Source organism: Actinoplanes sp. NBRC 101535, assembly GCF_030269225.1.
GTDB lineage: Bacteria > Actinomycetota > Actinomycetes > Mycobacteriales > Micromonosporaceae > Actinoplanes > Actinoplanes rectilineatus.
Genome location: NZ_BSSY01000002.1, coordinates 800,699 through 857,644, shown reverse-complemented (window position 1 = coordinate 857,644; position 56,946 = coordinate 800,699). Strand labels below are relative to the sequence as shown.

At 70.7% G+C, this 56,946-nt stretch carries 55 protein-coding genes and 3 tRNA genes (2 of these 58 only partly in view); 24 read left to right on the top strand and 34 right to left on the bottom strand.

Going from position 1 to position 56,946, the window contains the following annotated elements; translation table 11 throughout:
* The 3 genes from QSK32_RS09000 to QSK32_RS08990 all read right to left on the bottom strand — a co-directional run.
* Positions 1–458: the 5' portion of a ClpP family protease gene (locus QSK32_RS09000; protein WP_045745151.1), read on the bottom strand. It extends 178 nt beyond the left edge of the window; 458 of the gene's 636 nt are visible here — the first part of the coding sequence; the start codon lies at positions 456–458; its stop codon lies off the left edge, out of view.
* A gap of 209 nt (positions 459–667) precedes the next feature.
* Complete coding sequence (gene tig / locus QSK32_RS08995; protein ID WP_045745152.1) at positions 668–2,014, bottom strand: trigger factor; 1,347 nt, start codon at positions 2,012–2,014, stop codon at positions 668–670.
* 37 nt (positions 2,015–2,051) lie between these two features.
* Positions 2,052–2,125: transfer RNA gene (locus QSK32_RS08990), tRNA-Pro, on the bottom strand.
* A 131-nt stretch (positions 2,126–2,256) separates the two neighbouring features.
* Here QSK32_RS08990 and QSK32_RS08985 point away from each other — a divergent pair.
* Positions 2,257–2,327 (top strand) — tRNA-Gly (locus tag QSK32_RS08985).
* A gap of 511 nt (positions 2,328–2,838) precedes the next feature.
* Here QSK32_RS08985 and QSK32_RS08980 read toward each other — a convergent pair.
* Positions 2,839–3,609: an LPXTG cell wall anchor domain-containing protein gene (locus tag QSK32_RS08980; RefSeq protein ID WP_045745153.1), complete on the bottom strand. Its 771-nt coding sequence runs from the start codon at positions 3,607–3,609 to the stop codon at positions 2,839–2,841.
* A 238-nt stretch (positions 3,610–3,847) separates the two neighbouring features.
* Here QSK32_RS08980 and QSK32_RS08975 point away from each other — a divergent pair, with 238 nt between their 5' ends.
* The 3 genes from QSK32_RS08975 (at position 3,848) to QSK32_RS08965 (ending at position 5,787) form a co-directional block, all read left to right on the top strand.
* Positions 3,848–4,171 (top strand): ArsR/SmtB family transcription factor, encoded by a 324-nt coding sequence (locus QSK32_RS08975; RefSeq protein ID WP_285471628.1) that lies wholly within the window; start codon positions 3,848–3,850, stop codon positions 4,169–4,171.
* On the top strand, positions 4,168–4,674 hold the full coding sequence (locus QSK32_RS08970; protein WP_045745155.1) for an SRPBCC domain-containing protein: 507 nt from the start codon (positions 4,168–4,170) through the stop codon (positions 4,672–4,674). Before QSK32_RS08975 ends, QSK32_RS08970 begins: the two co-directional genes overlap by 4 nt.
* Positions 4,675–4,911: 237 nt before the next feature.
* Complete coding sequence (locus QSK32_RS08965) at positions 4,912–5,787, top strand: SDR family oxidoreductase (protein ID WP_353050960.1); 876 nt, start codon at positions 4,912–4,914, stop codon at positions 5,785–5,787.
* Between the two features lie 222 nt (positions 5,788–6,009).
* Here QSK32_RS08965 and QSK32_RS08960 read toward each other — a convergent pair whose 3' ends face one another.
* On the bottom strand, positions 6,010–6,768 hold the full coding sequence (locus tag QSK32_RS08960) for a DMT family transporter (RefSeq protein ID WP_285471627.1): 759 nt from the start codon (positions 6,766–6,768) through the stop codon (positions 6,010–6,012).
* A 99-nt stretch (positions 6,769–6,867) separates the two neighbouring features.
* On the opposite strand from QSK32_RS08960, the gene QSK32_RS08955 reads away from it, so the two are divergent.
* Together QSK32_RS08955 and QSK32_RS45445 are read left to right on the top strand one after the other, a co-directional pair.
* On the top strand, positions 6,868–8,091 hold the full coding sequence (locus QSK32_RS08955) for a GNAT family N-acetyltransferase (RefSeq protein WP_045745158.1): 1,224 nt from the start codon (positions 6,868–6,870) through the stop codon (positions 8,089–8,091).
* Positions 8,092–8,460: 369 nt separating this feature from the next.
* Positions 8,461–8,847 carry a hypothetical protein gene (locus tag QSK32_RS45445; RefSeq protein WP_083449337.1) on the top strand — a complete coding sequence of 129 codons (387 nt, stop codon included), beginning with the start codon at positions 8,461–8,463 and terminating at the stop codon, positions 8,845–8,847.
* 143 nt (positions 8,848–8,990) lie between these two features.
* Here QSK32_RS45445 and QSK32_RS08945 read toward each other — a convergent pair whose 3' ends face one another.
* The 4 genes from QSK32_RS08945 to QSK32_RS08930 form a co-directional block, all read right to left on the bottom strand.
* Positions 8,991–9,476: a ribose-5-phosphate isomerase gene (locus QSK32_RS08945; protein WP_045745159.1), complete on the bottom strand. Its 486-nt coding sequence runs from the start codon at positions 9,474–9,476 to the stop codon at positions 8,991–8,993.
* Between the two features lie 12 nt (positions 9,477–9,488).
* Entirely contained in the window at positions 9,489–10,406 is a 918-nt protein-coding gene (locus QSK32_RS08940) for an alpha/beta hydrolase (RefSeq protein WP_045745160.1), read from the bottom strand.
* A complete protein-coding gene (locus QSK32_RS08935; protein WP_045745161.1) occupies positions 10,406–11,602 on the bottom strand; it encodes a DUF1015 family protein in 1,197 nt (398 codons plus the stop codon). The genes QSK32_RS08940 and QSK32_RS08935 overlap by 1 nt, the downstream gene beginning before the upstream one ends.
* A gap of 284 nt (positions 11,603–11,886) precedes the next feature.
* Positions 11,887–12,513, bottom strand: a complete 627-nt coding sequence (locus tag QSK32_RS08930; protein ID WP_285471626.1) for a mycothiol-dependent nitroreductase Rv2466c family protein — start codon at positions 12,511–12,513, stop codon at positions 11,887–11,889.
* Between the two features lie 101 nt (positions 12,514–12,614).
* On the opposite strand from QSK32_RS08930, the gene pepN reads away from it, so the two are divergent.
* Together pepN and QSK32_RS08920 are read left to right on the top strand one after the other, a co-directional pair.
* On the top strand, positions 12,615–15,173 hold the full coding sequence (gene pepN / locus QSK32_RS08925) for an aminopeptidase N (protein ID WP_045745163.1): 2,559 nt from the start codon (positions 12,615–12,617) through the stop codon (positions 15,171–15,173).
* A 145-nt stretch (positions 15,174–15,318) separates the two neighbouring features.
* On the top strand, positions 15,319–15,882 hold the full coding sequence (locus QSK32_RS08920) for a Uma2 family endonuclease (RefSeq protein WP_045745209.1): 564 nt from the start codon (positions 15,319–15,321) through the stop codon (positions 15,880–15,882).
* Between the two features lie 26 nt (positions 15,883–15,908).
* On the opposite strand, the gene QSK32_RS08915 is transcribed toward QSK32_RS08920, so the two are convergent.
* Both QSK32_RS08915 and ctaJ read right to left on the bottom strand, forming a co-directional pair.
* On the bottom strand, positions 15,909–16,304 hold the full coding sequence (locus QSK32_RS08915) for a DUF5130 family protein (RefSeq protein ID WP_045745164.1): 396 nt from the start codon (positions 16,302–16,304) through the stop codon (positions 15,909–15,911).
* Positions 16,291–16,533: an aa3-type cytochrome oxidase subunit CtaJ gene (ctaJ, locus tag QSK32_RS08910; RefSeq protein ID WP_285471625.1), complete on the bottom strand. Its 243-nt coding sequence runs from the start codon at positions 16,531–16,533 to the stop codon at positions 16,291–16,293. Before ctaJ ends, QSK32_RS08915 begins: the two co-directional genes overlap by 14 nt.
* A gap of 232 nt (positions 16,534–16,765) precedes the next feature.
* On the opposite strand from ctaJ, the gene QSK32_RS08905 reads away from it, so the two are divergent.
* Positions 16,766–17,269, top strand: a complete 504-nt coding sequence (locus QSK32_RS08905) for a hypothetical protein (RefSeq protein WP_045745166.1) — start codon at positions 16,766–16,768, stop codon at positions 17,267–17,269.
* A 10-nt stretch (positions 17,270–17,279) separates the two neighbouring features.
* Entirely contained in the window at positions 17,280–18,107 is an 828-nt protein-coding gene (locus QSK32_RS08900) for a class F sortase (RefSeq protein WP_285471624.1), read from the top strand.
* Positions 18,108–18,250: 143 nt separating this feature from the next.
* On the opposite strand, the gene QSK32_RS08895 is transcribed toward QSK32_RS08900, so the two are convergent.
* Positions 18,251–18,796: an HNH endonuclease gene (locus QSK32_RS08895; RefSeq protein ID WP_045745167.1), complete on the bottom strand. Its 546-nt coding sequence runs from the start codon at positions 18,794–18,796 to the stop codon at positions 18,251–18,253.
* 194 nt (positions 18,797–18,990) lie between these two features.
* Between QSK32_RS08895 and QSK32_RS08890 the strand changes: the two genes are divergently transcribed.
* The 4 genes from QSK32_RS08890 (at position 18,991) to QSK32_RS08875 (ending at position 23,480) form a co-directional block, all read left to right on the top strand.
* Positions 18,991–20,067: a mechanosensitive ion channel family protein gene (locus QSK32_RS08890; protein WP_483757023.1), complete on the top strand. Its 1,077-nt coding sequence runs from the start codon at positions 18,991–18,993 to the stop codon at positions 20,065–20,067.
* 199 nt (positions 20,068–20,266) lie between these two features.
* Entirely contained in the window at positions 20,267–21,673 is a 1,407-nt protein-coding gene (locus QSK32_RS08885; protein ID WP_285471623.1) for an MFS transporter, read from the top strand.
* Positions 21,674–21,704: 31 nt separating this feature from the next.
* Positions 21,705–22,121, top strand: a complete 417-nt coding sequence (locus tag QSK32_RS08880) for a globin (protein WP_045745169.1) — start codon at positions 21,705–21,707, stop codon at positions 22,119–22,121.
* An 87-nt stretch (positions 22,122–22,208) separates the two neighbouring features.
* Positions 22,209–23,480, top strand: a complete 1,272-nt coding sequence (locus tag QSK32_RS08875; RefSeq protein ID WP_045745170.1) for a delta-60 repeat domain-containing protein — start codon at positions 22,209–22,211, stop codon at positions 23,478–23,480.
* A gap of 230 nt (positions 23,481–23,710) precedes the next feature.
* On the opposite strand, the gene QSK32_RS08870 is transcribed toward QSK32_RS08875, so the two are convergent.
* The 5 genes from QSK32_RS08870 to QSK32_RS08850 all read right to left on the bottom strand — a co-directional run bounded on the left by QSK32_RS08870 (position 23,711) and on the right by QSK32_RS08850 (position 27,846).
* Positions 23,711–24,289: a type III secretion system chaperone family protein gene (locus QSK32_RS08870; protein ID WP_045745211.1), complete on the bottom strand. Its 579-nt coding sequence runs from the start codon at positions 24,287–24,289 to the stop codon at positions 23,711–23,713.
* Positions 24,290–24,418: 129 nt separating this feature from the next.
* Complete coding sequence (locus QSK32_RS08865; protein WP_285471622.1) at positions 24,419–25,078, bottom strand: DUF8185 domain-containing protein; 660 nt, start codon at positions 25,076–25,078, stop codon at positions 24,419–24,421.
* On the bottom strand, positions 25,075–25,551 hold the full coding sequence (locus QSK32_RS08860; RefSeq protein WP_083449332.1) for an acyl-CoA thioesterase: 477 nt from the start codon (positions 25,549–25,551) through the stop codon (positions 25,075–25,077). The genes QSK32_RS08865 and QSK32_RS08860 overlap by 4 nt, the downstream gene beginning before the upstream one ends.
* Entirely contained in the window at positions 25,544–27,220 is a 1,677-nt protein-coding gene (ettA, locus tag QSK32_RS08855; protein ID WP_045745172.1) for an energy-dependent translational throttle protein EttA, read from the bottom strand. The genes QSK32_RS08860 and ettA overlap by 8 nt, the downstream gene beginning before the upstream one ends.
* A gap of 119 nt (positions 27,221–27,339) precedes the next feature.
* On the bottom strand, positions 27,340–27,846 hold the full coding sequence (locus tag QSK32_RS08850; protein ID WP_285471621.1) for a hypothetical protein: 507 nt from the start codon (positions 27,844–27,846) through the stop codon (positions 27,340–27,342).
* Positions 27,847–28,019: 173 nt separating this feature from the next.
* Between QSK32_RS08850 and QSK32_RS08845 the strand changes: the two genes are divergently transcribed.
* Complete coding sequence (locus tag QSK32_RS08845) at positions 28,020–29,462, top strand: alpha,alpha-trehalose-phosphate synthase (UDP-forming) (protein ID WP_285471620.1); 1,443 nt, start codon at positions 28,020–28,022, stop codon at positions 29,460–29,462.
* 79 nt (positions 29,463–29,541) lie between these two features.
* Here QSK32_RS08845 and cobA read toward each other — a convergent pair whose 3' ends face one another.
* Genes cobA through cobC form a run of 3 tightly spaced genes read right to left on the bottom strand, consistent with a single transcriptional unit; the run spans position 29,542 to position 32,874 of the window.
* Entirely contained in the window at positions 29,542–30,750 is a 1,209-nt protein-coding gene (gene cobA / locus QSK32_RS08840; RefSeq protein WP_045745175.1) for a uroporphyrinogen-III C-methyltransferase, read from the bottom strand.
* Positions 30,751–30,769: 19 nt separating this feature from the next.
* Positions 30,770–31,825, bottom strand: a complete 1,056-nt coding sequence (gene cobT, locus QSK32_RS08835; RefSeq protein WP_285471619.1) for a nicotinate-nucleotide--dimethylbenzimidazole phosphoribosyltransferase — start codon at positions 31,823–31,825, stop codon at positions 30,770–30,772.
* Positions 31,822–32,874, bottom strand: a complete 1,053-nt coding sequence (gene cobC, locus QSK32_RS08830; protein WP_285471618.1) for an Rv2231c family histidinol phosphate aminotransferase CobC — start codon at positions 32,872–32,874, stop codon at positions 31,822–31,824. The genes cobT and cobC overlap by 4 nt, the downstream gene beginning before the upstream one ends.
* 84 nt (positions 32,875–32,958) lie before the next feature.
* Between cobC and QSK32_RS08825 the strand changes: the two genes are divergently transcribed.
* On the top strand, positions 32,959–35,106 hold the full coding sequence (locus QSK32_RS08825) for a transglycosylase domain-containing protein (protein ID WP_285471617.1): 2,148 nt from the start codon (positions 32,959–32,961) through the stop codon (positions 35,104–35,106).
* A gap of 1,385 nt (positions 35,107–36,491) precedes the next feature.
* On the opposite strand, the gene QSK32_RS08820 is transcribed toward QSK32_RS08825, so the two are convergent.
* Complete coding sequence (locus tag QSK32_RS08820; protein WP_045745179.1) at positions 36,492–37,118, bottom strand: TIGR03086 family metal-binding protein; 627 nt, start codon at positions 37,116–37,118, stop codon at positions 36,492–36,494.
* 129 nt (positions 37,119–37,247) lie between these two features.
* The gene (locus QSK32_RS08815; protein ID WP_285471616.1) at positions 37,248–39,725 is read right to left on the bottom strand and encodes a cobyrinic acid a,c-diamide synthase CobB; all 2,478 of its coding nucleotides are present in this window, start codon (positions 39,723–39,725) and stop codon (positions 37,248–37,250) included.
* A 136-nt stretch (positions 39,726–39,861) separates the two neighbouring features.
* Between QSK32_RS08815 and QSK32_RS08810 the strand changes: the two genes are divergently transcribed.
* Together QSK32_RS08810 and QSK32_RS08805 are read left to right on the top strand one after the other, a co-directional pair.
* A complete protein-coding gene (locus QSK32_RS08810) occupies positions 39,862–40,749 on the top strand; it encodes an SURF1 family cytochrome oxidase biogenesis protein (protein WP_285471615.1) in 888 nt (295 codons plus the stop codon).
* Positions 40,750–40,758: 9 nt separating this feature from the next.
* Entirely contained in the window at positions 40,759–41,199 is a 441-nt protein-coding gene (locus QSK32_RS08805; protein ID WP_045745181.1) for a hypothetical protein, read from the top strand.
* Here QSK32_RS08805 and QSK32_RS08800 read toward each other — a convergent pair.
* The 9 genes from QSK32_RS08800 to QSK32_RS08760 form a co-directional block, all read right to left on the bottom strand.
* Complete coding sequence (locus QSK32_RS08800; RefSeq protein ID WP_285471614.1) at positions 41,168–42,712, bottom strand: ATP-dependent DNA ligase; 1,545 nt, start codon at positions 42,710–42,712, stop codon at positions 41,168–41,170. The genes QSK32_RS08805 and QSK32_RS08800 overlap by 32 nt on opposite strands.
* Before the next feature lie 87 nt (positions 42,713–42,799).
* A complete protein-coding gene (locus tag QSK32_RS08795) occupies positions 42,800–42,988 on the bottom strand; it encodes a hypothetical protein (RefSeq protein WP_502872519.1) in 189 nt (62 codons plus the stop codon).
* A gap of 187 nt (positions 42,989–43,175) precedes the next feature.
* Positions 43,176–44,648, bottom strand: coding sequence for an FAD-dependent monooxygenase (locus QSK32_RS08790; RefSeq protein ID WP_285471613.1), 1,473 nt, complete (start codon positions 44,646–44,648; stop codon positions 43,176–43,178).
* Between the two features lie 14 nt (positions 44,649–44,662).
* Complete coding sequence (locus QSK32_RS08785; RefSeq protein WP_211275473.1) at positions 44,663–46,009, bottom strand: dipeptidase; 1,347 nt, start codon at positions 46,007–46,009, stop codon at positions 44,663–44,665.
* A 54-nt stretch (positions 46,010–46,063) separates the two neighbouring features.
* Positions 46,064–47,155 carry a M48 family metallopeptidase gene (locus tag QSK32_RS08780; protein ID WP_045745215.1) on the bottom strand — a complete coding sequence of 364 codons (1,092 nt, stop codon included), beginning with the start codon at positions 47,153–47,155 and terminating at the stop codon, positions 46,064–46,066.
* A gap of 105 nt (positions 47,156–47,260) precedes the next feature.
* The gene (locus tag QSK32_RS08775; RefSeq protein ID WP_285471612.1) at positions 47,261–48,787 is read right to left on the bottom strand and encodes a cobyric acid synthase; all 1,527 of its coding nucleotides are present in this window, start codon (positions 48,785–48,787) and stop codon (positions 47,261–47,263) included.
* Positions 48,784–49,737 (bottom strand): cobalamin biosynthesis protein, encoded by a 954-nt coding sequence (locus tag QSK32_RS08770; RefSeq protein WP_285471611.1) that lies wholly within the window; start codon positions 49,735–49,737, stop codon positions 48,784–48,786. The genes QSK32_RS08775 and QSK32_RS08770 overlap by 4 nt, the downstream gene beginning before the upstream one ends.
* A gap of 25 nt (positions 49,738–49,762) precedes the next feature.
* On the bottom strand, positions 49,763–50,233 hold the full coding sequence (locus QSK32_RS08765; protein WP_045745187.1) for a hypothetical protein: 471 nt from the start codon (positions 50,231–50,233) through the stop codon (positions 49,763–49,765).
* A 228-nt stretch (positions 50,234–50,461) separates the two neighbouring features.
* Positions 50,462–51,157: a single-stranded DNA-binding protein gene (locus tag QSK32_RS08760; RefSeq protein ID WP_285471610.1), complete on the bottom strand. Its 696-nt coding sequence runs from the start codon at positions 51,155–51,157 to the stop codon at positions 50,462–50,464.
* Positions 51,158–51,322: 165 nt separating this feature from the next.
* Here QSK32_RS08760 and QSK32_RS08755 point away from each other — a divergent pair, with 165 nt between their 5' ends.
* The 4 genes from QSK32_RS08755 (at position 51,323) to QSK32_RS08740 (ending at position 53,537) form a co-directional block, all read left to right on the top strand.
* Positions 51,323–52,405, top strand: coding sequence for an alpha/beta hydrolase (locus QSK32_RS08755; RefSeq protein WP_045745188.1), 1,083 nt, complete (start codon positions 51,323–51,325; stop codon positions 52,403–52,405).
* Positions 52,406–52,418: 13 nt separating this feature from the next.
* Positions 52,419–52,491: transfer RNA gene (locus tag QSK32_RS08750), tRNA-Arg, on the top strand.
* 180 nt (positions 52,492–52,671) lie between these two features.
* Complete coding sequence (locus tag QSK32_RS08745) at positions 52,672–52,995, top strand: hypothetical protein (protein WP_285471609.1); 324 nt, start codon at positions 52,672–52,674, stop codon at positions 52,993–52,995.
* Positions 52,996–53,282: 287 nt separating this feature from the next.
* Positions 53,283–53,537 (top strand): hypothetical protein, encoded by a 255-nt coding sequence (locus QSK32_RS08740; protein WP_285471608.1) that lies wholly within the window; start codon positions 53,283–53,285, stop codon positions 53,535–53,537.
* Positions 53,538–53,540: 3 nt separating this feature from the next.
* Here QSK32_RS08740 and QSK32_RS08735 read toward each other — a convergent pair whose 3' ends face one another.
* Positions 53,541–53,738: a hypothetical protein gene (locus QSK32_RS08735; RefSeq protein WP_285471607.1), complete on the bottom strand. Its 198-nt coding sequence runs from the start codon at positions 53,736–53,738 to the stop codon at positions 53,541–53,543.
* A gap of 437 nt (positions 53,739–54,175) precedes the next feature.
* Here QSK32_RS08735 and QSK32_RS08730 point away from each other — a divergent pair, with 437 nt between their 5' ends.
* Both QSK32_RS08730 and QSK32_RS08725 read left to right on the top strand, forming a co-directional pair.
* Positions 54,176–54,400, top strand: a complete 225-nt coding sequence (locus tag QSK32_RS08730; protein ID WP_045745192.1) for a hypothetical protein — start codon at positions 54,176–54,178, stop codon at positions 54,398–54,400.
* 5 nt (positions 54,401–54,405) lie between these two features.
* Positions 54,406–55,290 (top strand): SPFH domain-containing protein, encoded by an 885-nt coding sequence (locus tag QSK32_RS08725; RefSeq protein WP_052720875.1) that lies wholly within the window; start codon positions 54,406–54,408, stop codon positions 55,288–55,290.
* Between the two features lie 159 nt (positions 55,291–55,449).
* Here QSK32_RS08725 and QSK32_RS08720 read toward each other — a convergent pair whose 3' ends face one another.
* Together QSK32_RS08720 and QSK32_RS08715 are read right to left on the bottom strand one after the other, a co-directional pair.
* A complete protein-coding gene (locus tag QSK32_RS08720; RefSeq protein WP_285471606.1) occupies positions 55,450–56,628 on the bottom strand; it encodes an ABC transporter permease in 1,179 nt (392 codons plus the stop codon).
* A 1-nt stretch (position 56,629) separates the two neighbouring features.
* A protein-coding gene (locus QSK32_RS08715) for an ABC transporter ATP-binding protein (protein ID WP_211275474.1) crosses the window boundary here: on the bottom strand, positions 56,630–56,946 show its final stretch. 334 nt of this gene lie beyond the right edge of the window; only the last 317 of its 651 coding nucleotides appear in the window; the start codon falls outside the window, past its right edge; its stop codon occupies positions 56,630–56,632.

The window sequence follows — 56,946 nt, the reverse complement described above, 5'->3', positions numbered from 1 at the left end:
GTGTACAGCATCTGCTCGGCCTGGATGGCGATGTCGGCGGCGGTGCCACCCATGCCCCCGGACGGCTGGTGCATCATGATGCGGGCATGCGGCAGGGCGAAGCGCTTGCCCGCGGTGCCGGCACAGAGCAGGAACTGCCCCATCGAAGCCGCCATGCCCATCGCAACGGTCTGCACGTCGTTGTCGATGAACTGCATCGTGTCGTAGATCGCCATCCCCGAGTAGACGGAGCCACCCGGCGAGTTGATCCACAGGTGGATGTCGGCCTCGGGGTCCTCGGCCGAGAGCAGCAGCAGCTGCGCGCAGATGCGGTTGGCGCTCGCGTCGGTGACCTCGCTGCCGAGGAAGATGATCCGCTCGCGCAGCAGGCGGTTGAAGACCGAATCGTCGAGGTTGCCACTGAGGGCGTCGCCCCCGCGCCGCAGCACGGGGCCGGCGGGAATGTGGAGTTCGGTCATGGCAGCCCTTCACAGCTTGCTGTGTCGGCCGAAGGGTCCGGCCGGCAGGTTGTCCGTCGTACGACCAACCTAACTGGTCGGATGCGCATCAGCTTCCCGCTCGGGCAGGTGTTCGCTGACAGCGCACCCGCGCTGGGACGTACCCCTGACAAACGGCATCGGCCACCGCGCGGCGTGAATGCCGCGCGGTGGCCGATGAAAGACCGTGATCAGTGGTTGTGGCCGGCGTGCTCGTCGTCGGCCGCGCGCAGGTCGTCGAGGGACAGGACGTTGTCCTCGGTGTCCTTCATCGTGACCTGCTCCATGACGGAGGCCAGCGCCTTGCCCCGGCGCACGTCGCCGAAGACGGAGGCGGCGGCACCCGAACGGACCAGCTGGTCGTAGTACTGCTGAGGCTGCATCTGGGCGCGCTGCGCCCGGTGCACGATCTCGTGACCGAACTCGTCGTCGGACACCTGGACGTCCTCGGCGTCGGCGACGGTGTCGAGCAGCAGCTGGATCCGGACGCCCTCCTGGGCGGCCTCGGTCAGCTCCTGGTCGATCTGCTCCTCGGTCTTCTCCTCGGAGGCGAGGTAGTCCTGCAGGGTCGCGCCGATCCGCTCCAGCTGGTCGGTCATCGCCTGCTTGCGGCCGTCGACCTCTTCCTTGACGACGCCCTCCGGAGCGGGGATCTCGGCGGCCTCGACGAGCTGCTTGAGCGCCTCGTCACGAGCCGCGTAGATCTGCTCGACCTTCTTCGCCTTGGTGACCCGCTCGCGCAGGTCGCCCCGCAGCTCCTCCAGGGTGTCGAACTCGCTCGCCAGCTGGGCGAACTCGTCGTCGATCTCGGGGAGCTGCTTGTCCTTGACGGTCCGGACGACGACCTTCACCTCGGCGTCGCGGCCGGCGTAGTCGCCACCGACGAGCTGCGTGGTGAAAGTGGCCTCCTCACCGGCGGACAGGCCGACGAGGACCTCGTCGAGACCGGGAAGCAGCTGCTTGCTGCCGACCTCGTGGGAGATGTTGGTGGCCGAGCCGCCCGGCACCTCCTCGCCGTCGACGGTGGCGTTCAGGTCGAGCTGGACGTAGTCGCCCTCCGCAGCGGCACGCTCGACGGTCTTCAGCGTCGCGAAACGCTCACGCAGGCCGTTGATCTGCTCGTCGATCTCGCTGTCACCGATCTCCACGGCCGGAACCGTGACGGTGATGGTGGAGAGGTCCGGGATCGTGATCTCCGGGCGCACGTCGACCTCGGCCGTGAACTTCAGCGGCGCGTTGTCGGCGAACTCCGTGATCTCGACCTCGGGGCGGCCGAGCGTCTTGACGTCGTGCTCCTGAACCGCAGCGAGGATCTGCTGCGGGATCGCCTCCTGCACGGCCTCGTTGAGGACCGCGCCCCGGCCGACCCGCTGGTCGATCACGGCAGGTGGGATCTTGCCCTTGCGGAAGCCTGGAACCTGCACCTGCGCGCCGATCTCCCGGTACGCCTTCTGCAGGCTCGGCTTGAGCTCGTCGAACGGCACCTCGATGGCGAGCTTCACCCGAGTCGGGCTCAGAGTCTCGACGGTGCTCTTCACAGGCGTACTCCTTGTTGCTGCGGACAGATAGTGGCAGTCGGGGTGGCGGGATTTGAACCCACGGCCCCTCGCTCCCAAAGCGAGTGCGCTACCAAGCTGCGCCACACCCCGTGGCGTCGGCCAGTGTATGCGGTCGGCTCTCCTGCGTGTGCGCTGGAGTCACCTGCTGGGTAATCCGGTTCGCGCGACCGGTAGGTGATTCAGTAAGCTGTGCACGAGCCCCGGGGTTTCTCGGGGGTCATGCGGGCGTAGCTCAATGGTAGAGCCTCAGTCTTCCAAACTGATTACGCGAGTTCGATTCTCGTCGCCCGCTCTGTCGAAACGGCCCTGGCCGGAGGATGTCTCTCCTGGTCAGGGCCGTTTCTTTTCACTCTCTCGTGGATCTTGCGCCGCCCTCAGCGGCCTTCCCGGGCCTACTCCGTTCGGTGATCCGCCTGCCGGCCGACGACCGGTTTCAGTCACTCCTCTTCCAGTGACTCGTCGGATGCCGGTGGATCAGCGCGGAACCGGACGCCGTGCGCGAGCTTCGGCGGCGGCCCTCCCGATCGCCTCCGGGCAACGACCTTCCGGGGTACGCGGACAGAACCGGCCCACAGGCAGCCAGTTCACCCCCGCCGGCGGCCGGAACTCGGCGCAACAGTGATCAAGGCCACACGGCGTGGTCGCACGCGGCACAAGACCTGTCCACCGAGGCGATCGGGCCTCCTCTGACGGCCACCGGACACTCCTCTGGCCGGTTTTCCGTCGCCTCCTCGACGCCGTCCACGCTCACCGCCGATCGTGCCCGACTCGGCGGAACGGCCGGCCGGGCGCGATCAGGTCGGTTACGCCTCGAAGCGGGCGCGGCGGCGACGCCCGATCAGGAAGCCGGCGCCTCCGAGGAGCAGGAGCGCACCTCCGACGCCGGCCACAGCGCCGGAGGCGGAACCCGTCACGGGCAGCCCCCCGCCCTCGCCGCCCTCGTCCTCATCGCCACCGGGGGCGGCCGGACTGACGCTGGTCGTCGCGCCCGGAGCGACGCTCGTCGTCGCCGACGGTGACACGCTCGCCGTCGCGGACGGCGTCACACTGGGCGACGCCGACGCCGACGCCGAGGCCGAGGCCGAGGGCCCGGCAGCGCAGTCGAGCTCACGGGCGACATACAGGCCGTCGTTCAGGTACGCCAGATAGGAGTCGAGGGTCGCGTCGTCGAGCACTCTCTGCGCGGCCGCCCGCACGTTGGTGCCGGCGTCGGTCATCGTGCGGCCGACCGAGATCCGCAGATCCACCGTCCAGGCGCTCTGCATGCCCTTCTTGAGGAAGGCCCGCAGGTCGTCCGCCGTGCCGTCCAGGTGTTCCTGCATCGCGGGCGGCAGGACGGGCAGCGCGTCGGCCTTCACCGCGGCCAAGATCTGGTTGGCGAGGACTCGGATCTCCACGTCGGTGGCGGTGTCCAGGTCGATGGTGACCAGCTCGCGGATGTCCTTGTAGAGCTTGCGTTCGACCGTTTGGCAGGCCGCGTCGGGCCCGGGCACCGCGGCCTGCGCCGCCACCGGCGCCACCGGAATCAGCAGGGCCAGCGCCGTCAGGACACCGGCGGGAATCGTACGTCGCATGTGGTCTTACTCCCCGTTGAAGGCCGAAACCCGAAGATATTAGCGTCGATGGGTTAACAGCGGGTGCCGCCCGGAACGGCGCGGGCGGAGCAGCCGGCGTGGGGACCGGGGCCGGGTGCGGCCACGGTCCGGCTCATCTGCGGAATTTCCGTTTGCGCAGCACACCGGCCCGGCGGGCGCCGATCCTGGGGTTGCGAACAGCTTGACAGGTGACCAAATGGTCACCTAAATTTGCCGCATGACCGACGAGCTCGACCTGGTGTTCAGGGCACTGGCCGACCCGAGCCGCCGCTTCCTGCTGGACCTGCTGTTCGCCCGTGACGGGCGCACCCAGACCGAGCTGGAGTCCGAGTTGGCGATGACCCGATTCGGCGTCGCCAAGCACCTCAAGGTGCTCGAGGAGGCGGGTCTCGTCGTCACGCGCCGGTCCGGCCGGGAAAAGCTGCACTTCCTCAACCCGGTCCCGATCCGGCAGATCCACGACCGGTGGATCGACAAATACACCGAACAGCACGTGACCGCACTCATCGATCTCAAGCGAGCGCTGGAGGAAGAGCCATGAGCGAGACGCAGGTCCACCGGATCTGGATCAAGGCGACCCCGGAGAAGATCTGGGACGCGATCGTCGACCCGGAGTGGAACAAGAAATACGGCTACGCCGCTCCCCAGTTCTACGAGCTACGCAAGGGCGGGCGATACCACTCGGTCCCGAGCCAGGAGATGAAGGACTACTCCGCCCAGCAGGGCTGGCCCCTTCCGGACGTGATCGTCGACGGCGAGGTGCTCGAGGCCGAGCCTCCGCGCCGGCTGGTGCAGACCTGGCGGATGCTCATGGACCCGACCTGCGCCGCGGAACCGTTCACCACGCTCACCTACGAGATCGAGGACTCCTCCCCCGGCGTCTGCCGGGTCACCATCACCCACCAGCTCGACGGCGCACCGGCCACGGCGAACATGACCCGCGGCAACCCAGACGCCGGCGCGGAAGGCGGCGGTGGCTGGGCGTGGGTGCTCAGCGATCTCAAGTCGCTCCTGGAGACCGGCAAGGTCCTCACCCAGGCATAACGCGAGCCAGGCGGTTCCCGCACTCTTCTTTCTCTTGTACGCCTACCGGATGTACCCGGGCTACCACGCGACCGTCTGCCCTCTCCCTGCCGTAGCGCCACCGCCGGGAGAGGGCGGGTGGTCACCGCCCGGTTAATCCGGTCGGCCGGGGGAACTCGGAGGGCATCAGCACCGGACATCCGCGGGGACCACACCGGCACCGCAGCGCACCGGCGCCCGTGACGAGGAGGCGATGTCGTGGAGAACCCGCGCGAGCAGTACCCGAGGCCCGAACTGAACGGCGGCGACCTGACTCCGCCCGGCCTGACCTCGCAGATGCCGGACCGGCCGGATCACGGCGAGCAGTCCTACCGCGGCACCGGCCGGCTCACCGGTCGGCGGGCCGTCATCACCGGCGGCGACTCGGGCATCGGGCGGGCGGTGGCGATCGCGTTCGCGCGTGAGGGTGCCGACGTGCTGATCTCGTACCTGCCGGAGGAGGAGCCGGACGCCCGGGAGACCGTGCAGTGGATCGAGAAGGCCGGCCGTAAGGCGGTGACCGTGCCCGGTGACATCCGCGACGAGGCGCACTGCCGGACGATCATCGACCGTGCCCGCACCGAACTCGGCGGCATCGACATCCTGGTGAACAACGCGGCGTACCAGATGGCGCAGCCCGGCGGGATCACCGACATCACCGACGAGCAGTTCGACCGGGTGATGAAGACGAACCTGTACGCGATGTTCTGGCTCTGCCGGGCCGCTGTCCCCCACATGCCGCCCGGTGCGACCGTCATCAACACCGCGTCGATCCAGGCATACCTGTCGTCGAGCGCGCTGCTCGACTACGCCACCACCAAGGGCGGCATCGTCGCGTTCACGAAAGCACTCGCCGAGGACCTGGCCGAGAAGGGCATCCGGGTCAACGCGGTCGCGCCCGGCCCGATCTGGACGCCGCTGATCCCGGCCACCATGCCGGAGAAGAAGGTCCGCTCCTTCGGCGCCGACACACCCCTCGGACGGGCCGGCCAGCCCGCCGAGTTGGCCGCCGCCTACGTCCACTTCGCGAGCCCGGAGTCGAGCTACACCACAGGCGAGGTCCTCGGCGTCACCGGAGGCAAGCCGGTGAGCTGACCCCGGACCGGTGAGCCGTTCCCGGGAGGGCCGAGCCGATCCGGGGAGAACCGAGTCGGCTTCAGGACGGTGAGCCGACCTCGGGAGTGCCGACGCAGTCCCCCGGGAACGGTGAGAGGCCGGCCGCGGGACGGAGCGGGAACCGGTGGTGGGGACGGCCTGCCCTCCGCGGTGGGGTGGGCAGGCTCGTCCTGACGGGTGACCGGTGGAGCCGTGTGCGGCTCAGAACAGGCCGGCGATCCAGGTGTAAGCGGTCACCACCCACGCCGTCTGGCGCAGGAAGGCGACGCCGACGCCGACCAGGAACAGGGCGGTCACCAGGTGGGAACCGCGGGCGGTGTTCCGCTGACGGCCCATCTGGCGTTCCAGCACGACCCGGCCGACGAGGCGGGAGAGCGCGAAGACGCCTGCGGCGACGACGAGTGACACCACGTACACGATGAAGGCGTTGGCCAGTCCCTCACCGGAGGCCAAAGCCCACAGACCCCAGCAGACGAAGGAGAAGAGCAGCGCCGCGCTTGTCCACTCGCCGCCGCGGCGCAGCCGCTGGATGTGCCAGTCGAGGCTGCGCGGGGGCTGCTCGGGACGCTCCGGCTCACCGTGCCACTCGGCCGTCGACGTGTGTTCCTCATGCTGCGGGGCGCGCGGGCTCACCTGTGCCCGGCCGCGACTGAACGGCGACCGGTCCGCGCCTGCGGCGCCCTGCGGGGCCGGGGACTGCGGCACAGACGCGCGGGCCGCGCCCTGCGGGGCGGGCGACTGCGGCGCACCGACACGGGTGGCGTCCTGCGCAGCCGTCGACCGCGGCGCACCGGCATGGGCCGACTGCGGGTGACGCGCGGTCTCCTGCATGTCCGGCTTGGTCGGGTCGGCATCGGACCCGAACGGCGACGGTGAGACCGGCGCCGTGGGTGGCTCGGCCCACGGGTCCTGCGGTGGCATGTTGAGCGTCCGCTCCGGCCACTGCGGTTGCTCCGGCATCTTTCCCCTCTCGGCTGCGGTCGGCGACCGCTCACTTCGAGCGTAGCGAGCCCGCATAATCGCTCGCCCTGACACACAGCTGTCCGTTACACACAAGCCATGAACGATGAGGTTGCGCTACGGCCGGCGACGACGGACGACTTCGCGGCGGTCTGTGATCTGCTCGACACGGTCTTCCACGAGGACACCGACGGTGAGCCGCGGGAGCGCATCGCCGAGATCTACGAGCCGGAACGCTCGCTGGCCTGCGTCGACGGGTCGTCCCTGGTGGGCCACACCGCCATCCTGAGCAGGGACTTGACCGTGCCCGGCGCGGTGGTTCCGGCCGCGCACGTGACCGGCGTGGGTGTCGCCCCCACGCATCGGCGGCGGGGCCTGCTCACCCGCATGATGCACCGCCAGCTGCAGGACGTCGCCGCGGCCGGGCGGGAACCGATCGCGGTCCTGTGGGCGAGTGAGACCACGATCTACCCCCGGTTCGGGTACGGACCGGCCTCGTCACGCCTGATGCTGCAGATCGCGAACCGTGAGGTACGTCTCCCCGCTCCTTCGGACGTGCCGGCCGGACGGCTGCGGATGGCCGATCCGGCGAGCGTGCTCACCGATCTCGGCAAGGTCTACGAGCAGCTGCGCCCGGAGCGGGTCGGCTGGTCGAACCGCGACGACCGCTGGTGGCGGACCACGATCTCCGACCCGAAGGATCATCGCGGGGGCGCCACCCCGTTGCGCGCGGTGGTTCACGACACCCCGCACGGCCCTTCGGGGTACGCACTGTGGCGCGTCAAGGACGACTGGACCGACCGGGGGCCGAACGGTGAGGTCCAGGTCCAGGAGATGGTGGCCGCCGACCCGCAGACCTACGTCGCGTTGTGGCGTTTCCTGCTGGGCATCGACCTGACCCGGTCGGTGACGATGCGCCGGGGCGCGCTCGACGAGCCGCTGCGGTTCCTGGTCGACGAGCCGCGCCGGCTGGGCACGTCCCTGGGTGACGGCCTGTGGGTCCGGATCGTCGATCTTCCGGCGGCGTTGGCGGCCCGCCGGTACGCGACTCCGGTCGACGTGGTCCTGGAGGTGACCGACCCGCTGCTGGAGGGCAACAACGGGCGCTGGCGGCTCACCGGCGGACCCGACGCGGCGAGGTGTGTGCCGACCACCGACCAGGCCGACCTGTCCTGTTCGGTGACCGAACTGGGCGCCGCCTACCTGGGCGCGACCTCGCTGTCGGTCCTCGCCGCGGCCGGCCGGGTCCGGATGCTGACCGGCAACGATCCGAGCGTCGCGTTCGGCTGGCACCGGGCCCCGTCGCCGACCGACAGCTTCTGACCGACATCACACCTGCGGGGGTACGGTCGGCGGATGGGCCAGCCCGAACACCGACGTCGCCGCATCCGCCCCGCCTCCTCCTCGTCGCGTGAGGCGGCCCGTGAAGCGGCCGCGCAGGAGGAGGCGGCGCAGGAGGAGGCGAACCAGCTGGACGCCGATCAGGGCGGCAGCGTTCCGGCCGCGGAGTCCGGCGACGTCACCCGGAAGGTGCCCGTTCCCGGACCGCCACCCGGTCATGTCCCGCTGCCCACTCCCCCGGCAGAGGTGACACCGGTTCCCGGTCCGCCGCCGAGCCCGGCACCGGTGCCCACGCCGCCGCTGGCCACCGCACCGGCACCGGTACCGACGCCGCCCCCAGCCTCCACGCCGGTGCCCACGCCGCCGCTCAGTGCGGCTTCAGCACCGTCGGTCCCCGTGCCCACGCCGCCGCCCTCTCCCCCGGCAGGCGTTCCGGGGCCCCGGCCCGGGGTCCCCGCGGAGTCGGACGAGAACAAGGCCGAGCGTTCGCCGCAGCGGCCGGTTCGCAACGGGTACCGGCGTCCCCCGTCCGGAGGCGGCGGCAACGGCGACGAACGGGATGCCGAGCGTGGCCTGCGAGGCCTGGTCGGGTCCGGCTCTTCGCAGGTCAGCGTGGGTGCCGCTCTCCGTGCCCGGGACGCCTCACGCCCCACTGACGAGCAGTTCGCGGAGGCCGAACGCGACCTTCCCATCGTCCGCCGCAACTGGACGCCGCGCGAGGACCTGCCCCGCCGCTGACCGGAGCCCGGCGGCGGGAGCGGCGCGCGAGGCCGAGAACCGCCCGGCCGCCCACCACACCGACTGGACACCGGCGGCGGGACAGACGAGAGCAGCGTGTGAGGCCGAGGGCTTCACACGCTGCGGGAGTTGCCGTCTTGCGGTCAGACCGACGGGGCGGTCTCCGGCAGCTCGGGCAGCTCACGGTCCGTCTCGTAGGACGCCAGCTGGGAGATCCGGCGGGCGTGCCGCGCGTCGCCGGAGAACGGCGTGGCGATGAACGCCTCGACGAAGGCGGTGGCCTCGTCGAGGGTGTGCTGCCGGGCGCCGATGGCGATCACGTTGCTGTCGTTGTGCTGGCGGGCCAGCTGGGCGATCTCGGTCTTCCACGCCAGCGCGGAGCGGACGCCGGGGACCTTGTTGGCGGCGATCTGCTCGCCGTTGCCGGAGCCGCCGATCACGATGCCGAGGGAGCCCTTGTCGGCCACCACCTTGGCACCGGTGTGGAAGCAGAAGGCGGGGTAGTCGTCCTCCGGGTCGTAGGCGTGCGGGCCGACGTCCACGACGTCGTGGCCCTGCTTGATCAAGTGGTTGACGAGGTGCATCTTCAGCTCGTAACCGGCGTGGTCGGAACCCAGGTAGAGACGCATGTCGGGAGTCTTTCAGAAGGTGAGGGCCGAACGCAGGGCGGAGGCCACCTGATCCGCCGCGGCCCGGGCGGCGTCGATGGTGGCCAACTTGCGGGCGAAGCCGTGGTTCACGCCCATGTAGCGGGTGTGGACCACCGGGACTCCGGCGGCGATCAGCGCGTTCGCGTAGTCGGCGCCTTCGTCGCGCAACGCATCGTACTCCGCGGTGATCAGCAGAGTCGGCGGCATTCCGGACAGATCCGCCACCGCCAGGGGCGCGACGTCCGGGGTGAAGCGCAGTGCCGGGTCCGGCACGAACGTCTCCCAGGCCAGTTTCATCGAGGCGCGGTCGAGGCCGTACGCACCGACCTCGTCGTAGCTCTCGGCGGAGGTGAGCGGGTCCAGGGTCGGGTAGATCAGCACCTGGAAGTCGAGCGGGGTGGCCGCGTCGCGTTGCCGGCGGGCGGTGACCGTGGCGAGCTGGCCGCCCGCGCTGTCGCCGCCGATCGCCAGCCGGGACACGTCCAGCCCCAGGTCGGCCCCGGAGGTCCGCAGGTAGTCCAGCACCGTCGTGGTGTCGTCCAGGGCCGCCGGGAAGACGTGTTCGGGTGCCAGGCGGTAGCCGACCGACAGCACGGCACAGCCGGACCGTTCGGCGACCCGGCGGCAGAACCGGTCCACGGTCTCGATGCTGCCGTAGCACCAGCCGCCGCCGTGCAGGTAGACCAGGACCGGGGTGCCGGTCCTGGTCGCGTACAGCCGGCAGGGCACCCCGCCGGCGTCCAGGTCGACGACGACCGGCAACGGGATCGCCGGGCCGGTCTCCGCCTCGTTCGACTCCTCCATCGCGGCGCGCATGCCGAGCAGCCGGTGGTAGGGGTCGGCGGCCAGTTCGTCGGCCGTGGGTTTGCGCCGCAGCTTCGCGGCCGCGGTCACCTGGGGGTGGATCATCAGCGGAGCTGGGCGAGGACGAGACCGCCCCGGGCCTTCGGCGTGAACCAGGTGCTCTTGCGTGGCAGCTTGAGGCGTTCCAGGTTGACCTCGACGAAGTCGTCCACGGTGACCGGGGCGATCAGGATCGCCAGGTCGGCCCGGCCCGCGTCGACCTCGTCGCGCAGCCACTCGACCGGGTAGTCCCCGCCGATGTAGGCGATCCGCTTGTCGCCCGCGTCCAGGCCCAGCGCGTCCCGCAGCAGGACGCGTTCGACCAGGGCGTGGTCCAGGTTCTCCACCGCCGTGCCGTCCGGGTCCGGTGGCAGGCCGATGGCGAAGGAGCGGCCGGCCGCGTACACCTCGATGGAGGTCTTGGCCGGAAGCTGCGCGGGACGCGGCAGTTCGGTGACCGTCGCCCCGGCCGCGCGGAGTCGCCCGAGAAGGTCGCCGAGGTCTGCCGGAAGCTCGCTGACCAGCCGGTTGTAGGGCTGGATGGCGACCGACGCGGGCGTGGTCACGACCGCGAGGAAGTGTTCGAGGCCGCCGGTCTGCGCGGCCAGGCTGCGGTGGTTGCCGTCGGCGACCACCAGTTCGCCGCCGCCGGCCAGGTCGAGGAGCTGGGTCTGCAGCTCGCCGGGGCCCAGCACCCAGATCGCGTGGGTGCGCCCGGTGGGGTCCACGTCGGTCGCGGCGGGCTCGCCCGCCTTGCCGGTGGCGTCGGCGAGAGCTGCGTGCAGCTCCTCGCCCTTGCCGGTCTGCAGCAGGAGTACAGGTGAGAGCAGCGTCCCGACGGCCTCGGCGAGAGCCACGCGCTCACGGACCTTGCTGATGAAGACGTCCTCGTTGCGGATGACCAGGCCCGGCTCGTCGGCGCTGGTGGAGATCTGGCCGGTCTCGACCATGCTCCACAGCCCGTAGGCCGGGGCCTCCCCGTCGGCGCTGATCCGGTAGAGCACGACGACGTGCTCGGCGGCCTGATAGCGGCCCTCGGACTTCGCCCGCTCCAGCCGGACCACCGCGTCCGGGAGGGATTCGAGGAAGGACTTGCCGAGGGAATCGGGGGCGAGATGCGGCATCTCCACGGCCAGCGCGCTGTGCGGCGCGGCCGTGATGATCTCGGTGATCTCGGCGTCGTCGGCGAACTCGTCATAATTCTGGGCACCGGTACCGCCATTGGTGATCCAGGCCCGGCTGATCGGGTGCACGACCGTCATGGGGGGCAACTTACCCGGCTCGCCTGCGACGCCCGCCTACCGGCATGTTCCCCCGTGACCTGCTCAACGGCGTATTGACATGCGGACTCGCGGTCACCGTGACCGGAGGCGCGACCATCAGCGCCACCTCGGCGGGCAGGTCCGCCCACACCCCGCGCTGTACTCCGATGCTCGATCCCACCGGTTCGTTCTCCGGCATACCCGCCTCCGTCGTTGGATGGGTGCATATGTCACCCATCCAACGACGGCGTACACCCGGCGGAGTCGTGATTCCCGATATGCGATCAGTCGAAGATCGGACCGATGTCCCGGCTTCGCTTGATCTCGAAGAATCCGGGGGTGCCGGCGACGAGCACGACGCCATCCCAGAGCTTGCCGGCCGCCTCGCCCTTGGGCGCCGGCGTGATCACCGGGCCGAAGAAGGCGATGGTCTCACCCGGGTTCGGTCCCGGCGCGTGGATCACCGGGGTGCCCACGTCGGTGCCGACCGGTTTCATGCCCGCGTTGTGGCTGGTGCGCAACGCCTCGTCGCGGGCGTCGGTGGTCGCCGCGGCGGCCAGTTCGGGGTCCAGGCCGACCTCGGTCAGGGCCTCGCGGAACAGTTCCTCGCCCAGCTCGTACTTCTGCAGGTGGATCCGGGCGCCGAGGGCGGTGTAGAGGTCGCGCAGCACCTCCGGCCCGGCGGTCTCGGCGGCGGCGATGCAGACCCGCACCGGCCCCCAACCCCTGGTCATCAGTTCCTGGTAGCTCTCGGGAAGGTCGCGGCCTTCGTTGAGGACGGACAGGCTCATCACGTGGAAACGGATGTCGAGGGGGCGGACCTTCTCCACTTCGAGAAGCCAGCGGGAGGTGATCCAGGCCCACGGGCAGAGCGGGTCGAACCACATGTCGACGGTGGCACGGTTGGTCATGACTTGAATGATCCTCCTAGGTCGGGGCCCGGTCGGGGTGAGTTGCGTCGCCGTAGGCGCATAGGCTTCGAGGAAACGCAGTAGCTCGAAGGAGAGTGCACGTGGCCGGAGTTCACAACCTGACCCAGGTCGAGGCCGCGGAGCGTGGTCGTTTGCTCGAGGTGACCGGGTACGACATCACCCTTGACCTGACCGACGGGCACGGCAACCCCGGTTCCGAGACGTTCCGGTCCACCACCGTGATCAACTTCCGGTGCGCCGAGCCGGGTGCGGAGACGTTCGTCGAGGCCGCGGCCGCGACGATCCACTCCGCGACGCTGAACGGCGCGCCGCTCGACATCGGCGCCTGGACGCCCGAGACCGGCCTGACCCTGACCGGTCTGGCCGAGGAGAACACCCTGGTCGTCGACGGCGACTTCGGGTATTCCGCGAGCGGGCAGGGCGTGCAGCGCAGCCTCGACCCGGTCGACCAGGAGATCTATCTCTACAGCCAGTTCGAGACCGCGGACGCCCAGCGCGCCTACGCCTGTTTCGACCAGCCCGACCTGAAGAGCGTCTTCACGTGGCACGCCACGGTGCCGGCGCACTGGAAGGTCATCTCGAACATGCCGGCCGAGAGCGAGGCGCCGGCCGCCGAGGGCGCCAAGACGGTCCACTTCGCCACCTCGGCACGCATGAGCACCTACATCACGGCGATCTGCGCCGGGCCGTACCACGAGGTGCGGGACTCGCACGACGGCATCGAGCTGGGTGTCTTCTGCCGGTCCTCGATGGCGCAGTACCTCGACGCCGACGACCTGTTCACGATCACCAAGCAGGGCTTCGACTTCTTCCACGAGCAGTTCGGGGTGCGGTACCCGCTGCCGAAGTACGACCAGCTGTGGGTGCCGGACTTCAACGCCGGCGCGATGGAGAACTTCGGCTGCGTCACGCACGCCGAGGCGCACTACATCTTCCGCTCGCAGGTCACCGATTACGAGTACGAGCAGCGCGCCAACACCATCCTGCACGAGCTCGCGCACATGTGGTTCGGTGACCTGGTCACCATGCGCTGGTGGAACGACCTGTGGCTGAACGAGTCGTTCGCCGAGTGGGCCAGCCACTGGTGCAACACCGAGGCCACCCGGTTCTCCGACGCCTGGTCGACGTTCCTGTCGATCCGTAAGGCCTGGGGCTACCGCCAGGACCAGCTCTCCTCCACCCACCCGGTGTACTGCGAGATGCCGGACCTGGAGGCGGTCGAGGTCAACTTCGACGGCATCACGTACGCCAAGGGCGCCAGCGTGATCAAGCAGCTGGTCGCGTACGTGGGGCTGGACCCGTTCCTGACCGGCCTGCGGGCGTACTTCGCCAAGCACGCCTGGGGCAACGCCACCTTCGACGACCTGCTCACCGAGCTGGAGACCGCGTCCGGCCGGGAACTGCGCAAGTTCGCCGCGCAGTGGCTGGAGACCGCCCAGGTCAACACGCTGCGCCCGGTGGTCGAGGTGGATGCCGACGGTGACTACGCCAGCGTGCACGTGCTGCAGGAGGCCCCGGCGGACTACCCGACGCTGCGGACCCACCGGATCGGCATCGGCCTGTGGGACCTCGACGGCGACCGGCTCGTCCGGCGTGAGCTGATCGAGGTGGACGTGGCCGGGGAACGCACCGAGGTCACCGCGCTCGCCGGGGTCAAGGCGCCGGATGTGCTGCTGCTCAACGACGAGGACCTGACGTACGCGAAACTGCGCCTCGACGAGCGTTCGCTCGGCACCCTGGTGCAGCACATCGCCGGTTTCGAGTCGTCGCTGCCGCGGGCGCTGTGCTGGGCGGCCGCGTGGGACATGCTGCGCGACGCCGAGATGGCGGCCCGGGACTACGTGACCCTGGTCGTCGCGGGTCTGCCGGCCGAGACCGACATCAACCTGGCCACGGCCACGCTGCGGCAGGCCGGGATGGCCCTGACCAGCTTCGCCGACCAGCGCTGGGCGCCGACCGGCTGGGGCATGCTGGCGTCGATGGCCGCCGGGCAGCTGGCCACCACCGAACCGGGCAGCGGATGGCAGCTCACCTGGGCGCGGGCGTTCATCACCGCCGCGCGTACCCCGGACGAGGCCGCGGTGCTGCGGGGCTGGTTCTCCGGCACGTCCCGCCCGGAGGGTCTGGTCGTCGACACCGAGCTGCGGTGGAGTCTGCTGCAGGCGTTGTCCGCGCTGGGTGCCGCGCAGGAGTCCGAGATCGACGCCGAGCTGGCCGGTGACAAGACGGCGAGCGGCGAGCGGGAGGCGGCCATCGCCCGGGCGCTGGTGCCGTCCGCCGAGAACAAGGCCCGCGTCTGGGCCGAGCTCACCGGGCCGAAGGCGCTGCCGAACTGGCTCAACCGGTCCCTGCTGCAGGGCTTCCAGAGCACCCGGCAGGTGGCGTTGACCGCACCGTACGCGGAGAAGTTCTTCGACGTGGTCGCGGACGTGTGGGCCCGCTCGGACAGCGAGCCGGCGCAGGAGTTCGCTCAGTTGGCGTACCCGGCGTACCAGATCAGCGAGGAGACGGTGGCGCTCACCGACGCCTGGCTGGCCCGCGACGGTCACCCGGCGTCGCTGCGCCGCCTGGTCGCCGAGGGGCGTGACGGCATCCTGCGGGCGCTGAAGGCCCGGGCCAAGGACGAGTCCGCGGCCTGATCAGAGGCCTATCGACAGAGGGCCCCTCCACCTGAGACGGGTGGAGGGGCCTTTTGCATGAAATGAGTTACCCGGCGGAAACGCCGTGATTACAACTCTGTGTAAGTAGGCTGGCACTCCGCGGTGATGGAGGTGGCCCGTGACGATGCTGAGCCCGAGCGCTCCGGCCCGCTGGCATGCGCCGGACGGACCGTGGACCGAGCCGGACCTGCACCTGTTCCCCCAGGACGGGCACCGCTACGAGATCGTCGAGGGTGGCCTGCACGTCTCCCCGCCGACCACCGAGGCGCACGACGCGCTCGTCGAGTCGATGGTGGGGACGCTGCGGCCGGTCGCCCCGGCCGGCTGGTGGGTGTGTTCCCGGATCGGCATCGCGACGCCCACGAGCAACGTGGTGCCGGATGTGATGGTGCTGCGCCCGCGCGTCTCCGGCTCGATCTGGGTCTCGCCCGCCGAGGTGGCCCTGGTGGTGGAGGTCGAGGCGGAGGGGACGCGCAGTTACGACCGCTTTCTCAAACCCGCGGTGTACGCCGCCGCGGACATCCCGGCGTTCTGGCGGGTGGAGCTGACCGCGGCCGGCCCGGTCGTGCGGGTGTACGCCCTGGACGGTGCGGGTGGTTATCGGCTGACCCGCAGCGTCGAGGGCGCCGAGAACACGAAACTCGACGCCCCGTACCCGGTGAAGGTGGCACCGGCCACCTGGCGCTGAGTTCTGGAGAGTGGACCGGAGGCGGGTCAGGCCCGTCCGGCGTGGCTCGCCAGCTGGTCGATGCCGACCAGCAGACCACCGGCGAGGTCACCGACGGAGAACGACGCGGTCATCGAGAAGACCGCCAGTTTCGCGTCGTGGTCCGAGATCCGCCTGCGGGCGGCGGAACCGATGACGATCTCCAGCACGCGCTGATCGGGCGAGAGCGCGATCAGGACGCCGGTCTGCGGCGCACGGGTCTGCTGGTGCAGTTTCTCCGCCGCGGCACGGGCCGGCTCCTCCAGCTCACCGAGGTAGATGCTGAAGTTCAGGCCGGTCACCTGGTCGGCGGTGCTCAGTGCCTCGTCGAGGTGGCGAAGCTCCCGAGTCGTGAAGGGACTGTCTGCCGCCTGGCCGATCTGGGCGACCTCACCACTTGCCACTTGCGCCTCCTGTGGGACCGGGCTGGACCGGGGAGCCCGAGCTGTCCTCGATCACGAGGTGGTGCCCGCCGCCGGCGACCGGGGCGACCTGGGCCGGTGAGGCCGTGAACCACATGGCCGGGAAGTCGAACGGCGAACCGGGCCGGTAACGACGGGACGGCTTACCCCGCTCGGCACCGGTGAGAACGAGAGTCGCCACCGCCCCGATGACCGCGGCCGGAATGATCACAAAGACCAGAACGGTGCTGATAATTGACAACTGAACGCCCCCAGGCGCCGGTGATCCTCTTGATTCTGAACATCAATCACGGTAGCGGAGCGCGTGTCGTCCCGGAGCGTCGGGTCTCGAACCGGGGTCTCACGCCGTCGGGATCTACGCGGAATGTGCCCCGGGGTGCGAAAATCACCCTCACGCGCCGTCCGTGTGCATCCGTTCCCGGACGGCCTGGAGGGGGGAATCCATGCGTACGTCCGTCCCCGCCGCTGCAGCGGCGATGGCAGCGACCCTGGCACTCACCGGCACACCCGTCCTGCTTCACGCGGGGGCCGCCCACGCGGCGGCTGCCGTCTTCGTGGAGCTCAATCCCAGCACCGTGCCCGCCGGGGACGAGATCGCCCTGCGCGCCTCCTGCGACGACAACCTGAAGGCGGCGACCGTCACCGCGGAACCGATCGGCGAGGTCACCGTCGAGCCGCAGTTCGGTTTCCTGACCGCCACCGAGCGGGTTCCCGGCGACACCGAGCCCGGCGACTACCCGGCGCTGCTGACATGCCCGGACGGCAAGTCCGCGACGGCCACGCTGCACGTGGTCGCGGCGTACGAGCCACAGCGCGGCCCGGCCACCGGGGGCGGTGGCACCGCGTCCGGGGCGACCCCACCGGTTCTGATCGGCGGGGGCATGGCGGCGCTGCTGGCCGGCCTGATCCTCTCCGCGGTGGCGCTGCGCCGCCGCCGGGCCGGCTGAGGCGGACGGCATGGCGGACGAGACACGACGACCACCCGCCGGTTCCCGGGTCCCGGAGGCGGTGGCCCGGAAACGGCCGGCCCAGGTGATCACGCCACCCCCACCCGGGGTGGTGACCGGCCCGCTGCCGGCACCGCAGGCCGCGCCCGGCAGGTCGTCCTTCCGGGTGCCCCGGCAACGGCGCAAACCCCCGGCGCAACCCCGGCGGCGGCGCCGCGGCCGGGGCGAGATGATCGGGCTGATCGCCCTGGCGCTGCTCTTCGTCGGCCTGTTCGTGGTCGCCATGGGGGTGGGTGCCGCGACCGGTTTCAACCTGGGCGGCGGGCTGTTCGGCGAGCAGTCCGCGCCGACGGCCCGGGACTTCCCGGTGCTCGACCCGAGCCGGCCGCAACGCCTGGACATCCCGTCGATCGACGTGTCCGCGCCGATCCTCGAGGTGGGCCGCGCCGACGACGGTTCGGTGGAGGTGCCCCCGCTGAAACGGCACAACGAAGCCGGCTGGTTCGACGGCGGCCCGACACCGGGACAGTTCGGGCCGGCGCTGATCGTCGGGCACGCCGACACCCGGACCGGTCCGTCGGTCTTCCACGAGCTGGGCCGGCTGAAGCCCGGTCAGGACATCGAGGTGGCCCGGGCCGACGGCTCGGTGGCGGTCTTCGAGGTCAACTCGGTGGAGAGCTTCGACAAGGACCGGTTGCCGGTGCAGCGGGTCTACGGCGACTACAGCCGCCCGTCGCTGCGCCTGATGACCTGTGGCGGGACGTGGCTGGGTGGGGACGAGGGCTACTCCGACAACGTCGTCGTCTTCGCCTCGCTGGTGGACTCACACCGGGGCTGAGCGCTGGCTCACACCGGACCGAGCCGTGCCTCACACCGGGGCTGAGCGCCGCCTCACGCCGAACCGAGCCCTGCCTCACACCGGGGCTGAACGCTGTCTCACACCGGACCGAGCCGTGCCTCACACCGGGGCTGAGTCCCGGCTCACGCCGCCTCGGCCTCCACCGGGGCGGTGGGCAGGTCGAGCCAGTCCTTCCAGCGGGGGTCCGGGGTGCGGTGGCCGAGCACCCGCCAGGCCACACCGCGCGGGGCGGCCGGGGCGGCGTGCAGCCGCCAGCCCAGCTCGGCCGGGGTCTTGTCGCCCTTGCTGTGGTTGCACTTGGCACAGGCGGCCACGACGTTGTCCCAGGCGTGCAGACCGCCGCGGCTGCGCGGGAAGACGTGGTCGATGGTCTCGGCGGAACCCCGGCAGTAAGCACAACGGCCTCCGTCCCGGGCGAAGATCGCTCGGCGAGAGAGGCCGACATGAGTGCGGTACGGCACCTTCACGTACCGGGTGAGGCGGACCACCGACGGGACGGGAAGCGTGTGATGTGCGCTGTGTAAGAGACCGTCTCCGTCGGAGACGCACTCGGCCTTGGCGGTCAGCAGCAGGATGGTCGCCCGACGCACCGATACGACGCACAGCGGCTCGTAGGTGGCGTTGAGAACTAACGCGGAAGAGCCCACTGTAGGTCGTATGTCAGGCATCGAGATCACCCTTCGGTGTCAGTTGCTTGTAACCGCTCCCAAATAGCCCATGCGTGTGTGATGTGGGCCTCTCCGACCGAGACCCGTGCGCCAATAGTCCCTGATGGATGACCAAATTGCGAGCACAATCTGTGGCCGGGCGGTAAACGTCTGAGGTCTTCACCCAGCTGGACCCGGTACTTTCTCTCCTCGTGCTGCCATTAGCTCCGTCCCCCGACCCCTCGTTCTCCGTCCCGGATGTCGACCTCACCAAGTCGTGTCAGGCCGACGCCGTCTGCGACTGGCTCCTCGACCAGAACGTCCCGGACTGGATCGCCCAGAGCGGCTACGTCATCGTGGTGAAGCCCTTCCGGGTGCTCGCGATCATCGTGGTCGCGCTGCTGATCCGGTGGGCGCTGCACCGGGGGATCTCCCGCCTGGCGGCCAGCACCTCGCGGGCGGCGATGCCCGCGCTGCTGAAGCCGCTGAAGGAGCGGCCCGACGTGGCGGCCGAGGAGGTGCAGTTCATCCCGGAGCGCCGCCGGCAACGGGCCGAGGCGATCGGGTCGGTGCTGCGCAGCTTCGTCAGCGCGATCGTCTTCACCATGGCCACCCTTCTGGTGCTGGGTGAGTTCGGCTTCAACCTGGCGCCGCTGCTGGCCAGCGCCGGCATCGTCGGCGTGGCGCTCGGTTTCGGCGCGCAGAGCCTGGTGAAGGACCTGATCGCCGGTCTCTTCATGCTTCTGGAGGACCAGTACGGCGTGGGCGACACGGTCGACCTGGGCGAGGCCATCGGTGTGGTGGAGAGCGTCGGCCTGCGGATCACCACGGTCCGCGACGCGCGGGGTGTGCTCTGGTACATCCGCAACGGCGAGATCATCCGGGTCGGCAACAAGAGCCAGGGCTGGGCGATGGTCGTGATCGACATCCCGATCGGCTTCGTCAACTCGGAGGAGGCGATGGTCGTGCTGCGGAGCGCGGCGGCCAAGGTCGCCGAGACGCCCGAGCACCAGACCGAGTTCCTGGAGGCGCCGGACGTGATCGGCGTCGAGCAGATCACCGTGGACGGCGCGGTGGTGCGGACCATCGCGAAGACGACCTCGGACGCGCAGGCGGTCATCCAGCGGGATCTGCGCAAGGCGCTGTCCGACGCGATGGACGCCTCCGGACTGTCCGAACGGATCGCCGCCTCCCGGCTCGCGCCGCGCAGTGCGGTGCCTCCGGCCTGGATGCTGGGCTCCGAAAATTCTTCGCCTTCGATCGACGACCAGGCCACCGGCACGGGCAGTTGACCTGCGCATACGCCAGGAGCTGCGGTTCTGCCCTCCACCGAATGGCCGGTTCTCGACCCAACCACCCTAGCGTCAACTAGGACGATCGGGCAGAATCCGCTACAGCTTCTGTATATGCACGGCACGTTCGCCCGGGTAGCCGTGAGCGTGTCCGGCCCCGCCGACTCCTCGGCGGGGCCGACAGCGATGGAGGGCTCTGGTGGCGAACGACCCCGCACGGCCGCGCGATCCGGCCGAGGTGGTGACTGAAAGCAACCCTAAAGTCACCTACAGTGCCGTCTTTGCGGATCGTGAGTACCGCGCGCTGTTCCTCTCCACCCTGATCAACTGGATCGGCGACTACCTGTCGCGGGCCGCGGTCACCGTCCTGGTCTACCACCAGACCCAGTCCGCCCTGCTCTCCGCCGCCTCGTTCGCGATCGGCTACGTTCCCTGGCTCTTCGGCCCGGTGCTGGCGGCGTTCGCGGAGCGCCACCCGTACCGCCGGGTCATGATCGTCTCCGATCTCAGCCGGATGGTCCTGATCTCGCTGCTGCTCCTGCCGCAGCTGCCGGTCCCGGCGATGTTGCTGATCCTGCTGGTCGCCGGCATGTTCGCGCCGCCCACCCAGGCCGCCCGCTCGGCCCTGCTGCCCACCGTCGTCGGCCGGGAACGGCTCGCGCTGGCCCTGACCATCAGCCAGACCGCATCACAGACCGCCCAGGTCTTCGGGTACCTCGTCGGGGCCACCGTCGCGGTGGCGCTCACCCCGCGGATCGCCCTCGGCGTCGACGTCCTCACCTTCGCGCTCTCCGCCGCACTGATCGCCTTCGGGGTGCGGCACCGGCCCACCACGATGAGCAGCGCCCAGCGCACCCACCTGCTGCACGAGACCGCCGAGGGCTTCCGGCTGGTCTTCGGCCACCCCGTGCTGCGGTCCATCGCCGTCGTGGTGTTCACCATCACCGTCTTCGCGATCGTCCCGGAGGGACTGGCCGCCGCCTGGGCCGCGGACATCACCACCGACCCGGAGACCCGCGGCCTCGGCCAGGGCCTGATCATGGCGGCCGGGCCGGTCGGCTTCATCATCGGCGGCACCGTGTTCAACCGGATCGTCCCGGCGGAACGGCGGGCCCGGCTCATCCCGGTCCTCGCGGTCCTCCCGCCGTTGCTGCTGGTGCCCAGCCTGCTCGCCCCGGCCGCCCCCGCCGCCGCGCTGATGGTGCTCTCCGGCGGCCTGGTCCAGGGCGCGCTCACCCCCACCCTGAACGCGGTCTTCGTGCTGGCCCTGCCGCACGGCTTCCGGGCCCGCGCGTTCGGCGTGATGAGCAGCGGCATCCAGATCAGCCAGCTGGCCGCGGTCCTCACCACCGGCAGCCTGGCCGAACACTTCCGGGTCCCGATGGTGGTCGGCCTGTGGAGCGCCGGCGGTGCGGTCGCCATGCTGTTCCTGGCGTTCTTCTGGCCCGCTCCGGCGGCCTTCGCCCGGGCCACCGCCGACGCCGCGGCCACCATGCCCGACGAGGAGAAACCGGCCGCCCCGCCGGTCCGGCAACCCGGCCCCGCCGACGCGGACACCGGCTCCGGCACGGTCCCGACGACGAGCGTCACACCGGAGCGGTCCTAGCCCCGCGGAACGACCCTGGCAGGATGGAACGGTGAGCGAACCCGTACCGGACGAGGCCACGACCTTCTTCACCGCTGTCGGCGGCGAGCCCACCTTCCGGCGACTCGTGGACAGGTTCTACGAGGGCGTCGCGGAGGACCCGCTGCTCCGGCCGATGTACCCCGAGGAGGACCTGGAGCCCGCCGCCGACCGGCTCACGCTCTTCCTGATGCAGTACTGGGGCGGCCCCAACACGTACTCCGCCAGCCGCGGCCACCCCCGGCTGCGCATGCGGCACGCGCCGTTCCGGGTCGACCCGGCCGCCCGTGACGCCTGGCTGCACCACATGCGGGTCGCCGTCGACTCGCTGGAGCTGTCACCGCAGCTGCACACGATGCTCTGGGACTACCTGGAGCGCGCGGCGTACTTCATGGTGAACACGATGGATCCGGCGGAGCCCGCGCACTGATCGTGTCGCGCCCGCCGGTGGCTCGTTGATCGGGTTGACAATCAGCGATCGTCCCGGAGACGTCGCTCGAACCCGGGAGCCCGCCGCATGCGCCGTCGCCTGCTCGCCGCCGTCGTGGCCACCACGGCCGTCGCCGCCCCGGCGGTGATCGCCGCGCCACCGGCCGTCGCGGACCTCGCCCACACCGCGGTCGTCTCCGCCGACCCCGTCGACTGGACACCGCACGTGCTCGACGGCACGGTCTGGTCCCTGGCCCTGGTCGGGGACACCGTGGTGGTCGGGGGCGCCTTCACCAAGGTGGCCGACAGCCGGCGTCGCCAGACGTACGCCCGGAAGAACATCTTCGCGTTCGGCCTGCGCGACGGGCAGATCCGCACCTTCGCCCCGCAGGTGGACGGCGCGGTGTACTCGCTCGCCGCCGGCGCCGACCACACGGTGTACGTGGGTGGGGCGTTCAAGCAGGTCAACGGCGCAGCCCAGCGGGGACTGGCCCGGCTCGCGGTGAGCAGCGGGGAGCGGCTCGGATCGTTCGGCGCCCGGATCAACTGGGGCGACGTGCGTGCCCTGGCCGCCCGGGACGGTCAGGTCTACGCCGGCGGGACGTTCTCCGCGATCAACGGGGTGAACCGGGTCGGTCTGGCCCGGGTGGACGCCGGCAGCGGCGCGGTCGACCGGGACTTCGACGCCCGGCTCGCCGGCCCCGGCCTCAAACGGACCCGGGTCGAGCACTTCGACATCTCGCCCGACGGTCGCAAACTGGTCGCGGTCGGTGCGTTCCTGCGGGCGGGGGCCTACGAGCGTACGCAGATCGCCGCCTTCGATCTGGGCGGCGCGGGAGCGGCGCTGTCCGACTGGTACACCGATGCCTACCGGCCGGCCTGCATGAAGGGCTTCGACACGTACCTGCGGCAGGTGAAGTTCTCGCCGGACGGGTCGTACTTCGTGGTGGCCGCGACCGGACGGGCCTCGTCGGCGCAGACCCTGTGCGACTCGGCGGCCCGGTTCGAGGCCCGCAGCCCCGGGCGGCACGTCCCGACCTGGGTGCAGCGCACCGGCGGCGACTCGTTGTACGCCGTCGCGATCACCGGCCCGGCTGTCTATCTCGGCGGGCACCAGCGCTGGTTCGACAACCCGTACGGCACGGACGGCAGTGGCCCCGGCCCGGGCGCGGTCTCGCGTCCCGGGATCGGCGCCGTCAACCCGTACACCGGAAGGGCTCTGGCCTGGAACCCCACCCGCTCGCGCGGTGTCGGCGTCCGCGCCTTCCTGTCCGTGCCCGGTGGCCTGCTCGTGGGTTCCGACACCGACCAGCTGGGCCGTGAGTACCACGGCCGCATCGGCCTGTTCCCCAACCCCTAAACAACAACAAAAACCAAAACAAAAACGCACATATAGACCAACCACCCACTCAGGTCTGGAACGGCCGCGACCAAGTCGCGTAGCGCCGCTGGTGACGAGAGCCCGAAAAACAACTAGGCGAAGCCGTCGGTTGTTTTTCGGGCTCTCGTCACCAGCTCAGAGGCGCGAAGCCGGCGAGCGGCAGCGAAGCCCAGCAAGCAACAGGCCTCAGCCACCCACCAAAAACCCGGCTACAGAAGAGCACCCTCGTCGTGGAGCCAATCCACGAAGGACGTGGCCACCGCCGCGCCGCAGTCGAGAAGCTCCACCAGGAGGGTGTCGTGGACGCCCGCCGCCAGCGGCACCTGCAGTTCGGCGTATATCGGCAGTTGACCCCGCTCGGTGGGGTCGCCGACGTAGGCCTTGCAGAAGCGTCTCGTGTGATTCCACTCGTTGACCACGCGATACGCGCGATCGGCCCAGTCGGGCGGGACCGTCGCGTGTGGGCGGGCCCGCATCACGAGGATCTCGTCGTCGGGCCCCTCGAGGGTGAACAGCACGGCGTGCCGTTCCCACATCGCCAGGAGGCTGCCGCCCCCGTCGGCGAGGAACCGGATGTCGAGTAGGTCGAGCGCCTTGCCGATGCGCGTGAGCGCGACAGGCGTGACCGCATCGGATCCACTCGTGGACAGTTCGGACGGAACTCCGGACCGGGCCGGCTCGCGCTGTGCCGGGACGCCGACGCGGACGGGGTTCTGCACCGCAACCTCGCCACCGGCAGTCGGCTCGTTACCCGCGGCCGATCCCGGACGCCATGACCACCACGGCATCGTGTGCACCTCACTCCCCAACAGACCCACTGCCGGACGTAGCAGTGGATCCGAGGGCCGACGGTACCCGTACCGTTCCTGAAGGTCATCCCCCCAACGGGAGGGCGGGACCGGAAGGACGATGAGACGTCACCCTTTCGGGTGAGACGCCATCGGCATAACGGTCAATTTATGAACGCTCTGTCGCCAAGCTACTCCATATGGTGCAGAAATTCCCACCCAACTAACCGCGACCCGAACTCGCGCCTCAGCCGGCTCCGAACCCCGCGGACCCAGAAAACCCATCCGGGCGACTGCCTGGACGAGCCTCTGGGACACCTCGACCGGGCTACCGGAGTCGGGAGTGACGACCAGAGCGACATGGTCGAGAAGGGCGTCGCGGACCGCTCGCTGACCCACCGCGCGACCGGACACGCCGCCCGCGGAGATCTCCCGGAGGGTGCCGGCGGCGGCGGTGGCGAGCCGGGCGAGTTCGGCACCGGCGACCGATTCCACCGCTTGACTGGCGGCCGGCGGAAGCGCCCAGCGCCACTGGGTGTCCCGCCGCTCCGGCAGCCGGTCGCCGCCGGCCGCGAGCACCGCGAGCAGATCGGACGCGGAGACGGTGGCGTCACCCGGACCGGCGCCGGCCACCTCGCGGGTGACCAGCACGTCCCAGGGCAGATGGGCCCAGAGAGCGGTCCGGCCGCCGGTCGAGCGCAGCCGGACCGGGGCGGACGGGTCCAGGCGGGTCAGACGGGCCAGGAACGCGCCTGCGTCAGGAACCCCGAGCAGGCCGTGCCCTGTCATGACCCGCCGCCCGGAATGACGCCACCCGGAGTGGCACCGCCGGGTGCGGAAGAGGCCGACCGCGAACCGCCTGCCGTGTACGGCCTCAGGAAGTCGCGCTCCTCCGGCGTGAGCCGCCGCGGGTGGCCCTTGGCCAGGTCGTACGGCACGCAGACCGTTTTCGCCCGGCTGGCCAGCACCCCGTCGTCGTACAACTCGTAGGAGACGGTGAACGCGGCCGCCCGCAGCTCGGACACCCACGACTCGATGCGCACCGGGTCGCCGAAGTCGACCGGCCGCAGGTAGTCGATCTCGTGCCGGGCGATCACGATGCCGTCGGAGAACGTGACGAGACCGGACTCCTTGGCCGCGGTGAACACCATCGCCACGCGCGCCTCCTCGTAGAGGGTGAGGAAGCGCGCGTTGTTGACGTGCCCGTACGCGTCCATGTCGGACCAGCGCACCGGCACGTCGTAGATGAAACGATCAGTCACGGGTCAGCTTGCGGTACGTGACCCGGTGCGGCCGGGCCGCCTCGGCGCCGAGGCGGTCGATCTTGTTCTTCTCGTACGCGTCGAAGTTGCCCTCGAACCAGAACCACTTGTCCGGGTCCTCCTCGGTGCCCTCCCACGCCAGCATGTGCGTGGCGACCCGGTCGAGGAACATCCGGTCGTGGGAGATGACCACGGCACAGCCGGGGAACTCGAGCAGCGCGTTCTCCAGGCTGCCGAGGGTCTCGACGTCCAGGTCGTTCGTCGGCTCGTCGAGCAGGATCACGTTGCCGCCGATCTTCAGCGTCATCGCGAGGTTGAGCCGGTTGCGCTCGCCACCGGACAGCACCTTGGTCGGTTTCTGCTGGTCCGGGCCCTTGAAGCCGAAGGCCGCGACGTACGCCCGGGACGGCATCTCGACCTTGCCGACCATCATGTGGTCGAGACCGTCGGAGACGACCTCCCACACGGTCTTGGTGGGGTCGAGGCCGGCACGGCTCTGGTCGACGTAGGACAGCTTGACCGTCTCGCCGACCCGCACCGAGCCCTCGTCCGGCTGCTCCAGCCCGACGATGGTCTTGAACAGCGTGGTCTTGCCGACGCCGTTCGGGCCGATGATGCCGACGATGCCGTTACGCGGCAGCGAGAACGACAGGTGATCGATGAGCGTGCGCCCGTCGAAGCCCTTGACCAGCTCGTTGGCCTCGATGACGGTGTTGCCCAGACGCGGGCCCGGCGGGATCTGGATCTCCTCGAAGTCCAGTTTCCGGGTCTTCTCCGCCTCGGCGGCCATCTCCTCGTACCGGTCGAGCCGGGACTTGCTCTTGGTCTGGCGGGCCTTGGCGTTGGACCGCACCCACTCGAGCTCCTCGGAGAGGCGCTTCTTCATCTTGGCGTCCTTGCGGCCCTCGACGGCCAGACGCGCGGCCTTCTTCTCCAGGTAGGTGGAGTAGTTGCCCTCGTAGCCGATGGCCCGGCCGCGGTCCAGCTCGAGGATCCAGCCGGCCACGTTGTCCAGGAAGTACCGGTCGTGGGTGATCGCCAGAACGGTTCCCGCGTACTTGGCCAGGTGCTGCTCCAGCCAGCTGACGCTCTCCGCGTCCAGGTGGTTGGTGGGCTCGTCGAGCAGGAGCAGGTCGGGCGCCTCGAGCAGCAGCTTGCAGAGGGCGACCCGGCGGCGCTCACCACCGGAGAGCTGGGTGACGTCGGCGTCCGGCGGCGGGCAGCGCAGCGCGTCCATCGCCAGCTCGAGCTTGGAGTCGACGTCCCAGGCGTCGAGGTGGTCGAGCTCCTCCTGGAGCTTGCCCATCTCGTCCATCAGTTCGTCGGTGTAGTCGGTGGCCATCTGCTCGGCGATCGCGTTGAACCGCTCCAGCTTGGCCTTGGTCTCCGCGACCGCTTCCTCGATGTTGCCGAGGACGGTCTTCTCCTCGTTGAGGGGAGGCTCCTGCGCGAGCATGCCGACGGTGTGGCCGGGCATGAGCTTGGCCTCGCCGTTGCTCGGCATGTCGAGGCCGGCCATGATCTTGAGCAGGCTGGACTTACCCGCGCCGTTGGGGCCGACCACACCGATCTTGGCGCCTGGCAGGAAGCTCAGCGTCACATTGTCGAGCACGACCTTGTCGCCGTGCGCCTTGCGCGCCTTTTCCAGGACGTAGATATATTGGGCCACGGTGTGCCCTACCTCCGAGATCGTGGGTTGTCGGTGCCGATAATCAAAGGACAATCTTTCCAGGTGCCGACACCGCTGCGAACGACAACCCCGGGCGGCCCGCCGGGATTCCCCCGTGCTCAGCTCACGACCACCCGTTGTTCCTCCTGTCGGCCGTCGGTGTAGGAGATCAGCAGACGTTGCGAGTCGACCGTGAAGAGGTTGCCGTCCCAGGCCCGCGCGACGTACCCGGAGCCGACGGGCTGCACGTCATCGAGGAAGAGCGCGGTCTTGCCCTCCACCCACGGCGCACCGGCACCACCCTTGTTCGCGTGGTAGAAGAACCGCCCGGCCTCGTCCTCACAGATCCAGATCTCGGTCCGCTTGGCCGTCGTCACGTGCAGCACCTCGCGCAGCACCCCGGTGCCACCCTGCTCGGCCCCGACCGACTGGGTCTGCTCCGGGCACGGGTCACCGTCGACCACGACGTAACCGGAGTCCGCGGTGTTCGCCACATTCCGACTGTTTCGGTGCTGACTGAGCAGATACCCGCCGATCATCCCGATGATCGTCAGCAGCACCGTGGCGATCACCACAGGGAAGAACAACGGCCGCCGCTGCTGGGAATGATCATCGTCGGGAGTCACCGGCTCAGGATGGCACCCGACCCCCAGGTGGTCCATCCACCCGGATCAGCGACGTGGGAAAGCGGCACGAAACCACGACACAGAAGCGTCGCGATCCGGAGCGGGTGAACCGCGGCAGCTTACGCACAGTAGGCTCACCTTGGGAACAGAAACCACTCGGAGGTGTACTCAGCGTGGCCCAACGAAGTTCCTTCGTCGTCGTTGCCAACCGTCTGCCCGTGGACGAGGTGACCACGCCGGACGGCGAGAAGCAGTGGCGCCCCAGTCCAGGCGGCCTGGTCACCGCCCTGCACCCGGTGCTGACCGAACACCAGGGCACGTGGATCGGGTGGGCCGGCGGAACCGGTCCGGCACCCGAACCGTTCGAGCTCGAGGGCATCCACATCCATCCCGTTCCGCTCAGCGATGACGAGCTGGAGCGCTACTACGAGGGCCAGTCGAACGCGACCATCTGGCCGCTCTACCACGACGCCGTCGAGACGCCGGTCTACAAACGGCGCTGGCGGGAGACCTACCGGGTGGTCAACCAGCGGTTCGCCGAGGCCGCGGCCGAGGTGGCCGCCGAGGGCGCCACCGTCTGGGTGCAGGACTACCAGCTGCAGCTGGTGCCGGCCATCCTCCGGGAGATGCGCCCGGACCTGCGGATCGGGTTCTTCCTGCACATCCCGTTTCCGCCGATCGAGCTGTTCATGCAGATGCCGTTCCGTGCGGAGATCCTGCGCGGTCTGCTCGGCGCCGACCTGGTCGGTTTCCAGCAGCGGCTGGCGGCGCAGAACTTCGTCCGGCTCGCCCGGCACCTCCTGGGCCTGCGCTACGAAGGCCAGTCGATCAAGGTGGACGGGCGCAGCGTCAAGGCCGGTGCGTTCCCGATCAGCATCGACACCAAGGACATGGAACGCCTGGCCGCCACGCCGGAGGTGCAGGCCCGGGCCAAGCAGATCCGTACCGAGCTGGGCGATCCGAAGACGGTCATCCTCGGTGTCGACCGTCTCGACTACACCAAGGGCATCGAGCTGCGCCTCAAGGCGTTCCGCGAGCTGCTCGCCGACGGCAAGCTCAACGTCGGCGACGCGGTGATGATCCAGGTGGCGACGCCGAGCCGGGAACGGGTCGAGCACTACCAGACGCTGCGGGTGAAGGTCGAGCGCGAGGTCGGCCGGATCAACGGCGAGTTCGGCAAGGTCGGCACGCCGGCGGTGCACTACCTGCACCAGTCGGTCAGCAAGCAGGAACTCGCCGCCATGTACGCGGCGGCCGACGTCATGATGGTGACGCCGCTGCGCGACGGCATGAACCTGGTCGCCAAGGAGTACATCGCCTGCCGCGGTGACACCGGCGGCGCCCTGGTGCTCAGCGAGTTCGCCGGTGCGGCGACCGAGCTGCGCCAGGCGTTCCTGTGCAACCCGCACGACCCGGACGGCGTGAAGGACGCGCTGCTGCGGGCCGTCGGGACCGAACAGCCCGAGCTCAAGCGCCGGATGCGCGTCATGCAGCGGCACCTGCGCACGCACGACGTGGCCCGGTGGGCGCGCACCTTCCTCGACGAGCTCAACGTCGAGGACACCGAGTCCGCCGAGTCCGCCGAGTCCGACAAGGTGGACGAGATCACCGCTTGAAGATCCGGGATCAGGCGCCGGGCCGTCTCCGGTCCGGCGCCTTTCCGGGTACGCGGTGAAGCACGCCCGCGGTCGCGCCTCAGCCGATCGCGGAACTGATCTCGTCGGCCACCGTCACGACCTCGCCGATCACCACCACCGCCGGCGGGCGGATCCCGGCCTTCGCCACCTCGTCCGCGACCTCGCCGAGCGTGCTGCGCAGCGACCGCTGATGCGAGGTGGACCCCTCCTGCACCACCGCGACCGGGGTGCCCGCCGCCCGGCCCTCGGCGATCAGCCGTGCCGCGATGAACGGCAGGTTCTTCAGCCCCATCAGCACGACCAGGGTGCCGCGCAGCCGGGCCAGGGCGGCCCAGTCGACCAGCGAGTCCGGGTGCTCCGGTGGGATGTGCCCGCTGACCACCGTGAACTCGTGCGCCACCCCGCGGTGGGTGACCGGGACGCCGGCCAGCGCGGGCGCCGCGATCGAGCTGGTCACACCCGGTACGACCCGCACCGGGACGCCCGCCTTCGCGCAGGCCTGGGCCTCCTCGCCGCCACGGCCGAAGACGAAGTTGTCGCCGCCCTTGAGCCGGACCACGAACTTGCCCTGCGCCGCCCGGTCGACCAGGATCCGGTTGATCTCCTCCTGGGCGGCCGACGGCCCGTACGGGATCTTGGCAGCGTCGATCAGTTCGACCTCGGGACGCAGCTCGCCGAGGAGCATGCCGGGCACCAGACGGTCGGCGACCACCACGTCCGCGGCAGCCAGCAGCCGCCGGCCCTTCACCGTGATCAGCTCGGGGTCGCCGGGGCCGGCGCCGACCAGGGCCACGCCACTGAGTTCCGGAACGACCGGCGGGGCCGCCTCCAGAGCGTGCGCGACCAGGTCACGGACGGCCATCGCCCGGCGCCGGTCGCCGCCGTCGGTCACCGCCACGGTCACCTGGCCGTGCCGGGTGACGGCCGGCGTCCAGGCCGTGGCGGCGTCACGGTCGTCCGCGCGTACGCAGAACACGGTCTGAGCCTCCGCCGCCGCACTCACCTCGGCGGCAGCGGTGGGGTCGTCGATCGCGACGTGCACCAGCCACGCGCCCGCGACGTCCGCCGGCTCGAACCGGCGCGGCGTCCAGACCGCCCGACCGGCATCGACGTGCGCCTGCAGCGCCGGTGTCAGGACGGGCGCGACGATCTCGACCTTCGCCCCGGCCTCGATCAGCGCGGGGACCCGGCGGGTGGCGACCGATCCGCCGCCGACCACCAGGACGCGGCGATCGGCCAGCCGCAGGGCCATCGGGTACATGCTCATCTTTCGGACACTCCCGCTCTCATTTCTCCGACACCCCGGCCGCGTCGAACGTCGCCACCTCGTGCATGACCCGCACCGCGGCCGCGACGATCGGCAGGGCCAGCACCGCGCCGCTGCCCTCGCCGAGGCGCATGCCCAGGTCGAGCAGGGGCTCCAGGCCCAGGTGGGCGAGGGCGACACCGGCGCCCGGCTCGGCCGACCGGTGCCCGGCGACCATGGCGGCCACCGCGTCCGGCGCGAACGCGGCCGCGACCACGGCGGCCGACGCCGCGATCACCCCGTCGATGATGACCGGTACCCGGTTCGCCGCCGCACCCAGGATGAACCCGGTCAGCGCCGCATGCTCCAGACCACCGACCGAGGCCAGCGCGCCCAGCGGGTCGGCCGGGTCCGGCCGGTGCCGCTCCAGCGCGGCGTCCACGATCGCGATCTTGCGGGCCAGCGTCTCGTCGTCGATGCCGGTGCCCCGGCCGGTCGCCGCACCCGCCGACGTGCCGGTGAAGACCGCGATCAGAGCCGCCGCCGGCGTGGTGTTGGCGATGCCCATGTCCCCGGTGAGCAGCGCTTTCGCACCCTGCGCGACGAGCGTGCCGGCGACCTGGACGCCGATCTCGACGGCGGCCAGCGCCTCCTCGCGGGTCAGCGCGGGCTCGACGGTCATGTCCCGGGTGCCCCGGCGCACATTGGCGTCCAGCAGGGTGGCGCCGCCGTGCAGCGGGATCGCCACCCCGACGTCGATCACCATGACGTCCGCGCCGTTCTGCCGGGCGAACGCGTTGACCACCGCGCCACCGGCCACGAAGTTCGCCACCATCTGCGCGGTGACCTCCTGCGGCCAGGGCGAGACGCCCTGCGCGTGTACGCCGTGGTCACCGGCGAAGACCGCGACGGTGGCCGGGGTGGGAAGCGGTGGCGGGCAGACGCCGGCCAGACCGGCGAGCCGCACCGACAACTCCTCCAGCGCGCCCAGCGAACCGGCCGGCTTGGTCAGCCGGGCCTGCAGGTCACGGGCGGCGGCCACGGCACGCTCGTCGGCCGGGCGGATGGCGGCCAGAGTGGTCTCCAGCGAGGTCACGATCGCTCCTCAAGCACAGCTGTCAACGTGTGGACGAATCCGTCCGTGGTGGCAGTGTCGCGCACGGCGATCCGGAGCCACTGCGGGCCCAGGCCCGGGAAGGTGTCGCCGCGACGCACCGCGTAGCCACGTTCGCGCAGCTCACGGCGTACGACATCGGCTTCTGGAAGTTGAATTGTCACGAATGCACTGGCCGGCTCACCGGCGATGGTGACGCTCGGCACGTGCCGCAGTCGTTCCACCAGATGGTCGCGCTCGGCCGCCATCTCCGCGGCGATCCGGCGCTCGGCGGCGACCGCGACCGGCGAGGCGCAGGCGATCGCGGCGGCCAGCGCCGGGGTGGAGACCGCCCAGAGCGGCTGCACGGCGGCGAACCGCGGCACCAGGTCGGCCGGCGCGAGCAGATAGCCGATCCGCAGGCCGGCCAGCCCCCAGGTCTTGGTGAGGCTGCGCAGCACCACCAGGCCGGGCAGGTCACGGCGGCCGGCCAGCGACTCCGGCTCACCGGCCACGCCCGGCCGCCAGGTGGTGTCGGCGAACGCCTCGTCGACCACCAGCACCCGGCCCGGCCGGGCCAGTTTCGCCACGTCGGCGGCCGGGTGCAGCACCGAGGTCGGATTGGTCGGATTGCCCACGAAGACCAGGTCGGCGTCGGCCGGGACCAGACCGGGGTCGAGCCGGAAACCGTCCTCCGCACGGAGCAGCACCCGCTCGACCCGGTGACCGGCATTGATCAGCGCCGCCTCCGGTTCGGTGAACTGCGGATGCACCACGACCGGACGGCGGGCGCCGCGCAGCGCCTGGGCGAGCAGCACGAAGGCCTGGGCAGCGCCGGCGGTCAGCAGCACCTCGCCCGGCTCACGGTGGTGCCGGGCGGCTACCGCCGCTGTCGCGGCAGAGTTCTCCGGGTACGCGGAGAGCCGGTCCAGTGATGCGGCGATCGGTTGTGCCAGCCAACCGGGCATCGCCTGGTGGCGCACGTTGACCGCGAGATCGATCAGGCCCGCGCCCACCTCCGCGTCGCCGTGATGATCAAGGTCGAACGTCATGGTGATCAGCATGCCGGACGTTCCTGAGCGTCCTACTTCGGCCGTTTCAGGGGAATATGAAGCAGCTTGCCATATTTTCTTAGAGTGACGAGCCGACGCCTCACCGTAGCCGGACGGATCGCTCTCCTGATCCGAGCCGGACTCATCTCGGGTCTGGTGATCTCCGGAATCGCCTATCCGCTGGCCGCCCTCGCCGGAATGGGAGTCAAAGCCGGCACCGAGGCCCTGGAATCCCTGCCCGAGGAACTCACCGAAGTCCCCGCCGCCCAGACCACCTACGTGTACGCCAACGACGGCAGAACCCTGCTGACCATGTTCTACGAGGAACACCGCAAACAGACCAAACTCAAAGAGATGTCGCCCTACCTCACCAAGGCGATCGTCGCCTCCGAGGACACCCGCTTCTACGAACACAACGGCGTCGACGCGAAAGGCGTGGCCCGCGCCTTCATCGCCAACCAGAAAGCCGGCGGCGTCTCCCAGGGCGCCTCCACACTGACCATGCAATACGTGCGGATGGCCCTGCGCGACGGCGCACGCACCCCCAAAGAAGCCCTCGAAGCCACCGAACAGACCGCCACCCGGAAACTGCGCGAGATGCGGCTGGCCATCGAAGTGGAACAGCGGCTCAGCAAGGAACAGATCCTCGAGCGGTACCTGAACACGGCGTACTACGGACACCGGGCATACGGGATCTACGCGGCGTCGCAGGTGTTCTTCTCCAAATCCCCGAAGAACCTCAACCTGACCGAGGCGGCCCTGCTCGCCGGGCTGGTGAAGGCGCCGTCGGCGTACGACCCGGCGACGAAGGACCGGCGGGCCGCCACCCAGCGCCGCAACTACGTGATCGACCAGATGCTCAAAATCGGGACGATCACCGGGGAGCAGGCGTACATGGCGAAGAAAGCCAAGATAAAGCTGAAACTGACGACACCGCCCAACGACTGCATCTCGGTCAGCCGCCGGCACAACGACTGGGGCTACTTCTGCGACTACCTCAAGTCATGGTGGCGGGAACAACCACAGTTCGGCACCAACCCGCTGGAACGCGAAGAACGCCTCCGCCGCGGCGGCTACCGGATCGTCACCTCGATCGACCCGCGCATCCAGAAGATCGCCCTGGCGCATGTGCTGGACAAGGAGAACCGCAACAGCCCCTTCGCCCACGGCCAGGTCGTGGTCGAACCACACAGCGGCCGGGTCCTCAGCATGGCCGTCAACCGGCGGTACTCCCTCGACCAGAAGGACAACGGACGGCACACCGACTGGCGGGTCGGAAAAGGCGTCAAAGGCAACTACCCCAACACGGTCAACCCGCTCCTCGGCGGCGGCGACATGGCCGGATACCAGGCCGGATCGACATTCAAGGTGTTCACCATGCTGGCCGCCCTCGAATCGGGGCTGCCACTCTCCACGACCTTCTACAGCCCCGAACGGTACGTCTCCCGATACGTGACGTCCCGCGGCCGGGCCACCTGCGGCAGCTACTGGTGCCCGAAGAACTCCAGCAAATCGATGACCGGCAACCAGACCATGTGGAGCGGATTCGGCAAGTCCGTCAACACGTACTTCGTACAGCTCGAACAGCGGGTCGGCGCGGAGAAGGCGGTCCGGATGGCGGAACGGCTCGGCCTGCGGTGGCGCACGGAAGTAGACCGCAAACTGGCCACCCCGGCACACGCGTCCGGGTGGGGCGCGTTCACGCTCGGCGTGAGCGACGCGACCCCGGTCGAGATGGCGAACGTGTTCGCGACCCTGGCCGCCGAAGGCCAGTATTGTGAACCGTTACCGGTCCTGAGCATCCGCAACCCGGACGGCACGAACGCCCGCGACGACCGCGGCACGGTGATCGCCGCACCCCGCTGCCACCAGGCAGTCCGCGTGAACGTGGCCCGGGCGGCGACGGATGCGGCCCGCTGCGTCACCGGTTACGGGTCGGCGCGGGGCGGCTGCGGCGGCTGGGAGACATCGCCGATGGTGTACGCGACGGCGGGACGGCCGGTCGCCGGAAAGAGCGGCACTACGGACGACAACAGGACGGCCTGGTTCAGCGGGTATACGCCGCAGTTGGCGGCTTCCGCGTTCGTCGCCGATCCGGACAATCCGGAGCATTTGGTGGGGTCGGGGCGTTCGACCATGTCGAAGTACACGGTCGCTCAGACGTTGCGGGATGCGCTGAGGGATGAACCGCGCGAAAAGTTCAAACCGCCCTCCGACAAGATGGTTTATTGATCGTTCGTGCTTCCTCTCGGGATCTGCGCCGTCTCAGTCGGCAGAGGTTTCGACGGCCGTCGCGCTCCCGCGGCGGCCGTCCTCTCTTTCCGGGTTCGCCCTCTCTCGGGTTCGTCCTCTTTCCGGGTTCGTCCGCTCTCGGATTCGCCCGCTCTCGGATTCGCCGGTTGAACACGGTCGCGTCAGCTCCGTAGAACGCGGAACCTGCCGCCCGAGCCTTCCAGCTAGACACCTTTCACAGTCAGGGTCTGCCTGCGTGGTGATTTCGGGCGCGCTGACCACCCGAAAACACCACACCCCCACCGGTGTGGTGACTTGGGGCGTCCAGCGCGCCCGTAATCACCACACCCCCACCGGTGTGGTGACTTCGGGTGCCCAGCGCGCCCGAAGTCACCACGCGGACGGGCTTCGCACCCTCACCACAACACCCGATCATGCGATCGGGGGCACTCACCATCCGAGCAGGGGCAGTCAGCACACCCCATCGCTTGATCGGGTGCACCCACCGACCAAGCAGAACCCACCAAATCGCGCACCCCCGCATCCCCCGCATCCCCCGCATCCGCAGGCCGGCAGACGCACCCGAGACCTCAGCCAGCGCCCCCGATCACGTGATCGGGGGCGCTCACCACTCGTTCAAGGACTGTCAGCACACCCCATCGCATGATCGGGTACACCCACCGACCAAGCAGAACCCACCAAATCGCACCCGCGCACCCCCGCAGCCGCAGGCCCGCAGACGCACCCAAGACCCCAGCCAGCGCCCCCGATCACGTGATCGGGGACGCTCACCACCCGCCCGACAGCGACAAACGCACCCCGTCGCATGATCGGGCGCGCCCACAGTCCTGGTCAGGGTTGCGGGCGGCGGGCGGCGGGCGGCGGGCGGCAGGCGGCAGGCGGCAGGCGGCAGGCGGCAGGCGGCAGGCAGCAGGCAGCAGGCAGCAGGCAGCAGGCAGCAGGCAGCAGGCAGCAGGCAGCAGGCAGCAGGCAGCAGGCAGCAGGCAGCAGGCTAACCCGACGATGGCCGGAGTCCGCAACGGTGGCCGCACCCGAGGCAGAGACGGGTTCGACCACCCACCCTCCAGGGCCGCCAGACGCGCCCACTCAAGCGGTGCATCCGGGGTCCTCGGGGCGCAGACGAGTCCCGGTTTCCGGCCTGCACAACCCTCGGCGGCGAGCAATCACGAACGTCAACGTCAGCAGAGACAGCGCCACGAGACGAGGCAGCCATCGGTCAGGATCGCGGCGCCCCATGGAGTGGGCCCGCCTCTGGGACGTCTCCCACGGTCGGCATGGGTGTGCCCATCAGACTCGACTCCGCCTTGAGGCCTGGACGGGCCGGATGACGCGTTCGGAGGCCGGGCGACAGGTTGCGCGGGCGGCTACGGATGGCGGGTTCGGGTGGTGGGCTGGGAGCGGGGTGGACGCCAGTCGGGGTTGCGGCCGGCCAAGGCTATGGCCTGGCGCAAGGTGTCGTCGGTGGGGGCGAGGGGGACGGCGGGGCCAAACAATCCGGGGGTGCCCTCGGCGGGGTGCTGGGACAGGAACTCGACGAGGACCTCTGACGTGCGAGGGTCGGCGGCGTAATTCTGGTCGGTGGCGCGGGCCAGGTCCCAACCGTGCATGACCAGCTCGTTCATGGCGAAGAAGCCCATGGTTGTGGCCGGCATGGTGACGCCGCCGGCTCGGGCCGTGCCGGTCCAGGCGGACGGGTCGCGCCAGGCCGTGGCCAGTTCCTCCAGCAGCACCGGCAGCCGGCTGCGCCACTGCGGTGGCAGGTGAGCGGCGGACGGCTCGGGGGGCGGGCCGTCGGCGCCGGGCTCAGCGCTGCGTTTGCGGGCGGCGGAGGTGAACGCGACCGACAAGCCCGTCAGGTGGTCGAGCAGGGCGGCCACCGGCCAGCCCGGGCAGGGCGTCGGCGCGTCAAGATGATGGCGGTCGACGCCGAGCAGGAGCGCTCTGATCTGACGAACCGGCGGGTAGAAGTCGAGCGGCAGGCGGTCGGCCACGATCTCCTCCTTCGGTTGTCGTACGCCTCACGGTACGAGGGAGGTACGACAACTCCCGGCCCCATGAACGCCTTTCGCACGCTGGGCGGGATCCGGCGTACGAAAGGCACGCCGGGGCCGGAAGAGCTGTCAGGAGTGGACGGGGATGTCCGAGGTCGGGCGGTTCTCCGGGCCGTCGTGCATGCCGGGGGCCGAGCGCGGAGCCGGTGCGGGGTTGCCGTTGCCACCCGGGCCGTGACCCGTCCCGGGGCCGCCGGACGGAACCGCCCCGGGGCCGCCGGACGGGACCATGCCCGGAGGCATCGGCGGGACCTGCAGCGGCGGCTTGCCCTGCGGGTTCTGCTGTCCGTGACCGGGACCGGGCTGTGCCGGGACGGGCGGCATGCCGGGGGCGTATCCCATCCCCTGCCCGGGACCGAAGCCCACCTCGATACCGGGGCCCGGACCGTAGACCTGGTCTTGGCCGTAAGCCTGGTCCGGGCCGTAAGACTGGTCCTGAACGTAAGCCTGGTCCTGCGCATAGACGTGATCCTGCGTATAGGCGTGGTCCTGGCTGTACGCCTGATCCTGCACGTACGCCTGGTCCGGACCGTAGGCCTGCTCCGGACCGTACCCCTGATCCTGCGCATAGACCTGATCCGGCGTGTAGACCTGATCCTGCGTATAGATCTGATCCGGCGTGTAGACCTGATCCGGGCCGTAGGTCATCGGCGCACGCTGGTCGTGCGGCGCGTGCGGGGCGGAGCGCGGCGCCATCGGCGGGCCCGGCTGGTGATCGGGATACGGCGGCGAGCCCGGCATCGCGCCGGGCGGCAGCATCCCGGGCGGCATCGGACCGGGCGGCATCGAACCAGTCATGGAACCGGGCATCGGCCCAGGAGGCATCGAGCCGGGCATCGAGCCGGGCATCGGCCCAGGAGGCATCGAGCCGGGCATCGAGCCAGGCATCGGCCCAGAAGGCATCGAGCCGGGCATCGGACCGGGCAGCATCGGGCCTGGGGGCATCGGACCGGGCGGCATCGGCGGACCGGACAGCACTGCCGGGAACGGACCCGACGGCATGGACGGCATGCTGTTGCCTTGCGTGGACAGGATCGCGGTGGGTACGCCCTGCTGCGACTGCCCCGAAGACCCCTGAGAACCGGACGGCGGACCTGGCTGAGAACCACCGGACGGCGGACCCGACGGCGGGCCGGACGGGGAACCAGGACCCGGCTGGGGGCCGGACGGCGGGCCCGAGGGCGGACCCGGCTGGGGGCCGGATTGCGGACCGGACGGCGGGCCGGCGACCGCGGCGACGACCAGCCGCTTGGCGATCTCGGGGGCTGCCGCCCAGTGCAGGCCCAGCTGGGACGCGTGCACCTGGCGCCAGACGAAGCCCTCCGGGTTGCCGCCGGACCACGTCCACGCGGGCACCGAACCGGCACGCGGCGCCACGACCGCGCGGTGCTGCTTGTATCCGGTGATCCGGGCGCCGGCCGGGGCCAGTAGGGACGTGCTGGGCGCGGTCGCCTCGCGGTATCCCGCGACGGTCTGATCGCCGGTGGACGCCGTGATGTCCAGGACGCCGCACATGGGCCGTCCGTCGAGTTCCCGGCCGAGCCACGGCAGCGCTATCCCCTCGGCCACCACCGGCCAGCCGTCCCGGGCGAACTGGGCGACCGCCGAGGACAGGCGGTGGTTGGCGGACAGTTCTTCCGCGTACCCCTCAGGAAGGCCGGCACCGACGATCAGCGCGCGTGTGCCCGGGGGCAGTGCTTCGTCGCGCAGCGGATCGACAACCGCCACGTCGGCGCCGGCCGCGGTGAGCAGTTCGGCGGTCTCGACGTAGGTGTACGGGGCGCCCTGACCGCCGGCCAGGGCGATCAGCGGGCGCTGGGTGACCGGGTCGCCGGCCGCGTCGGCCGGGTTCCAGGCCGAGCCGGGCACCGGTGGGGCGGAGTTGGCGATGGCCATCAGCCGGTCCATGTCGAGGGTGGTGGAGATCGCCTCGCCGAGCCGGCGGACCGCGCGGCCTGCCTCCACGGTCCGGTGGGCGACCGGGACCAGGCCATGGGTACGCGCCGGCAGCACGTTGGGCAGGTCGCCGCGGTGGAGCGCGCCCAGCACCGGCATGCCGATGTCGTCCATCGCGCTGCGCAGCATCTGCTCGTGGCGCGGGGAGGCGACCCGGTTGAGGATCACGCCGCCGAGCTGGACCATCTCGTCGAACATCCGGAAGCCGTGGACGAGGGCGGCGAGCGAGTGGCCCATCGAGGCGACGTCGACGACGAGCACGACCGGGGCGCGCAGCGAGGCGGCCACCGCGGCGGTGCCGTCCAGTTCGGGCTGGCCGGTGAGGCTGTCGAACAGGCCCATCGCGCCTTCGATGACGGAGAGCTGGGTGCCGGCCGCGCCGTGGGCGAAGAGCGGCGCGACGCGTTGCGCGCCGACCAGCCGCGGGTCCAGGTTGCGGCCGGGGCGGCCGGCGGCGAGTCCGAGGTACGCCGCGTCGGTGTGGTCGGGGCCGACCTTGAAGCCCGCGGTCGGGACATTGCGCGCCGACAGTGCGGCGAGCAGCCCGACGGCGATCGCGGTCTTGCCGTGGCCGGATGACGGCGCACTCACGACCAAGCGAGGCTGGGCGGTGTTCAATGTCTCCCCCGAGGATTCCGCAATCGGCGGCCACGTGATATTGCCTGCCGGATGTCGCACACTACCTGGCTGCGGCGGGAGGCACCTCTTGGCCAGGTAGCCTCGGTCCGTGTACCGGTTCCTGCTGACCCCCCGCTGGCTGGCCGCAGCCGCCCTGACCGTCGTCGCCGCAGTGATCATGGTGATGTTGGGGAACTGGCAGTTGCGGCGGTACCACGAACGCACGGCCATCAATGACCGGATCGACGCGGCGAACGCCGTGCAGGCGGTCCCGTTGACCGGCACGCTGGCCGCACCGACCGCGGCCGGCACCCCGGGCGCGGCCCCGGGTAAGACGCTGGCCTGGACAAAGGTGACCGTTACCGGTCGTTACGACAGCACCCACGAGATCCAGGCCCGGGGCCGGACAGTCAACGGTGATGTCGGCTTCGAGATCATCACTCCGCTGGTCCTTGACGACGGGACAGCGGTTCTCGTCGATCGCGGGTGGGTGCCGGCTCCGGCTGCCGGGGCGACCGCGGCGCCCGAGGTCCCGGCCGCACCGGCGGGCACGGTGACCGTGGTCGGCCAGGTGCACTTGTCGGAAAGCCGACCCGCCGCGGTGGACCGTCGTGATGGACGTCTCGACACCCGGCGGGTCAATGTGCCGCGGTTGGCGACCGAGCTGCCGTTCCCGGTCTACGGGGCGTATGTGCTGCTCACCGAGCAGACCCCGGCGAACGATCCGGCGTTCTCGACGATTCCGATCCCGCACGAGGACTCGTGGCAGAACGGCGGCTACGCCGTCCAGTGGTGGATCTTCGCGGGGATGGCGTTCGTGCTCTTCGGCTGGCAGGCGCGACGCGAGGCGCAGGAGGCGCGGAGCGACCTGTCGCCCGAGGAGCAGCAGGCTGCCGAGGAGGCCGCCCGGCGGCGTAAGCAGGAACGCCCCATGGACCGGGTGGAGGAAGCGGATCTCAGGAAGAGGCGCCTCGCCACCGGGGATCGCGCCGATTAAGGTGCGGGCATGAGCATTCCGCCGGGTGATCCCTGGGGCACACCCACCCCGGATCCGGCACCGTCCACACCGGTCCCTGCCCCGGTTCCCGCCCCGAGCGGCCCGGTGATCGTGGCGATCGCCGAGATCGAGGTCACCTCCAGCACGGTGCTGACCCCGGTCGGCGACTTTCCGCTGGCCGGTTCGCAGTGGCTGGTGACCGACCACTGGTTCACCGAGCGCCGCACCCCGGTCTGGGCGAAGATCGCGGCGTTCGCCGGCATCTGCCTCACCGCCGGGCTCAGTCTGTTTCTCCTGCTGGTCAAGGAGTCGGCGGCCCGTGGTGCGGTGCACGTCACGGTGACCAGCGGCCCGCGGCAATATGTGGCCCGGATCCCGGTCCGCCGTGAGGACGACATCGCCGCCGTCAACCAGCAGGTCAACTATGTCCGGAGTCTGGCCGCGCTGTGATCTGGCCGATCGCGCGGACCGCGTCGACGGTGTCGGCCTGCGCCGCGGTCTTGTCGTCGCGATAGCGCAGCACCCGGGCGAACCGCAGCGCCACCCCACCCGGATAGCGCGGTGAGGTCTGCACCCCGTCGAAGGCGATCTCGACGACCTGCTCCGGCCGGACCCGCACCACCCCACCGTTGTCGGCCACCGCCAGCTCCTGGAATCGGGCGGTCTGCCAGCGCAGCAGCTCGTCGGTGAGACCTTTGAAGGTCTTGCCGAGCATCACGAATCCGTCGCCGTCCGGGTCGCGGGCGCCGAGGTGCAGGTTGGACAGCCAGCCTTTGCGGCGGCCGTGTCCCCATTCGACGGCGAGCACCACCAGGTCGAGGGTGTGCCGTGGTTTGACCTTGACCCAGGCCGCGCCGCGCCGCCCCACGTCGTAGGGCGCCTCCGGAGCCTTGATCACCACGCCTTCCTGTCCGGCGGTGAGGGCCGCGGCGAAGACGGCGGTCGCCTCCTGCGCACTCTGCACGGTGGTGCGTCCGACGATCATCTCGCCGGGCAGGGCTTCGCCCAGCGCCGACCACCGTTCTCTTCCCGGCCGGTCCAGGAGGTCGGTGCCGTCCAGGTGCAGGAGATCGAAGAAGTACGGCCGGAGCACCGTCCCCGAGCTCGACGCGCCACGGGTCGCCGCCCTGCTCGACGTCTCCTGGAACGGTCGCGGACGTCCCTGCTCGTCGAGGGCCATCGCCTCGCCGTCGAGGACCGCCTCGTGCAGGGGCAGTGCGCGTACTTCGGCGACCACGCCGGGCAGCCGGGCCGTGATGTCGTCGAGGCTGCGGGTGTAGACGGCCACCTCGTCGCCGGAGCGGTGCACCTGGATGCGGATGCCGTCGAGTTTGGTGTCCACCACAGCGGGTGAGCCGGTGGCGAGGAGCGCCGCGCCGACGTCGGGGGCGCTCTGGGCCAGCATCGGGCTCAGCGGCGTGCCGACGCGCAGCCGGAACGCGGCGAGGGCGGCGGCGCCACCGGTCAGCGCGGCGGCGGCGACGGCTTTGAGGTCGCCGCAGAGCAGGAGTGCCCGACGGACGGCGGTGCCCGGCACTCCGGCGGCGACGGCGACCGCCTCGGTCAGCAGGCCGGCCTGGGCGCCCTGGCGCAGTTCGCCGCCGAAGAGTCCGAGGAGCAGGCGTTGTTCGTCGGCGGTGGCGGCCGTGAAGAGCGCGCCGAGCAGGTCGCGCCGGCGGGCCTGGGATCCGGCGCCGGCGACGGTGGCGATCTCGGCGATGGCCGTGTCCACGGCGGCGACGGTCAGGGTGGCGTCGGCGGCCGGTGGTGGCAGGTCGCGCAGGGCGGCGTAGCCCACCCCGGTCTGTCGTTGTCGCAGCTCACCGGCGAGGTAGGCGGACCCCGCGACGAGTTCGCCGGGGTCGAGGCGGCGCAGCGCGTCGGCCAGCAGCCCGATCTTGGCCTTGCGGCCCGGGGTGACGGCGACGGCGGCCGAGGTGGCGGCGATGTCGAGGAACCGCATGAGATCCATCCTGACAGTCCGGCGGTCCGTCCGGGTGTGGACTCACGCCGTCCCCCCGTGGCACGGCGTGAGTCCCCCGGGGGATCGTCATGCGGCCTGTGGCTCCTCGATGCGGAAGCCACGGGCCCGGACCGCCTCGGCGACCCGGGCCAGCTCGGAGTCGAGGGTGCAGAGCACTTTGGAGAGATCGTCGAGGTGGTCGTTGAGGGTCGCGTCGTCCCACCCGGAGACGTCGACGTCCTCCAGGGCGAGGGCGGCGACCCGCAGCCGGCTGATCGACTCGATGCGGTCACGGACCCGGAGACGGTCGAGGGTGTCCCGCGGACCACCGGGCACGGCCCGGACCACGCGGCGGGCCGGAGGCGGAGCAGTTATCGAACGCATGTTCGAATCCTAACAGGAATTGATCGCCCCGAGCACCCCGGAGATCCACCGCGTGACCCGTTCGGGTGACGGCGGCGGGTCAGGTCGCCATCGCCTGCCGGAAGACCCTCTCCGCCTCGACAGGATCGGCCTGAGCTGCGACGAAGCCGTCCGGACGGATCAGGTAGAAGCGCCCGGCCCGCAGCGTGGTGCCCGTCGCCGCGGGGAAGACGTGCACCGGCAGACCCAGGTCGGGGGCGTCCGCCGCGGTCGGAGCGCCGTACGAATGGATCTGCCACTCGGCCGCCCGCAGCACCGTGAAGTTGCCGCCCGCCCACGGCAGCCGCCGGCCGACCACGGGGTCCCGCTCGGCGGTCGGGGACTGACGCGGATCCATCCGGTAATGAACGCGCACCTGCGACACGTACTGGAAGAGGCGGGAACCGCCCCGGAAGCGCGGCAGAAGGCGGACCATGACCGGGGCCACCAGCGGCACCACGGCACGGCGGGCCAGACGGGGCGCGGTCCGCTGGGAGGTGATCGCGCCGAAGAGCCGGTCGGTGGTCGCCACGAGGGTCCGCGCGACCGGACGGCGCTCCGCCTCGTACCGGTCGAGCCAACTGTCGCGGCGCCGGCCGCGTACCACGTCGGCGAGTTTGAAGGCGAGGTTGTGGGCGTCCTGCAGACCGGTGTTCATGCCCTGGCCACCGACCGGGGAGTGCACGTGCGCCGCATCTCCGGCCAGCAGGAACGGCCCGTCCCGGAAGGCCGCCGCCACCCGGTGGTGCACCCGGTACGTCGCGAACCAGCGGGACTGTTCGTAGGTGACGCCGTACTCCTGGCGCATCCGCGTCCGGGCGTCCTCCTCGTCCAGTTCGCCGTCGCCGTCGGCGTCGCGGACCAGCCCGATCAGCCGCCAGCCGCCGGCCCGCATCGGGAAGCCGAGCAGGAAGTCGTCACCGCCGGGCCGGACGTTGACCGCGTCCCGGACCAGTCCACGGGCCGCGACGGCGTCCAGCACGAAGAACCGGTGCGGGTTGGTGATCCCCTCGAAGTCGATGCGCCGGGACCGGCGGACCAACGAGTTCGACCCGTCGCAGCCGACGCAGAACCGGGCCCGCACCGTGTCGTTGCCGACCTTCGCCTCGACGCCGTCCTCGGTCTGCACGGCCGCGGTGACCGGCGACTCCCAGACCACCTCGCCGCCGAGTTTGCGCAGGTTGTCGTAGAGGATCTCCTCGTTGCGGCTCTGTTCGAGGACCTCGATGAAGGGGTACGGCGTGACACCGGCGCCGATCCTGCCGAGCGGGACCCGGCCGAAGGTCCGCGCACCGAAACCGGGGGCGACCGCCTCCGCCCGGTGCGCGGCCTCCAGCACCTGGTCGCCGATGCCGAGCTGGTCGTAGATCTCCAGGCTGCGCGCCTGCACGACCAGGGCCCGGGATTCGGCGGTCGGTCCGGCCTTGCCGTCCGCGACGATCACCCGCACCCCGAGCCGGGTCAGCCAGTTGGCGAGCATCAGGCCCGTCGGCCCGGCGCCCACCACCAGCACCTCACACGTCAGCTCGGCCATCGGCCACCTCGTTCCTACTTCGTGAGTGTCTCCGCGACGTTCTTGAGGAGCAGGGCCTCGGCCACACAGACGCGCTGGAACTCGCCGAGGTGCAGACTCTCGTCCGGCCCGTGCGCGTTCGCGTAGGGGTCCTCGACGCCGGTGACCAGGATCGCAGCGTCCGGGAAGAGATCCTGGAAGGTGGCGATGAACGGGATCGACCCGCCGACGCCCATGTCCACCGGGTCGGTGCCGTCCCAGGCCGAGCGGAAGGCGGCGCGGGCGGCGTCGTACACCGGGCCGGTCGCGTCGATCACGCAGGGCATGCCGTCGCTCTCCAGGGTGAGCGTCAGCGTGGCGCCCCACGGCACGTTCTTCTCCAGGTGGGCGCAGACCGCGGCGTACGCCGACTTCGGGTCCTCGCCCGGCGCCAGACGCACACTGATCTTGGCGGTGGCCGACGGCTGCAGCGCGTTGGCGGCCTCGCGGGTGCGCGGCGCGTCGATGCCCAGCACCGAGATGGACGGCTTGGTCCAGATCCGGTCGGTGATGGTGCCCTTACCGATCAGCTCGACGCCGTCGAGGATGCCGGCCTCGTGCCGGTAGCGGTCCACCGGGTAGTCGACGCTCGCGCCCTCGCGGCCGACCAGCCCGGTCACCGCGACCTCGCCGTCGTCGTCGTGCAGGGTGGTGATCAGCCGGGACAGGGTCATCAGCGCGTCCGGCACCGGACCGCCGAACATGCCGCTGTGCACAGCGTTCTTCAGCACCCGGACCTCGACGAACATGTTGACCAGGCCGCGCAGCGAGGTGGTCAGCGCGGGCACGCCGATGTCCCAGTTGCCGGAGTCGGCGATCACGATCACGTCGGAGCGCAGCTCCTCCAGGTGCTCCTGGATGATCGTGTCGAGGGAGTCGGAACCGTACTCCTCCTCGCCCTCGACGAAGACGACCACGCCGACCGGCAGCTGGTCGCCGAAGGCACGCAGCGCGGCGATGTGCGCCATCACGCCCGCCTTGTCGTCGGCGGCACCCCGGCCGTAGAGGCGGCCGTCGCGCTCCTGCGGCTCGAACGGCTCGCTGGTCCACAACGCCGGGTCGCCGGCCGGCTGGACGTCGTGGTGGGCGTAGAGCAGCACGGTCGGGGCACCGGCCGGGGCCGCCTTACGGCCGATCACGGCGGGCTGGCCGCCGTGCCGCACCACCTCGGTCTCGAGACCACAGCCACGCAGCAGATCGGCGACCGCCTCGGCGGACCGCTCGACGTGCGCATGGTCGAATCCCTCGAACGCGATGCCCGGAATGCGCACCAGTCTCTCCAGGTCGGCACGGACACCGGGCAACTCCCGCGCGATCGCGGCGCGCAGATCGGATTCACTCAAGCTCATGCCGCGATCGTAGAACTCCCCGGTGCCGGTTTCAGGGGCCGGTCGGGGTCACTCCGCCGGAGTGCCCTCCCCGCCGTTGCTCCCACGGCCGCGCCGGGCCGCGTCACTGGCCCAGTTCATCGCCCGGCCGGCGGCCGAACCGGCGAGGTCGGCGGCCCCGCCCCCGACCTTGCGGACCAGGCCGACCAGCGGATCCTGGGAGGTGGCGAAGTCCTCGCGGTACGCCTTGGCGGCGGCCTTCACATCCTCGGTGACCGAGGCACTCCGGTCGTCGTCCCGGCGCGGGTAGTCCCCGGCGAGAACCTGCGCATATGCACCGGAGTCGACCCACTTGCGTAGTTCCGCCGCCCGCGCAACGGGCACCGGATGCGTGCTCCACGCGGTCAGCCCGATCTTGTGGATGCTGTCCCGCAGGTCGCCGCCGCTCTCATACTCCGCGGCCTGCTCGAGGAACGCGGCCGTGTCGATCTGCGACAGATCGCCGCCACCAGCCAGTTTCATCAGCAGCCGCAGCGACGCCGCCGGGTCCTGGCCGGCCAGCAGGCCCGCCCGGTCGGCCGACAACTCCGCCTTGCGCCACCACTCCAGCATCGCCGCGATGATCCCGCGCAGGGCGATCGCGCCCACCGGCAGCCAGCTCAGGTTGGCCGCCCAGTTCGTCAGAATCATCATGATCGTCTTGTAGACGGCGTGACCGCTGCGCACATGGCCCAGCTCGTGCCCGAGCAGCGCACGCAGCTCGTCGTCGTCGAGACGCTCCACCGCGCCCGTGCTGATCACGATGAACGGCCGTTCCAGGCCGATCGCCTGACCGGTGATCCGCGGCTCCTGCGTCACGAACAGCTCGGGCAACTCGGCCACGTCGAGCGTGGCGGCCGCCTCGGTGAAACGCTGGAAGACCCGGGGGTACTGCCGGTGGTCGACCCGGATCGAACCGGCCAGGTAGCTCAGCCGGAACCCGCGCTCGTTCCACATGCCGAAGAACGTCTTCACCACGTCGTCGAACCCGCGCAGCTCCCGCAGGGCGGTCAGCGCGCCCCGGTCGGCCGGGTGCTCCCAGGCCCGGGAACTGATCCCGGTCAGCGTGACCCGGCGGCGTACCGGCCGCTCGGCCCCGTCAGTCGTCCCGTCGGTCGTCATCGCACCCACCCCATCCCGCACCAGCCGCTTTCTCCGCAGCCAACGTACGCCGGTGAGGCAACCGCCGTCGCGGCCCGCGACCCGGAGGAACCCCTGAAAACGCCCTCAGGGAGCACCCGGAGGGACGAACGGCAGACCCGCCGGCGCGCCCTTCTCGATCAGCCGTCGCAATGCCCCGGTGTCCAGGTGTTCGGCGACGAGATCACCGAGCACGTCCAGGGCCCGCTCGCGGATCGCGGCGTACCGGGTGTCCGGGGCGACCGTGAACCCCGGCCGGCCGGCCTGCTCGGCGGCCCGGGTCAGGAACCGGCGCCGGAAGTCGTCGGACTCGAACGCGCCGTGCCAGTGGGTGCCGTACACCGCCCCGGACACGGCGCCCTCCGGCCGACCGTCGGCGTAGGTCAGGAACGGCTCGGGGACGCCCGCGGACGCGTACCCGTGATGGATCTCGTAACCGGACACCGCCTCGCCCAGACCGCTCCCGGCCGCGCGCGCGAGGGTCTTGCGGGCCGCAAAGGTGATCTCCACCGGCAGCAGGCCCAGGCCGGGCACCGTGCCGTCGCCGCTCTCCACGTCGTCGTGGATCCGCTCGGCCAGCATCTGGAACCCGCCGCAGATGCCGACCAGCGGCTTGCCCGCCGCGACGTGCGCGCGGACCGCGTCGGCCAGACCCGTCTCACGCAGCCAGGCCAGGTCGGAGACGGTCGCCTTGGACCCGGGGATCACCACCAGATCGGCGTCGGCCACGTCCCCCGGTTCGACGGTCAGCAGCACCCGCACACCCGGTTCGGCGGCGAGCGCCTCAGCGTCGGTGGCGTTCGAGATCCGGGGCAGGCGGATCACCGCGACACGCAGCCAGGCGGTGCCCCGCGGCCCTTCCGGGCGCCCGAGCGTCCTCCCGTACGCGAGAGAGTCCTCCGCATCGAGCCAGACATCCGGATGGAACGGCAGCACACCGTGCACCGGCCGCCCGGTCGCGGCGTGGATCATGTCGAGCCCCGGCGCGAGCAGCCCCAGGTCGCCCCGGAACTTGTTGATCACAAAACCGGAGACCAGCGCCTGGTCCTCCGGCGACAGCAGCGCCAGCGTGCCGAAGAACGCCGCGAACACGCCACCCCGGTCGATGTCGCCGACCACCAGGGTGGGCAGCCCGAACCGGCGGGCCAGGCCCATGTTGACGAAGTCGCCGTCCCGCAGGTTGATCTCGGTGGGGCTGCCGGCGCCCTCACAGATCACCACGTCGTAGTCGTCCCGCAAACTCTCGAACGCCGCGTGGGCCGTCTCGGCGAGCCGCGGGCGCAACGCGCGGTAGTTGCCCGCGGTCACCGTGTCGACCACCTCGCCGAGCAGCACGACCTGGCTCGACCGGTCACTGCCCGGCTTCAGCAGCACCGGGTTGAACCGCAGGTCGGGCTCGACACCGCAGGCCGCGGCCTGCATCGCCTGTGCCCGGCCGATCTCGCCGCCACGGTTCGCCGCATCCAGGACGACAACCGAATTGTTGGACATGTTCTGCGCCTTGAACGGCGCCACCCGGACACCCTCGCGATGCAGCCAGCGGCAGATCCCGGCGGTCAGGACACTCTTGCCGGCGTCCGACGTGGTGCCGGCGACCAGCAGGCCCCCGGTCACCGGCGGATCGCCCCGCGCAGCACCGCCACGCCGGCGGCCAGGACCGCGGCGGACGCCCCGACCACACCGGACACCCGGGCCGCCCGGCGCAGGTGCACCGCCCGCGGCTTCGGTCCGTCGCCCAGGAACGGGCGGGTCTCACTGCGTCCGAAATAGATGTTGCGGCCGCCGAGGCGTACCCCCAGGGCGCCGGCCATCGCCGACTCGCACTGCCCCGCGTTCGGCGACGGGTGGTCGTTGCGGTCCCGCCGCCACACCCGGAGCACCTCCCACGGCTTACCGCCGGCCACCGGCGCGGCCACCATGGTCAACACCCCGGTCAGCCGGGACGGCACCAGGTTGAGCAGGTCGTCCAGCCGGGCCGACGGGGTGCCGAACCGCGCGTACCGCGGCGACCGGTGCCCGACCATCGCGTCGAGAGTGTTGGCCGCCCGGTAACCCAGCAACCCGGCCGGGCCGGCGAGCGCACCCCAGAACAGCGGCGCCACGACCGCGTCCGAGGTGTTCTCGGCCACCGACTCCACCGTGGCCCGGGCCAGCTCCGGCTCGTCGAGCGCCGACGGATCCCGGCCGCACAGATGGCTGAGCCGGCCCCGGGCCGACGCCAGATCACCGGCCTCCAGATGCCGGGCCATGATCCGTGACTCGCGCCGCAGGGTCCGGCCGCCGAGCACCGTCCAGGTGGCAGCCGCGGTCACCGCGAACCGGGCCACCGGCACGTCGCGGGTGACCCGGGAGGCGGCCAGGCCCGCCAGCACCGGCACGCCCACCGCCACCGCGGTGAACGCCGCCCCCGCCACCCGGTTCGGCCGGTAGACCCGGCGTTCCAGAGCGGCGGCGGCGGTCCCGAAACCGGCGACCGGGTGCAGACGCCGGGGATCACCGAGCGCGGCGTCCAACAGGTAGCCCGCGAGCAGGCCGGCCGCGTCCGCGGTCCACCGTTGTGGCACGGAATTCCCTTCCACGAGTGACGGGTCAGCGCCCGAACGGCGTCAGATCGAACGCCCAGACCGCCAGCACCGACGGTTCGGCGTCGTCGTCCTCCGGGTACGGCACCGGCTCCAGTTGACCCCACTGGATCGAGCCGGGGGCCCGGTCCTCGAGGAATTCGGTGACGATGGCGAGCAGATCGCCGGTCACCTGGTAGGTGGTGGGGAACGGCAGATCGCTCGGTTTACGGGTGCCGGCCGAACAGCGCAGCTGCCCGGCGACGGCGTCGTGCCAGACGAAGAAGGTGGCGGTGCCCCGATGGCCGCAACCGGCCACCTGCTCACGGAGCACGGCCGCGGTCTCCTCGAACGCGGTCACCACCTCGTCGGCCGACAGTCCCATGCGCTCGTGCGGAGGAGCGCCGAACCAGTTGGTGTTGGCGTCCTCGGCAGCTTGATCCTCCGGCGAGAGCACCACCGTCTCGGTCACGATGGCGCGGATGTCCTTCAGCAGCACGCGTTCAGTCTGCCCGGTTCCGGCGACCAGAGCCCCATCGGGCCACTCCGCCTCGCGGGCGGATGCACCGGCACGATCGGCTCGTTCCGCCTCAGGTGGCCCGGCCGGGAACCCCCGCGTGACCCATACGCAGGGGTTCTGCCCTCCGGCCGGGCCACCGGGCGCCACACGCGCCGAAAGATTCCGCAGGGGACGGATTCCTCCGGGCGGCGGCTATCCGGTGATGTCTCAGGCCGGCACGGGCTCACGCCGATCGCTCTGCGGGACCTCCCCGACCGCCCCGGCGTGCGGGGCCCCTCCGATCGCGGCGGCACGCGTGCCCTCGTCGACAGCGCCCGCACGCGGGGCCTCGTCGACAGCGCCGACATGCGGGGCCTCGTCGACAGCGCCGGCGGTCAGGCCGGCCACCACCTCGAGGAAACTCGGCTCGCCCTCGCCGGGCACCCGGTCCGGCATGCCGTCGCCGAACGCGACCGGCTGTTCCGCCTCGTCGACCGCGGTGGACGGCTCGCCACGCACCATCGTGTCGGTCTCCGGCTCCTCGGCGGTGGCGGCCCCCGCCCGGTTGCGGAAGAACCGCCCCCGGCCGCGACCCAGATCGTGGCCGATGGAGAAGGCCTCCACCTCGTAGGAGACCCGGTTCCGGTTGTCGTCGTCGACCCAGTCGCGGGTGTAGATCCGCCCGTACACGATGACCGGGTCGCCGATCGCGATCGAGGACGCGACGCCCTCCGCGAGCCGGCGCCACGCGGTGACCCGGACCCGCATGCTGTTGCCGTCGACCCAGCGGCCGGTCTCCCGATCGAACCGGCGGGCGGTGGACGCCACCCGGAAATGGGTGACAAGCTGGTTGGACGTGCTGGTGCGCCGCCATTCGGGCGTGGTCAGCACGTTGCCCACGATGGCGATGTTGGTCTCGAACACGGTTCGTCCCCTCGGACGCGTCGGATGCGGTCGAGAGCCGAGACTGCCGGTTCCGGGCCGGAGGCGGATTCCTTCCTGTGTACGGGCAACGACTGTGGACAACCGCACCGATCTTGGGCGGTTTGCTATGCCCCGCGGCCCCTACCGGTGGGTAGCCTTGATCGTGTGGAGACCGACGTCCTGGGCCCGCCATACGAGCGGCACACCATCGAACTGGGCAACGACGACGAGGGCCCGGTCGTGGCGACCCTGGTACGCCGCCGGGCGGCGACCCCGGCCCGCCGAGCCGTACTGCACGTGCACGGGTTCGTCGACTACTTCTTCCAAACCCACATGGCCGACTTCTTCGTCGAACGCGGCTGGGACTTCTACGCCCTCGACCTGCGAAAATACGGCCGGAGTCTGCTGCCCCACCAGACGCCGAACTTCGCCCGCAGCATGTCCGACTACTTCCCGGAACTCGACGAGGCGGCCCGCATCATCCGCCAGGACGACGGCCACGACCAGCTGCTCGTCGGCGCCCACTCCACCGGCGGACTGATCACCTCACTGTGGGCGCACTCCCGCCAGGGCCGGGGACTCGTCGACGGACTGTTCCTGAACAGCCCCTTCTTCGACTTCAACATGCCGTGGCTGATGCGGCGCCCGCTGATGTCCGCCGTCCTCGCGGTGACCGGGCGCTCCCCGTACCGCAGAATGCCGGTCTCCTCCCTCGGCCTGTACGGCAAGAGCCTGCACCACGAACATGACGGAGAATGGACCTACGACCTGGCCTGGAAGCCGATCCAGGGCTTCCCGGTGACGATGGGCTGGCTGGACGCCATCCGCAACGGCCAGCGCCGCCTCCGCGCCGGCCTGTCCATCGACGCGCCGATCCTGGTCGCCGCCTCCACCCGCACGTTCCGCGGCCGCGCCTGGCACGAGGACGTCCGCATCACCGACGCGGTCCTCGACGTCGACCACATCGTGCGCTGGGCCCCCGGCCTCGGCCCACGCGTGACGATCGCCCGCTTCGACGGCGGCATGCACGATCTGACCCTCTCGGGCAAAGAGGTCCGCGCCGAGGTCTTCCGCGAACTGGCCCGCTGGGTCGACGCCTTCCTGCCCGCGCCGGGCTCCCCCGAGGTCCCGGTACCCACGGCGCCGGAGGACCGAGCCGAGGTCACGACCGCCCTGGAGGCAGCCGAAGCGGCCGTCGAGACGGGCGCGGCAGACAAGGCGGACGACAGATCCAGCACGACCGCCTAGTATGTGCAGGCCAGCGCTCGTAGCTCAGCGGATAGAGCAACGGACTTCTAATCCGTCGGTCGCAGGTTCGAATCCTGCCGGGCGCGCAACAATCCCCTGATCAAGGGCCTTCTCTCTCGTCGCACACGAGGTCCGTCGCGGACCGATGTGAATGTTCTTGGATGAACGCACACCCACGCGAACGGGAGGACGGGGAGCGGATTGAGCTGTTTCGTCGCCCTCGTTCGTGACCGGTTCGCCCGGTGTCCCGTTGATAGGCTCGTCACATGACCGAGCCCGGACTCGCCTACCACTGGAGCCCGGGCGAGTTCCTGCGTGCCTTCGAGGCCGGCGCCTTCGACCATCGGGTGGAACTCGTCGAGGGAGAGATCTGGCCCGTGGTGATCGGTTCCTGGCATGGCGACGCGGTGGGGCAGCTCCTCGCCTCGCTCCCCCGGTCCGGGGTGCGGCCGACCACGTCGACGCTTCCGACCGGTGACTCGCTGCCCGACCCGGACTGCTGGGTGCGGCCGGCGTCGGCGGTTCCGGTCGGCACGGTCGGCGCCCGGTTGTCCCGCTGGGCCCCGGAGGATGTCCTGCTGGTCGTCTAGGTCGCCGACGAGACGCTGCTCCACGATCTGAACGTCAAGACCCGGCTCTACGGTTCCGCCGGATACCCGGTCTACTGGGTCGTCACCCGTGAGCAGATCTTCGAGCACACCGAGCCGATCGCCACCGGTTACCGCCGCCGCGTCGAATACCGTCCGGGCGACCGCATTCCGGTCACCTACGCCGGCATCGACGTCCTCGTCGACGACCTGCTGCCCACACCCTGACCGTCGACTCTGCTTCGTGCCCTGTGGGAATTCCACAAGATCTGCCGAAAGCTGAGGATTCCATGCGTTACTTTCTCCTCGTCTTCGATCGGGGCCGTGGCGTGATCCTGCACGAGGAAGAGTTAGCGGACAGCTCCAGCTCGTTGCAGGCCCGGTTCCGGATCGAGCGTGAGAAGCGGTTCACCGGTGACATCGAAGTGATCGTTCTCGGCGCCTCGTCGCGGGAGGTGCTGCAGCAGACGCATGCCCGCTACTTTCAGACCGTCGGCCAGCTGATCCACTCGGCCGCCCGGTTGCTCCGCGAGCAGGCCGCCTGACCGTCAGGTCGTCCGGGTCAGCAGCATGCCGCCCACCATCAGCAGTGCCCACGCGCCGAGCAGCCACCATTTCGCCTGCCAGGAGAACGATCGCCGGCTGACGTACACCGCAGCCCCGCAACCCGCCGCTGCGCTCATGATCGTGGGCGGGCTGCTCGGGTGGGTCCGGTACCTGATCGAGCAGCACGAGTTGAGCGGCATGACAACCAGCCCGGCCGTCGCTCACGGTTCGTCCACGCGCCGAAAACGACCCCGGACGACGGCCGGGTAGCCCCGAGCCGTCGCTGACGGCTGATTCCCGTCTCCCGGACAGCCGTGAGCGACGGCTCGACCGATCGAGCCGTCAACCACGGTTCACCGACGCGCCGAAAGCAACCGCTGACGACGGCTGACGACGGCTGACGACTCCGCAATGCCACACGATTCGAGTTGATCATGAGACCGACCAAGATCACCGAGTGACACCTCCGAACGCCACACATGGACACCGTGCAGCACTCACCGCCGACACCGGCCACTACCAGGATCGAAGCGGGCTGTGTGGCGTGGAAGACGGTTCGGCCCTGTCGGGTCGGGTCCTGCCTGATGGGGGTCGGCACCGATGCCCGGGGTTGAGGATCTCCACTATCTTGACCTGCATGATCGCGGTTCTGGTGTTCGGAGTGGCCGCTCTCGGTGTGACGCTGGGAGTGGTGATCGGGTTCACGCTCGGCCGGACGCGGAGCCGGGAGGCGCTGCGGCTCGCCCGCTACGACGACGCCGTCCGGCTGGCCGCTGATCTCGTCAACACCCCCGACGCCCTTGACCTGCGCGATCGTGCGCAGCAGATCCTGGCGCACCACAACAAAGCTCAGGAGTTCTGATCACGTTGTTCGTCTTCGGCATTCTTCTCGCCGTCGTCGCCCTCATCGCCCTGGTCGCCGCGGTGACCGGCAAGGGCGCTACCTTCCGCCGACAGGCCTGGGGCACGTTCGCCGTGTCGGCCTTCGTGGCGATCGCCGTCGTGGTGACGGCCAGCATCACCGTCGTGCCGACCCGCAACGTCGGCATCGTGACCGCCTGGAACAAGCCGACCGGCCGGACCACCGGCGCCGGCCTGCAGTGGACGCTGCCGTGGCAGGACATCGACGAGTGGGACGCGTCCGGTCAGACGTACTCGCATCTCGGCGAGGACTGTGTGTGGGTGACGATCGCGGCGCAGCGGCGGGCCTGCATCCCGGTGCAGATCGAGTGGTCGGCGCAGGCGGAGAAGGCGCCGGAGAACTGGGCCGCCTACCGTGAGGTGGATGGGAAGTCCCGGTTCGAGGTGTTCACCGAGCGCCGGGTGAACCCGCAGATCAACGGCTCGATGACGTCGATCTTCGCGTCGTTCGACCCGCTGGGGGCGGTGGATCCGACCAGTGGGGACGCGCCGGCGCCGGATCTGAACAAGACCTACAAGGATCTGCTGGTGCAGGCGCTCACCACCGAGCTCGGTGACGAGATCGAGGTCAAGTCGGTGGCGTTCGAGTCGCCGCGTTACGACGAGCCGACGACGCAGGCCATCGCCGCCTACGGCCAGAAGATCCTCGAGGCCCGCAACCTGGAGATCGACAAGGCGAACGCGAAGACCCGCGCGGAGATCACCCGGACCGATGCGAGTGTCGACCAGGTGGCCCGTTGTCTGCAGATCGCGGAGAAGCTGGGCAAGGAGCCCGGCCTCTGCATGGGCAACGGTGTCTCGCTCACCCGCCCGGTAGAAACCACAAACTAAGGTCAAAAGCTCCATATTGTACGAGCTACCCGTTCCATCACTGGCTCCCTCGGCGGCCTTCTGCCCACTCCGGGCCGTTGCGCCGCCGCCGGGCCCTGGCGTGACTCCAGGGCCCGGACTGCTCGCCGAGCGCTCCGTCGCGTACCCGGTGAAGGGATCTCAGGCAGCGGAAAGCGCCTCGGTCGGCGCCGAGCGCGCCGCCCGCACCGCCGGATAGAGGCCCGCCGCCGCACCGATCACCAGGGTCGCGGCTGGACCACCGGCCAGCGCCCACAGTGGCACCACCGCCGGCCAGCCCTGCGTGCCGGCATGAACGGCGGTCACCGCGGCCCCGCCGAGCACCCCGCTCAGACCACCGAGCAGCGACAGCAGCAGCGACTCGGTGACGAACTGGGTCCGGATCTGGCCCCGGGTCGCCCCCAGTGACCGGCGCAGTCCGATCTCGGCGCGGCGTTCCAGCACCGAGATGACCATGGTGTTCGCGACGCCGATCCCACCCACCAGCAGTGCCACCGCGCCCAGTCCGAGCAGCAGCGCGGTGAACGCCCGATCGGTCGCCCGTTGCGCGGCGAGCGCGTCGGACGGCCGGGACACCTGCACCTCGTCGGGGCTCTCCGGGTTGGCGGTGGCCGCCAGCACCGCCCGGACCGCCTCCACCTTCGCCGGCACCGCCCTGGTGTAGACCGTGGTGGGGTGCCCGTCGAAGTCCAGGTAGGACTCGGCCGCCGGCCAGCCGACGAGGACCGCCGAGTTCAGTTCGGGCGCCAGCGGCACCTTCTCGAGCACCCCCGCGACGGTGTAGGCGCGACCGTCGATCCAGATCGTCGGCACGTCCCCCAGACGCTGGGCGGCCGTCGCGCCGAGCACCACCACCGGGTAGTCGTCGGTGGCCGCGTTGAGCCAGCTGCCGTGGGCCAGACCGGCGCCGACCGTCTCCAGCAGGTCCAGCCGGGCGGCAAGCAGCGCCAGCCCGCCGGTCTCGCCTTCCGGGATCCGGTCGTTGCGGTACACCCGGGTGCCGACCGATCCGGTCGCGGTGGCCGAGGTGACCGGCCCGATCCGCTCGATCATGGTGAGGGCCTCGTCCGGCAGGGTGGCGTCCCCGCCGAACATGGTGTCGCCGGGCGCGACGGTCAGCATGTTCGTGCCCAGCGCGTCGAGGGCCCGGTCGAGTTCGGCCCGGCTGGACGAGGAGATGCCGACGACGGCGGTCATCGCGGCGATGCCGATCGCGATGCCGAGGGCGGACAGGAACGCCCGCAGCGGCCGGGCGCGCAGGCCGACGCCGCCGAGCCGCAGTTGGTCGGAGACGCGCAGACGGGCCGGGCGCAGCGTCATCTCAGATCACCCGCCCGTCGAGCATCACGACCTGCCGGGGCAGTGTCCCGGCGATCTCGTGGTCGTGGGTGATCACCAGGACCGTGGTGCCGGCCGCGTTGAGTTCCCGCAGCAGGTCGACCACGCCGGCACCGGCGTGCGAGTCGAGGTTGCCGGTCGGTTCGTCGGCGAGCAGCACCGCCGGGTCGCCGGCGACGGCCCGGGCCACGGCGACCCGCTGCCGTTCACCGCCGGAGAGCTGGTGCGGCCGGTGGGCGAGCCGGTCGGCGAGTCCGACCCGGATCAGCGCGGCCTTCGCGCGCCGCTCCCGTTCCTTGC

Excerpts from the sequence above, each read along its gene's own strand:
- QSK32_RS08980 (WP_045745153.1), bottom strand. The coding sequence starts at position 3,609 with ATGCGACGTACGATTCCCGCCGGTGTCCTGACGGCGCTGGCCCTGCTG.
- QSK32_RS08975 (WP_285471628.1), top strand. The coding sequence starts at position 3,848 with ATGACCGACGAGCTCGACCTGGTGTTCAGGGCACTGGCCGACCCGAGC.
- QSK32_RS08970 (WP_045745155.1), top strand. The coding sequence starts at position 4,168 with ATGAGCGAGACGCAGGTCCACCGGATCTGGATCAAGGCGACCCCGGAG.
- QSK32_RS08960 (WP_285471627.1), bottom strand. The coding sequence starts at position 6,768 with ATGCCGGAGCAACCGCAGTGGCCGGAGCGGACGCTCAACATGCCACCG.
- QSK32_RS08955 (WP_045745158.1), top strand. The coding sequence starts at position 6,868 with ATGAACGATGAGGTTGCGCTACGGCCGGCGACGACGGACGACTTCGCG.
- QSK32_RS08945 (WP_045745159.1), bottom strand. The coding sequence starts at position 9,476 with ATGCGTCTCTACCTGGGTTCCGACCACGCCGGTTACGAGCTGAAGATG.
- QSK32_RS08940 (WP_045745160.1), bottom strand. The coding sequence starts at position 10,406 with ATGATCCACCCCCAGGTGACCGCGGCCGCGAAGCTGCGGCGCAAACCC.
- QSK32_RS08935 (WP_045745161.1), bottom strand. The coding sequence starts at position 11,602 with ATGACGGTCGTGCACCCGATCAGCCGGGCCTGGATCACCAATGGCGGT.
- QSK32_RS08930 (WP_285471626.1), bottom strand. The coding sequence starts at position 12,513 with ATGACCAACCGTGCCACCGTCGACATGTGGTTCGACCCGCTCTGCCCG.
- QSK32_RS08920 (WP_045745209.1), top strand. The coding sequence starts at position 15,319 with ATGCTGAGCCCGAGCGCTCCGGCCCGCTGGCATGCGCCGGACGGACCG.
- QSK32_RS08905 (WP_045745166.1), top strand. The coding sequence starts at position 16,766 with ATGCGTACGTCCGTCCCCGCCGCTGCAGCGGCGATGGCAGCGACCCTG.
- QSK32_RS08900 (WP_285471624.1), top strand. The coding sequence starts at position 17,280 with ATGGCGGACGAGACACGACGACCACCCGCCGGTTCCCGGGTCCCGGAG.
- QSK32_RS08895 (WP_045745167.1), bottom strand. The coding sequence starts at position 18,796 with ATGCCTGACATACGACCTACAGTGGGCTCTTCCGCGTTAGTTCTCAAC.
- QSK32_RS08875 (WP_045745170.1), top strand. The coding sequence starts at position 22,209 with ATGCGCCGTCGCCTGCTCGCCGCCGTCGTGGCCACCACGGCCGTCGCC.
- QSK32_RS08870 (WP_045745211.1), bottom strand. The coding sequence starts at position 24,289 with ATGCCGTGGTGGTCATGGCGTCCGGGATCGGCCGCGGGTAACGAGCCG.
- QSK32_RS08865 (WP_285471622.1), bottom strand. The coding sequence starts at position 25,078 with ATGACAGGGCACGGCCTGCTCGGGGTTCCTGACGCAGGCGCGTTCCTG.
- cobA (WP_045745175.1), bottom strand. The coding sequence starts at position 30,750 with ATGAGCATGTACCCGATGGCCCTGCGGCTGGCCGATCGCCGCGTCCTG.
- cobC (WP_285471618.1), bottom strand. The coding sequence starts at position 32,874 with ATGACGTTCGACCTTGATCATCACGGCGACGCGGAGGTGGGCGCGGGC.
- QSK32_RS08805 (WP_045745181.1), top strand. The coding sequence starts at position 40,759 with ATGAGCATTCCGCCGGGTGATCCCTGGGGCACACCCACCCCGGATCCG.
- QSK32_RS08800 (WP_285471614.1), bottom strand. The coding sequence starts at position 42,712 with ATGCGGTTCCTCGACATCGCCGCCACCTCGGCCGCCGTCGCCGTCACC.
- QSK32_RS08790 (WP_285471613.1), bottom strand. The coding sequence starts at position 44,648 with ATGGCCGAGCTGACGTGTGAGGTGCTGGTGGTGGGCGCCGGGCCGACG.
- QSK32_RS08780 (WP_045745215.1), bottom strand. The coding sequence starts at position 47,155 with ATGACGACCGACGGGACGACTGACGGGGCCGAGCGGCCGGTACGCCGC.
- QSK32_RS08745 (WP_285471609.1), top strand. The coding sequence starts at position 52,672 with ATGACCGAGCCCGGACTCGCCTACCACTGGAGCCCGGGCGAGTTCCTG.
- QSK32_RS08740 (WP_285471608.1), top strand. The coding sequence starts at position 53,283 with ATGCGTTACTTTCTCCTCGTCTTCGATCGGGGCCGTGGCGTGATCCTG.
- QSK32_RS08735 (WP_285471607.1), bottom strand. The coding sequence starts at position 53,738 with ATGCCGCTCAACTCGTGCTGCTCGATCAGGTACCGGACCCACCCGAGC.
- QSK32_RS08730 (WP_045745192.1), top strand. The coding sequence starts at position 54,176 with ATGATCGCGGTTCTGGTGTTCGGAGTGGCCGCTCTCGGTGTGACGCTG.
- QSK32_RS08720 (WP_285471606.1), bottom strand. The coding sequence starts at position 56,628 with ATGACGCTGCGCCCGGCCCGTCTGCGCGTCTCCGACCAACTGCGGCTC.